The sequence below is a fragment of the Enterococcus sp. AZ091 genome, from assembly GCF_051714805.1.
Classification (GTDB): domain Bacteria; phylum Bacillota; class Bacilli; order Lactobacillales; family Enterococcaceae; genus Enterococcus_D; species Enterococcus_D gallinarum.
In genome coordinates, this window is sequence record NZ_JBIOSO010000002.1 from 519,042 (window position 1) to 576,712 (window position 57,671).

General features: G+C 42.1%; 51 protein-coding genes and 1 pseudogene (2 of these 52 cut by a window edge). 31 read left to right on the forward strand and 21 right to left on the reverse strand.

Annotated elements, in window-relative coordinates:
- The 4 genes from IGJ28_RS14905 to IGJ28_RS14920 all read left to right on the forward strand — a co-directional run.
- Window positions 1–599, forward strand: the end of a protein-coding gene (locus IGJ28_RS14905) for an NCS2 family permease (protein ID WP_252711496.1). 712 nt of this gene lie to the left of the window's left edge; 599 of the gene's 1,311 nt are visible here — the last part of the coding sequence; its start codon lies beyond the left edge, outside the window; it ends in the stop codon at window positions 597–599.
- 164 nt (window positions 600–763) lie between these two features.
- Complete coding sequence (locus IGJ28_RS14910; protein WP_176332992.1) at window positions 764–1,762, forward strand: LacI family DNA-binding transcriptional regulator; 999 nt, start codon at window positions 764–766, stop codon at window positions 1,760–1,762.
- A 272-nt stretch (window positions 1,763–2,034) separates the two neighbouring features.
- Window positions 2,035–3,456, forward strand: a complete 1,422-nt coding sequence (locus IGJ28_RS14915) for a PTS transporter subunit EIIC (RefSeq protein WP_002328679.1) — start codon at window positions 2,035–2,037, stop codon at window positions 3,454–3,456.
- Window positions 3,457–3,485: 29 nt separating this feature from the next.
- On the forward strand, window positions 3,486–4,928 hold the full coding sequence (locus IGJ28_RS14920; protein WP_252711495.1) for a glycoside hydrolase family 32 protein: 1,443 nt from the start codon (window positions 3,486–3,488) through the stop codon (window positions 4,926–4,928).
- 52 nt (window positions 4,929–4,980) lie between these two features.
- Here the strand turns inward: IGJ28_RS14920 and IGJ28_RS14925 are convergent, their stop codons facing one another.
- Window positions 4,981–5,640 (reverse strand): cyclic nucleotide-binding domain-containing protein, encoded by a 660-nt coding sequence (locus tag IGJ28_RS14925; RefSeq protein ID WP_005470800.1) that lies wholly within the window; start codon window positions 5,638–5,640, stop codon window positions 4,981–4,983.
- 87 nt (window positions 5,641–5,727) lie between these two features.
- Here IGJ28_RS14925 and IGJ28_RS14930 point away from each other — a divergent pair, with 87 nt between their 5' ends.
- Both IGJ28_RS14930 and IGJ28_RS14935 read left to right on the forward strand, forming a co-directional pair.
- Complete coding sequence (locus IGJ28_RS14930; protein ID WP_252711494.1) at window positions 5,728–6,390, forward strand: YczE/YyaS/YitT family protein; 663 nt, start codon at window positions 5,728–5,730, stop codon at window positions 6,388–6,390.
- 220 nt (window positions 6,391–6,610) lie between these two features.
- On the forward strand, window positions 6,611–7,225 hold the full coding sequence (locus IGJ28_RS14935) for a CPBP family intramembrane glutamic endopeptidase (RefSeq protein WP_252711493.1): 615 nt from the start codon (window positions 6,611–6,613) through the stop codon (window positions 7,223–7,225).
- A 66-nt stretch (window positions 7,226–7,291) separates the two neighbouring features.
- Here the strand turns inward: IGJ28_RS14935 and IGJ28_RS14940 are convergent, their stop codons facing one another.
- The 4 genes from IGJ28_RS14940 to IGJ28_RS14955 form a co-directional block, all read right to left on the reverse strand.
- The gene (locus IGJ28_RS14940) at window positions 7,292–7,831 is read right to left on the reverse strand and encodes a serine acetyltransferase (RefSeq protein WP_081131521.1); all 540 of its coding nucleotides are present in this window, start codon (window positions 7,829–7,831) and stop codon (window positions 7,292–7,294) included.
- Between the two features lie 100 nt (window positions 7,832–7,931).
- On the reverse strand, window positions 7,932–8,297 hold the full coding sequence (locus tag IGJ28_RS14945; protein ID WP_252711492.1) for an arsenic metallochaperone ArsD family protein: 366 nt from the start codon (window positions 8,295–8,297) through the stop codon (window positions 7,932–7,934).
- A 193-nt stretch (window positions 8,298–8,490) separates the two neighbouring features.
- Window positions 8,491–9,468, reverse strand: coding sequence for an ABC transporter substrate-binding protein (locus IGJ28_RS14950; protein WP_034704185.1), 978 nt, complete (start codon window positions 9,466–9,468; stop codon window positions 8,491–8,493).
- Between the two features lie 41 nt (window positions 9,469–9,509).
- On the reverse strand, window positions 9,510–10,253 hold the full coding sequence (locus IGJ28_RS14955; RefSeq protein ID WP_159151273.1) for a polysaccharide deacetylase family protein: 744 nt from the start codon (window positions 10,251–10,253) through the stop codon (window positions 9,510–9,512).
- 95 nt (window positions 10,254–10,348) lie between these two features.
- On the opposite strand from IGJ28_RS14955, the gene IGJ28_RS14960 reads away from it, so the two are divergent.
- The 10 genes from IGJ28_RS14960 to IGJ28_RS15005 all read left to right on the forward strand — a co-directional run bounded on the left by IGJ28_RS14960 (window position 10,349) and on the right by IGJ28_RS15005 (window position 20,870).
- On the forward strand, window positions 10,349–11,068 hold the full coding sequence (locus IGJ28_RS14960) for an ABC transporter ATP-binding protein (RefSeq protein WP_252711491.1): 720 nt from the start codon (window positions 10,349–10,351) through the stop codon (window positions 11,066–11,068).
- Window positions 11,065–11,793, forward strand: a complete 729-nt coding sequence (locus tag IGJ28_RS14965) for an ABC transporter permease (protein ID WP_103300964.1) — start codon at window positions 11,065–11,067, stop codon at window positions 11,791–11,793. The genes IGJ28_RS14960 and IGJ28_RS14965 overlap by 4 nt, the downstream gene beginning before the upstream one ends.
- A gap of 197 nt (window positions 11,794–11,990) precedes the next feature.
- Window positions 11,991–12,224, forward strand: a complete 234-nt coding sequence (locus IGJ28_RS14970) for a DUF1858 domain-containing protein (RefSeq protein ID WP_003125896.1) — start codon at window positions 11,991–11,993, stop codon at window positions 12,222–12,224.
- Window positions 12,221–13,531, forward strand: a complete 1,311-nt coding sequence (locus IGJ28_RS14975; protein ID WP_252711490.1) for a DUF438 domain-containing protein — start codon at window positions 12,221–12,223, stop codon at window positions 13,529–13,531. The genes IGJ28_RS14970 and IGJ28_RS14975 overlap by 4 nt, the downstream gene beginning before the upstream one ends.
- 202 nt (window positions 13,532–13,733) lie before the next feature.
- On the forward strand, window positions 13,734–14,558 hold the full coding sequence (locus IGJ28_RS14980) for a PRD domain-containing protein (RefSeq protein ID WP_034704189.1): 825 nt from the start codon (window positions 13,734–13,736) through the stop codon (window positions 14,556–14,558).
- Window positions 14,559–14,661: 103 nt separating this feature from the next.
- The gene (locus IGJ28_RS14985; protein ID WP_252711489.1) at window positions 14,662–16,581 is read left to right on the forward strand and encodes a beta-glucoside-specific PTS transporter subunit IIABC; all 1,920 of its coding nucleotides are present in this window, start codon (window positions 14,662–14,664) and stop codon (window positions 16,579–16,581) included.
- 13 nt (window positions 16,582–16,594) lie between these two features.
- On the forward strand, window positions 16,595–18,082 hold the full coding sequence (locus IGJ28_RS14990; RefSeq protein WP_081131513.1) for a sulfatase-like hydrolase/transferase: 1,488 nt from the start codon (window positions 16,595–16,597) through the stop codon (window positions 18,080–18,082).
- Between the two features lie 34 nt (window positions 18,083–18,116).
- Complete coding sequence (locus tag IGJ28_RS14995) at window positions 18,117–19,226, forward strand: radical SAM/SPASM domain-containing protein (protein ID WP_081131512.1); 1,110 nt, start codon at window positions 18,117–18,119, stop codon at window positions 19,224–19,226.
- Window positions 19,223–19,999 carry a sulfite exporter TauE/SafE family protein gene (locus IGJ28_RS15000; protein ID WP_081131511.1) on the forward strand — a complete coding sequence of 259 codons (777 nt, stop codon included), beginning with the start codon at window positions 19,223–19,225 and terminating at the stop codon, window positions 19,997–19,999. The genes IGJ28_RS14995 and IGJ28_RS15000 overlap by 4 nt, the downstream gene beginning before the upstream one ends.
- A gap of 16 nt (window positions 20,000–20,015) precedes the next feature.
- Window positions 20,016–20,870 carry a formylglycine-generating enzyme family protein gene (locus IGJ28_RS15005; RefSeq protein ID WP_138372175.1) on the forward strand — a complete coding sequence of 285 codons (855 nt, stop codon included), beginning with the start codon at window positions 20,016–20,018 and terminating at the stop codon, window positions 20,868–20,870.
- A 165-nt stretch (window positions 20,871–21,035) separates the two neighbouring features.
- Here the strand turns inward: IGJ28_RS15005 and IGJ28_RS15010 are convergent, their stop codons facing one another.
- The 4 genes from IGJ28_RS15010 to IGJ28_RS15025 all read right to left on the reverse strand — a co-directional run bounded on the left by IGJ28_RS15010 (window position 21,036) and on the right by IGJ28_RS15025 (window position 23,883).
- Window positions 21,036–21,869 carry a hypothetical protein gene (locus IGJ28_RS15010; protein WP_113849424.1) on the reverse strand — a complete coding sequence of 278 codons (834 nt, stop codon included), beginning with the start codon at window positions 21,867–21,869 and terminating at the stop codon, window positions 21,036–21,038.
- 213 nt (window positions 21,870–22,082) lie between these two features.
- Complete coding sequence (locus tag IGJ28_RS15015; RefSeq protein ID WP_003125912.1) at window positions 22,083–22,298, reverse strand: DUF378 domain-containing protein; 216 nt, start codon at window positions 22,296–22,298, stop codon at window positions 22,083–22,085.
- A gap of 90 nt (window positions 22,299–22,388) precedes the next feature.
- Window positions 22,389–22,724: a YrhK family protein gene (locus tag IGJ28_RS15020; RefSeq protein ID WP_003125913.1), complete on the reverse strand. Its 336-nt coding sequence runs from the start codon at window positions 22,722–22,724 to the stop codon at window positions 22,389–22,391.
- 25 nt (window positions 22,725–22,749) lie between these two features.
- Window positions 22,750–23,883, reverse strand: a complete 1,134-nt coding sequence (locus tag IGJ28_RS15025; protein ID WP_081131508.1) for an alcohol dehydrogenase catalytic domain-containing protein — start codon at window positions 23,881–23,883, stop codon at window positions 22,750–22,752.
- A 315-nt stretch (window positions 23,884–24,198) separates the two neighbouring features.
- Between IGJ28_RS15025 and IGJ28_RS15030 the strand changes: the two genes are divergently transcribed.
- Window positions 24,199–24,471 carry a hypothetical protein gene (locus IGJ28_RS15030; protein ID WP_081131506.1) on the forward strand — a complete coding sequence of 91 codons (273 nt, stop codon included), beginning with the start codon at window positions 24,199–24,201 and terminating at the stop codon, window positions 24,469–24,471.
- Between the two features lie 31 nt (window positions 24,472–24,502).
- Here IGJ28_RS15030 and IGJ28_RS15035 read toward each other — a convergent pair whose 3' ends face one another.
- Window positions 24,503–25,012, reverse strand: a complete 510-nt coding sequence (locus tag IGJ28_RS15035; RefSeq protein WP_005470828.1) for an isochorismatase family cysteine hydrolase — start codon at window positions 25,010–25,012, stop codon at window positions 24,503–24,505.
- A 294-nt stretch (window positions 25,013–25,306) separates the two neighbouring features.
- Here IGJ28_RS15035 and IGJ28_RS15040 point away from each other — a divergent pair, with 294 nt between their 5' ends.
- The 4 genes from IGJ28_RS15040 (at window position 25,307) to IGJ28_RS15055 (ending at window position 29,184) form a co-directional block, all read left to right on the forward strand.
- Complete coding sequence (locus tag IGJ28_RS15040; protein WP_060813992.1) at window positions 25,307–26,632, forward strand: ABC transporter substrate-binding protein; 1,326 nt, start codon at window positions 25,307–25,309, stop codon at window positions 26,630–26,632.
- A 122-nt stretch (window positions 26,633–26,754) separates the two neighbouring features.
- Window positions 26,755–27,666, forward strand: coding sequence for a carbohydrate ABC transporter permease (locus tag IGJ28_RS15045; protein WP_003125918.1), 912 nt, complete (start codon window positions 26,755–26,757; stop codon window positions 27,664–27,666).
- 40 nt (window positions 27,667–27,706) lie between these two features.
- Window positions 27,707–28,564, forward strand: coding sequence for a carbohydrate ABC transporter permease (locus IGJ28_RS15050; protein WP_252711487.1), 858 nt, complete (start codon window positions 27,707–27,709; stop codon window positions 28,562–28,564).
- Window positions 28,561–29,184: a DUF624 domain-containing protein gene (locus IGJ28_RS15055; protein ID WP_081131503.1), complete on the forward strand. Its 624-nt coding sequence runs from the start codon at window positions 28,561–28,563 to the stop codon at window positions 29,182–29,184. The genes IGJ28_RS15050 and IGJ28_RS15055 overlap by 4 nt, the downstream gene beginning before the upstream one ends.
- A gap of 104 nt (window positions 29,185–29,288) precedes the next feature.
- On the opposite strand, the gene IGJ28_RS15060 is transcribed toward IGJ28_RS15055, so the two are convergent.
- Window positions 29,289–30,473, reverse strand: coding sequence for an amidohydrolase (locus IGJ28_RS15060; protein WP_438845469.1), 1,185 nt, complete (start codon window positions 30,471–30,473; stop codon window positions 29,289–29,291).
- Window positions 30,474–30,637: 164 nt separating this feature from the next.
- On the opposite strand from IGJ28_RS15060, the gene IGJ28_RS15065 reads away from it, so the two are divergent.
- The 5 genes from IGJ28_RS15065 to IGJ28_RS15085 all read left to right on the forward strand — a co-directional run bounded on the left by IGJ28_RS15065 (window position 30,638) and on the right by IGJ28_RS15085 (window position 37,936).
- Entirely contained in the window at window positions 30,638–31,675 is a 1,038-nt protein-coding gene (locus IGJ28_RS15065) for a LacI family DNA-binding transcriptional regulator (RefSeq protein ID WP_103299445.1), read from the forward strand.
- Between the two features lie 98 nt (window positions 31,676–31,773).
- On the forward strand, window positions 31,774–33,111 hold the full coding sequence (locus IGJ28_RS15070) for a PTS sugar transporter subunit IIC (protein WP_252711485.1): 1,338 nt from the start codon (window positions 31,774–31,776) through the stop codon (window positions 33,109–33,111).
- Window positions 33,112–33,163: 52 nt separating this feature from the next.
- Window positions 33,164–33,646, forward strand: a complete 483-nt coding sequence (locus IGJ28_RS15075; RefSeq protein WP_252711484.1) for a hypothetical protein — start codon at window positions 33,164–33,166, stop codon at window positions 33,644–33,646.
- A complete protein-coding gene (locus tag IGJ28_RS15080) occupies window positions 33,643–35,871 on the forward strand; it encodes an alpha-galactosidase (RefSeq protein WP_252711483.1) in 2,229 nt (742 codons plus the stop codon). The genes IGJ28_RS15075 and IGJ28_RS15080 overlap by 4 nt, the downstream gene beginning before the upstream one ends.
- A 4-nt stretch (window positions 35,872–35,875) precedes the next feature.
- Complete coding sequence (locus IGJ28_RS15085; RefSeq protein ID WP_252711482.1) at window positions 35,876–37,936, forward strand: beta-galactosidase; 2,061 nt, start codon at window positions 35,876–35,878, stop codon at window positions 37,934–37,936.
- Window positions 37,937–37,962: 26 nt separating this feature from the next.
- Here the strand turns inward: IGJ28_RS15085 and IGJ28_RS15090 are convergent, their stop codons facing one another.
- On the reverse strand, window positions 37,963–38,790 hold the full coding sequence (locus IGJ28_RS15090; RefSeq protein WP_252711481.1) for an NAD(P)H-hydrate dehydratase: 828 nt from the start codon (window positions 38,788–38,790) through the stop codon (window positions 37,963–37,965).
- 170 nt (window positions 38,791–38,960) lie between these two features.
- Here IGJ28_RS15090 and pepV point away from each other — a divergent pair, with 170 nt between their 5' ends.
- Entirely contained in the window at window positions 38,961–40,385 is a 1,425-nt protein-coding gene (pepV, locus tag IGJ28_RS15095; RefSeq protein ID WP_005470858.1) for a dipeptidase PepV, read from the forward strand.
- Window positions 40,386–40,485: 100 nt separating this feature from the next.
- Here pepV and IGJ28_RS15100 read toward each other — a convergent pair whose 3' ends face one another.
- Entirely contained in the window at window positions 40,486–41,220 is a 735-nt protein-coding gene (locus IGJ28_RS15100) for an NADPH-dependent oxidoreductase (RefSeq protein WP_252711480.1), read from the reverse strand.
- A 348-nt stretch (window positions 41,221–41,568) separates the two neighbouring features.
- On the opposite strand from IGJ28_RS15100, the gene IGJ28_RS15105 reads away from it, so the two are divergent.
- Window positions 41,569–44,226 (forward strand): cation-translocating P-type ATPase, encoded by a 2,658-nt coding sequence (locus IGJ28_RS15105; protein ID WP_081131586.1) that lies wholly within the window; start codon window positions 41,569–41,571, stop codon window positions 44,224–44,226.
- Between the two features lie 96 nt (window positions 44,227–44,322).
- Here the strand turns inward: IGJ28_RS15105 and IGJ28_RS15110 are convergent, their stop codons facing one another.
- From IGJ28_RS15110 to IGJ28_RS15125, 4 genes and pseudogenes are all read right to left on the reverse strand, one after another.
- Entirely contained in the window at window positions 44,323–46,476 is a 2,154-nt protein-coding gene (locus IGJ28_RS15110; protein ID WP_438845470.1) for a DUF4129 domain-containing transglutaminase family protein, read from the reverse strand.
- Complete coding sequence (locus IGJ28_RS15115) at window positions 46,473–47,501, reverse strand: DUF58 domain-containing protein (RefSeq protein ID WP_131732049.1); 1,029 nt, start codon at window positions 47,499–47,501, stop codon at window positions 46,473–46,475. Before IGJ28_RS15115 ends, IGJ28_RS15110 begins: the two co-directional genes overlap by 4 nt.
- The gene (locus IGJ28_RS15120; protein WP_003125938.1) at window positions 47,501–48,439 is read right to left on the reverse strand and encodes an AAA family ATPase; all 939 of its coding nucleotides are present in this window, start codon (window positions 48,437–48,439) and stop codon (window positions 47,501–47,503) included. Before IGJ28_RS15120 ends, IGJ28_RS15115 begins: the two co-directional genes overlap by 1 nt.
- Before the next feature lie 1,384 nt (window positions 48,440–49,823).
- A pseudogene (locus IGJ28_RS15125) lies at window positions 49,824–50,348 on the reverse strand (FAD/NAD(P)-binding protein); the annotation flags it as partial.
- 286 nt (window positions 50,349–50,634) lie between these two features.
- Here IGJ28_RS15125 and IGJ28_RS15130 point away from each other — a divergent pair.
- Complete coding sequence (locus tag IGJ28_RS15130; protein ID WP_252711477.1) at window positions 50,635–51,015, forward strand: VOC family protein; 381 nt, start codon at window positions 50,635–50,637, stop codon at window positions 51,013–51,015.
- 109 nt (window positions 51,016–51,124) lie between these two features.
- Here IGJ28_RS15130 and IGJ28_RS15135 read toward each other — a convergent pair whose 3' ends face one another.
- Window positions 51,125–52,120 (reverse strand): ROK family protein, encoded by a 996-nt coding sequence (locus tag IGJ28_RS15135; protein WP_252711476.1) that lies wholly within the window; start codon window positions 52,118–52,120, stop codon window positions 51,125–51,127.
- Window positions 52,121–52,286: 166 nt separating this feature from the next.
- On the opposite strand from IGJ28_RS15135, the gene IGJ28_RS15140 reads away from it, so the two are divergent.
- Window positions 52,287–53,096 carry an HAD-IIB family hydrolase gene (locus tag IGJ28_RS15140; RefSeq protein WP_113849473.1) on the forward strand — a complete coding sequence of 270 codons (810 nt, stop codon included), beginning with the start codon at window positions 52,287–52,289 and terminating at the stop codon, window positions 53,094–53,096.
- A 23-nt stretch (window positions 53,097–53,119) separates the two neighbouring features.
- Here IGJ28_RS15140 and IGJ28_RS15145 read toward each other — a convergent pair whose 3' ends face one another.
- The 3 genes from IGJ28_RS15145 to IGJ28_RS15155 form a co-directional block, all read right to left on the reverse strand.
- On the reverse strand, window positions 53,120–53,275 hold the full coding sequence (locus tag IGJ28_RS15145; protein ID WP_021150114.1) for a hypothetical protein: 156 nt from the start codon (window positions 53,273–53,275) through the stop codon (window positions 53,120–53,122).
- A gap of 78 nt (window positions 53,276–53,353) precedes the next feature.
- A complete protein-coding gene (locus IGJ28_RS15150) occupies window positions 53,354–55,531 on the reverse strand; it encodes a GH92 family glycosyl hydrolase (RefSeq protein ID WP_113849474.1) in 2,178 nt (725 codons plus the stop codon).
- Between the two features lie 18 nt (window positions 55,532–55,549).
- A complete protein-coding gene (locus tag IGJ28_RS15155; protein ID WP_103299463.1) occupies window positions 55,550–56,620 on the reverse strand; it encodes a GntR family transcriptional regulator in 1,071 nt (356 codons plus the stop codon).
- 155 nt (window positions 56,621–56,775) lie between these two features.
- Here IGJ28_RS15155 and IGJ28_RS15160 point away from each other — a divergent pair, with 155 nt between their 5' ends.
- Window positions 56,776–57,671, forward strand: partial view of a glycoside hydrolase family 125 protein gene (locus IGJ28_RS15160; protein WP_438845471.1) — the 5' portion only. It continues 394 nt past the right edge of the window; 896 of the gene's 1,290 nt are visible here — the first part of the coding sequence; it begins with the start codon at window positions 56,776–56,778; its stop codon lies beyond the right edge, outside the window.

Here is a 57,671-nt window from a genome sequence, read left to right on the forward strand (position 1 = left end):
TCGGTGACATCAACACATTGCAAATGTGGGTCGTTGTCCTAACATTCTTACTAGTCACTTTCTTTGATACTGCCGGTACGTTAGTTGGTTTAGCCAATCAAGCAGGTTTCATGAAAGACAATAAGATGCCTCGAGTGGGGAAAGCATTAGCGTCTGATTCGACAGCGATGTTGGCAGGATCATTACTAGGAACTTCTCCAGTAGGCGCATATGTGGAATCTTCAGCAGGGATCGCTGTCGGCGGTCGTTCTGGACTAACAGCTGTGACCACAGGTATTTTCTTTTTGTTTGGTCTATTCTTTTCTCCGCTTTTATCAGTAGTGACCTCTCAGGTTACAGCACCAGCATTGATTGTTGTCGGAGTACTGATGGCGCAATCACTAAAAGAAATCAAATGGCATGAAATGGAAATCGCGATTCCTTCTTTTCTGATTTTATTAGGCATGCCTTTGACTTATAGTATTTCTGACGGGATCGCGCTAGGTTTCATTTTCTATCCAATCACAATGATTGCGGCCAAACGTGGTAAAGAAGTCTCACCGATCATGTATGTGTTATTCTTTGTCTTTATTGGTTTTATGTGGATCTTGAACGTTTGATCACGAGAAATAAACGGATGCTTGCTAGCTCTTTCATGAGTAGCAAGCGTCTTTTTTTGTGGCTTCCTATCTTTTGATGAAGTGAATGGCATCCGAAAGAGAATCAGTGCTTATTTTTGTTTCAGTTCTTGGTATAATAAAAGAAAAAGCAAAGTAGGGTGACTATGGTAACGGTAACGATTAAAGATATCGCTGAAAAAGCAGGCGTTGCGAAAAGCACCGTTTCCCGCTATTTGAATAATGGCTATGTTAGCGAGCAAACACGTAAAAAAATTGATGCAATTATTGAAGAGACCGGCTATCGGCCCAATACGTTTGCCCGCAGTTTAAAAGCACAAGACACAAAACTGTTGGGAGTGATCATTCCTAGGCTGGATTCTCCTTCCACCAACAGTGTGTTAGAAGGGATCGATGAAACAGCTCGAAAGAATGGGTATCAATTGTTAATCACGAATTCTAATCAAAATGAACAACGCGAATTAGAAAATATTGAGATGCTGGTCAAGCAAAAGGTTGCTGGTATCATTATGCTTGCTAGAGAGATCACGAGTGAGCTAGCACAAGTCTTGCAGCAATTGACCGTTCCTGTACTGATGTTGGGTCAACACTTACAAGGAGTCCATTCGATTGTCCATGATGATTATCGTGCGGGAGAGAAACTGGCAGAGTATGCAATTGAACTCGGCCATCGGTCTTTTTTGTTTATCGGAGTGACTGAAAAAGACGAAGCAGTAGGGATCTTGAGAAAAAAAGGCTTTACGGATGTGGTCGCTCAAATGGAAGGGACCAAATTATCTTTCATCGAAACGTCTTTTTCCAGAAGTGAAACCTATCAAAAAGCTCGCTTATTTCTAAAAGAGAATCAAGCGACCTACTTAGCCTGTGCCACAGACAACATTGCTGTTGCCGTATTGAAAGCCGCGTATGAGTTAGGCTTGCGAGTGCCGGAGGATTTCTCCCTTAGCGGCTTCGGTGGATATGATTCGACGGATTATGTCTTTCCGACGATCACGACTACTCACTATCCTTACCACCAGTTAGGTGTCGATGCGGTAGAAACGATCCAGAAGTTGATCCAAAAAGTTCAAGTGCCAGAATTGATCAAGTTACCGAATCAACTGGTGATCAAACAATCAACGATTCCCATAGAACAAATACCATAATGATTCGTGAAAGGGACTGTGCCATAAGTCTCCGACAAGTAACACTATCCGAACCTTAACTATTATTGCTCCTGCGGTGCAGTGGCTCCTCGTCGCAAAAGTCCGAGGAATCTATCGCAACAGCATATGATTCGGTTTAACTTGTTGGATGATGACTTTGTCACAGTCTTTTTTTTTGATAAAACGGGTTGATTTTGCAAACGGTTTCTGTTATCCTTTTTTGTAGAACCGGTTCCATAAAATAAGGTGAGTTGAAATGGAGGAAAATTAAAATGAAAGATCAGAAAATCATTGATCAGTTGCTCCAAGCAGTGGGTGGTAAGGAAAACGTTAAAAATTATGAGCATTGTGCCACTCGACTACGCATTATTTTGAAAAATGATGCGTTGCTAGACAAAAAGAAGGCAGAAAACATTTCTGAAAGCAAAGGTTATTTCTTTAATACAGGACAGCATCAGTTTATTTTTGGGACTGGAAAAGTAAATGAAGTTTATGAGGCTTTTGCTCAAACAATGGGTAAAGATGGTGAGCAGCAGACAGCCTTTAAAGAAGATGTTTATTCCAATCTGACGCCTGTTCAGAAAGTTGTTCGTACTCTTTCTGATGTGTTGGTGCCATTGATTCCGGCATTAGTTACAACTGGACTTTTGATGGGGATCCGTGGTCTGCTAGTTGAATTAGGGGTTCCTTTTAGTGCGGACTGGTATGCGCTCTTTGAAATGCTGACAGATACAGCCTTTGCTTTCTTACCTGTATTGATTGCTTATAGTGCCACCAAAAAATTTGGCGGTAATCCGATCATCGGGATCGTTGTTGGTTTGATGATGGTAGCACCTCAGTTACCCAATGCTTGGGCAGTTGCTAGTGGCGATGCACAGCCGCTACATTTATTCGGTCTTTCTATTTCAGGGTACCAAGGTTCGATTTTCCCCGCAATTATTGTTGGTTGGCTTGTTTCCAAATTAGAAAAAGGATTTAGAAAATTTGTTCCACAAATGATGGATTTAGTCGTCACCCCATTTCTGACTATCGTAGTGACGCTGACATTAGTTTTATTTGCATTAGGTCCCATTTTGCAAGTTGCAGAAAAAGCAGTGATCAACGGCATTGTTTACCTCGTACAAGCGCCTTTTGGTATTGGCTATATCTTATATGCAGCGGTTCAGCAATTGATTGTTATCACCGGTTTGCATCATTCATTGAGCATCATCGAACTTGGTTTATTAAATACTTCAGGAGAGAATGTCTTGCAAGTTCTAGGAACAGCGAGTATGGCAGGACAATTTGGGGCAGCAATCGCAGCTGCTTTTCTTTACCGAAACAAAGTCAAACGCTCGAATGCCATTAGTGCGGCTGTACCAACCTTGTTTGGGATCACGGAACCATTATTGTTTGGGATCAATCTTCGGTCCTTGCGTATTTTTGCTTCTGGCATGGTTGGGGGGGCCATCGGCGGCTTGATGACGTATGTTTTTCAATTGGCAGCAACAGGAATGGGCATTACATTTATTCCTGGTTTGTTGTTGTATACAGGAGATTTCGGCGCCATGTTGAAATACATTGCAGTGATCCTCATTGCGTTTAGTGTGGGCTTTGCCTGCGTCCAACTGCAGCGGAGAAAGATTTCCGATGAATTGAATGAAGAAACAACGATTGAGGATGACCTTCAAACGTTAAGCGCAACCGAGAATTAATGGAAAAATTGTAGAGAAGAAAGTGGTGGATGGATTTGTGTGCAAAAGAAGCCTGGCAAGAGCTGGAACAACAATCGGAACTAAAAGCAAAGATCGCTCAGGATAACTGGCGACTGTACTTTCATTTAATGCCGGAAACTGGGTGGATGAATGATCCCAATGGGCTTTGTCAGTTTAATGGGGTTTATCATTTCTACCATCAATATGTTCCTCAAAATCCTGCAGGAAAAGAAGCACCCCATTGGGGACATAAAACGTCAACCAATTTGGTAGACTTCAAAGAAGAAGCAATTTTTCTCTCACCAGAACACTCGTATGATCGAAATGGTGTATTTTCTGGCAGTGCGATTGTAAAGGATGATCAGATCCATTTCTTTTATACAGGAAATGTGAAAAACGAAGGGGACCATGATTATACTTTTAGTGGCAGAGAACAAAATACGGTCCATGTGATTAGTGATGGTTATTCGATTGAAAAACAAGAAGTAGTGATCCCGCATGAAGCATATCCTGCAGGGTTTACCGATCATATCCGTGATCCAAAAGTATTTGAAAAAGAGGGCCGTTACTATATGATCTTAGGGGCTCGAACTCGGGAAAGTGAAGGAAAGATTTTGATTTATCAGTCAGAGGATCTTTCACAATGGACGTATCAAGGGATATTTTTAGGGGATGATTATTCCCTTGGTTATATGTGGGAATGTCCCGATTTCTTTCAACTTGACGGACAAGATATTTTACTTTTTTCACCACAGGGAGTAGATCCGCAAGCTTATGCTTTCAATAATTTATACCAGTCTGGCTACTTATTAGGGGAAGTAGATTGGAAAAATTTGAAATTTAAGCCAACATCGGATTTCGTGGAATTGGATCGAGGGTTTGATTTTTATGCTCCGCAAACGTTCTTGGATCAAAAAGGGCGCAGATTGTTATGGGGCTGGATGGGACTAGGGGACACAAGTCCTGAATACTCGAATCCCACTGTTACTCGAGGATGGCAGCATGCGGCGACATTGCCGCGTGAATTGAGCTTCAATGGGCAACGATTGATCCAACAACCATTGCCAGAATATCAAAAATTACGTGGAAAGCCTTTCTTCTGGAACGTCGAGTTAAAGGATAGCGTTACTGCTCCAAAATTAGCTGGAGAGGTCTACGAACTGCAGGTAGAGCTAACCCAACAGACAAAAAACCTGCAGCTTCTCTTGCGCCAAGACACGATTCTCTCTTATGATGGCCATATTTTTACTCTTTCTCATGGGCCTTCCGGCTATGGACGCAAAAAAAGAAGCATTCAACTATCAGAATTACGACAGATCCAACTGTTTATGGACACTTCATCGATGGAAGTGTTCATAAACAATGGGGAGTATACCTTTACTTCCAGACTTTATCCGCAAAAAGAGCAAGACCAAATCGTCTTCTCAGGGACTGGCAGTTTGGCTATTCAACTGTGGCCATTCTCAAATTAGCAAATAGCATGCGCAATCAGCAAAGAAGCGTGATAGAAGGAAAAGAGCGTGTCTATTCGCGTTGCATCGATCGAATCAATTGCTTAAGGTTTGCTTCATTGATGCGATAACCCCTAGATTCACGATAGACACAATCGTTTTCTTTGAATGTTTTTAACGTGTAGGTCAAGTGCCGATAACTGACACCAAGGTATTCTGCTGTTTCTGTGAGTTTTTCTTGATAAATTCCCGCTACAGCTACTTCCAAGAGCAACAGCGCCAAGCGATAATTCAATTGGTAAGTCTGATTGATGGAGAAATGTTCCATCCGTCTAATTAATTTATCGCCGATATATTGACTGATCATTTTGACAAAATCAATGTCTTGCATCAATACTTGCTTGGCATGATCGATAGGAAGCGCCAAGCAAACAGTTGGACCGATCGCTAAAACTTCTTTGGTCGTTTTTTCAGCGGACACTAAGGTCAGATCTCCAATGAAATCACCGGAATGCAAAAATTGTAAAATCGATCGCTTGCCATTGGCTTGAGACTTGATAATCTTTGCTTTTCCTTCAAGGATCACGTACAAGTGAGTCAGTGTCCCGGCTTCTTCTTGTATGATCTCGTTGTGAGAAAACTCGTAAACAGAGGACTGTTCTAATGTTCTAGTGGAAAAAGGCAAGTCCAATTGATGAAACTTTTTGGCAACAGGATAAAGGGTTCGTTTCATTTTTTCTCTCTTTCTAGGAGAAATCTCCTAGTTGTTTTTCTTAGCATACCACATAATGGAGGAGGAGCAAATGAAAGGAGATCTCATATGAAACGAACCCTCTTTTGGTCACTGTTTTTCTATGGTATCAGCGCATTAGGGATCAGCTTGACAATCAAAGCAGCTATTGGTGTAAGCAGCTTTAATTCATTGAATGTCTCACTATCCACAATCACAGGTATCAAGGTCGGAACCATTACGACAGCTATCAATCTGCTCTTCTTAGTCACTTGTTGGTTTCTGGACCACAGTCAAAAAAGCCGTTATCGGAAATGGATCAACTATTTGATTATGATGGCAGCATTGCTTTTCTTTGGCAATTTAGTCAATGGTATTTTATATGGCTTACTGCCAAATCTGATAGTGCCAAACTATTTGGCACAAGTCACATGTTTTATCATTGGGACATTGATTTCAGGACTCGCTACGGGACAAGTGTTGCGACTCAATCACTTGAAATTTCCTATTGAAAATTTTTGTCAGCTGATGGCTGATAGAAGTCGCTTTTCCTTCAAACAATATCGGTATAGTGTTGATGTGCTGTGTATCATAATCTCAATCGGCCTTTCTACAGCTTTTTCATTTCCTTTGGTTGTGAGGGAAGGAACGGCCATTAGCTTATTCTTGTTATCTGGTGCTATCTCTTGGTCGCGAGAACGGTCATTTCTGTTCTTCCTAAAAAACCAATCAGTCAATGACATTGTTCAGTAAAAAAATGTCTGATTAACATTCATTCTTTCGGATGAATGTTTTTTTGATTCCTTTTTATAGTGTATAATTGTATTGTGAGTAAAAAAATGCTGAGAATGATCTAAAAACTACCCAAAGAGAATCATGAGAAAGAACGGAACGAGAAGAATCCTGATAGAGGTTAATTGTGAAGCGAAGCACCATGCAATTCTAGTGAAACTACTCAAAAAGGAGTGAAGACTTGAAGAAACTGCTTTTTCTTTTGGCTTTTGTTATCTGGAAAGGAATAGCCATACATGGAATTCCTTCTTCCTATGCGAAATTTTTAATGGGCTATCATGAGTTGGACGCCAAGCTAGTGTTGCTTTGTTTCTTTGTTATCCTTTTTTATAGGGATTTGTTGGATCGTTTAAAAGAACTGAAGGTTCTCTCATTGATAAAAATAGGCTTGCTGACATTTGTAGCGATTCTTTTAACAACGGTTTTCTTCAACCAGATTATCTTTCCAGGTGAACAATCAATGACTTTTTATTATCCATCGTCTCAGAGAACCGTTCCTTTACTATTGGGGGCATTAGTAGTAGGCCCATTGTTCGAAGAAATGTTCTATCGCTATACGCTTATTTATACTGGTAGAAAAAGATGGCTGAGAATTGTTACGACATTGTGCAGTCTTTTGTTGTTTTCGTGGGCCCATATTGTTAATGCTAATGGTAATATTTTTTTGTTATACCCTTACTTTATTATTGGATTTTGGCTGACAATCGTCTATTTGCGCAACAAAAATCCATGGGAGTCTGTGTTTGCTCATATCGCTTATAATTCCTTGGTTGTCTTGCTAGCGATAATCGGATGATCTGCTAGTGGAAAAAAGCAATCAATGCCGCTTGATAACGACATTGATTGCTAGATGAACGCTGGTTTAGCGTTGATTTTGCTGATTAAATGCGGCTACGCGTTCTGCGTTGATCCGCATGATCTCTTCTCCAGAGATATTTTGGTCATTGATGATAAGATCGAAGTCGGGATTTTTTGGTTTGTACTGATTGACGCCAAAGGCTACACTATTGGCAGGAATGTCTTTGGTAATAATGGCGCCTGCTCCAATCACAGTATTTTCACCGATGATGACTGGGCCAAGAATTTTGGCACCATCTGCAACGATTACATTTTCTGCTAAAATAGGTGTGCCCAGATTTTCCCAGGCATTCTTTTTCCGGTTAAACCGCTGATTTGAACCAATCGTTACATTCTGGAAAATCACAACATTGGCGCAAAGTTTCGCAGCAATGATCGTACAGCCGCGAGCATGGTGAGCAAAGCGGACACTTTTGTCCATCTCACCACAACGAATCTCGCAGCCATAACGATATTCTAATAATTCAGCTGCTTTCTTTCGTTCTTCTTTTTCTTCAGAAAAACAGTTGATTTGGATTAATTCTTCAAAAGTCATCGTTTCCATAATTTCACTCTCATTCATAGTTGTTTTTTATAGCTATAAAGACCGAATCTTTCATCAGGAGAAGGCTTACCAACGACAGTTTAGCAGATAGTTTTCCCCATCATATAAGATCATGATAGACCGCTGTTTTCGTGGCGCTCGGTGATTCATCTAATTCCTGAATCGAAATACCAACGTGTGTCAATTCTTCCCATTCGGTGAGCGTAGGAATACGCCCCTTACAATAAAGGTTGTTTTCTGCAAAAACTAAAGGCAAGCACGCGAGATCTTCTTGCTCTAGAAGTTCCAATACAAGTGGGTGAGTAATGAAAGGCAGAATGCTTTCAGTCAAAACAGAAGAATGAATCACCAAGGATTCACCATGAAGTTGTTTATAGGCGCTGTGCCAAGACTCCGATTGAGGTAAATAGTCATAAAATTGTGTCTCTTCTGGCTTTTGCAGTAAATAAAGATCAATTTTGGGCATGGTATATTTTCTCCCTTTCTTATGTAGTGAAACGAACAGATAAAGTAGTTTTCATCGCTCACAACCCTTTAGTGAATGATACTCGGTGACCGAGCATCCGTCAAATAATGGCTGGATAAAAAACACTCGAATCTATCACAGCACTGGCTTTGATGGATTCGAGTATTGGTTTTGTGTAATAAGTGATCAGGAATTAGTTCGCTAAGAAACTAAAATCAGTCAATTCATCATAAGTGTAAGCTTGATCAATTTGTCCTTTGTCTTTAGTCCAAGCCACGATTTTGTCTAGTTGGTCCTGTGGGACTTTGGCAGCATAAGGATAGTCTTCTTTTTGGCTATCTAAGTAAGTACTCATGGCATCTGGGAACTGATAGTCGGCTAAGATATCAGCATATTCAGAAGCTTTGTGGCTGTTCATATAATCGATGGCTTGATCGTAAGCTTGATAAAATGCGGCAACATCTTGTGGTCGATCTTTTACCACATCAGTCATAAATTGCAAGGTACCACCTTTGATGCCAGCTTCTTTGGAACTGCCCAAAACAATTGCACCTTGAGCGGCTAACATACTCGCTTGCGGTTCTGTGTAGACAGCACCATCAACTTGATCGCTTAATAGTGCCTCAGAACGAGCCGCAAAAGAAGCAATGTCAACGATTTGATAAGTAAAATCATTTTCAGCAGCAAACTGGTCCATGATGTATTCTAAAATGAAGTTCGGTACAAGGGTAATTTTTTTATCAGCCAATCCTTTCATTTCAGAGATGCCTGAATTTGGCGAAGCTAAGACTTTAAAGTCTTCTAGAATGTCCGAAGTGATTGTCATGTCAATGCCATTTTGCTTAAACGTCGCTTCTGTCATCACATCACTGATAGTTGCGTCCAATTCTTTGGCTTGTACGGCAACATTGCGATCATTTGGAGAAGTAAAAGATTTGATTTCTACATTTAGACCTAAATCTTTAAAATAGCCTTCTTCTTTGGCCAGAATAATTGGAATCGCAGATTCTGCTGGTAAAATCCCCACATTCAACGTTTGATCGGTCACTTCAGCAGTTGTCGCAGAGGTGTCAGTTGTCTTAGTTTCTGAAGTGGAATCTGAATTGTTTCCGCAAGCAGCAACTCCTAAAGCCAATAATGATAAGCAAGTAAATAAAATCGTTTTTTTCATTTTTCGTTCCTCTTTCTTATTTATTCCTTGAAGGGATGTTCTTAATGGGTCTTTTTGAATAATTGTTCAAAAGATGTCTTATCCAATGAGAAGGGAATAATGTCTCTTCGTAGTTCCATGCGTGGGGTTTCTAGGGTGTTGAACCCTGGAATCGTCGTGAATGACAAGACAAAACCTTTCGCTTCTAGTGTTTTGATCGTCTGTTGATCATAGAAACCAAAGGGATAAGCAAAAACATCTTGTATCGCTACAGTTTGATTGCAGCAATCTAAATCAGCCGCAAATTTTTCAGCCGGTTCCCACATTGAGCGGCCCATCATTCCTTTTCGTTCATGGAAGTGAGTCGTATGATTGGCGTATTCAAAAACATCACTCATTTCGTTCAATTCCGAGCGACTGAGTGTTTTGGAAACAGCCGGCTTATAAGGGCTCGGTTCAGCAAACAACCAACCGCTGACAACAAAAGCGGTCGCTTTGAAGCCGGCCTCTTTCAATAACGGGTAGGCATATTCCCTCATGGATTGGTAGCAATCATCAAACGTCAACAAAACCGCTTTTTCTGGTAAAGCTTTCTTTTGAAGATAGTAGTCTTTGACTTCCTCCAAAGTAAGGGTATGATATTTTTCTGCTTTCAAAAAGTCGATTTGTTGTTTAAAATGAGAACAGCTATTGAATAACGGCAGTGGAAGAGCATCTTGATAGCCATCGGCAACTTCGATTGGTCTTGGTTGCTCACTTAACTCATTGTCTGGTCGTATTTCATGAAACACAAGTGTGCGGAACATCAAATGCATCCCTTTCTATTTTTTTTCGCAACAATCAGTATAGCATAGAATGTGAAAGAGGGAACAACTATTTTTTAGAAAGAAGGAGCCAATTTATGGCGATTCATTTAGAATCAGTCGCATTTTCATTTCAAGATCGCTTAATCTTTAACAATCTAGATTTAACCTTAGATAAGGGCCATACCTACGTCGTCTTGGGAAAATCAGGGGTTGGTAAAAGTACCCTGCTCTCATTGTTGAAAGGGTGGCAGCTGCCGCAATCAGGTCATATCGATTATGGCGATAGCCATCCTTCTGAGATCGAATTGGTTTTTCAAGACTTACGTCTGTTTCCGTGGCAGACAGTTTATCAAGCGGTAGAAATGCCTCTTCAAATCCAAAAAGTCCCCAAAAACCAAAGAGAAAAGTTAGTCGAAACGTGCTTACAAGCGTTAGAACTAGATTCTTTCAAAGCGCGTTTCCCTAGTCAACTGAGTGGCGGCCAAAAACAGCGAGTGGCAATGGCAAGAGGATTAGTGACCGGTCCAGCATTTTTACTGTTAGATGAGCCGACATCGTCTTTGGATCAGGAAACCAAAGAACGTACGCAAAATCTGATTTTATCTGAGCAACAACGACTTGCGAACGGTTTAGTCGTAGTGACCCATGATACAGAAGAAGCTGCTTACCTTGGCGAGACGATCCTATTGGTTCAAGAACATCAAATACATCAAATCAAAAACCCAGTTTTCCACCAAGCTAACCGCCGTGAGACGATGGACTTTTATGCTTTTTCATTGGCATTGAAAAAGAAGATGAGAGGAGAAGTCAGATGAAAGCCGGACGTTCTTTTTTGTGGGGGGCAATGTCGTTTTTATTATTATGGTGGGGAATCAGCTTGTTAGCGGATAACCGTTCGCTGCCGGACCCTTATCAAACTTTCCAACGATTTTGGCAATTGCGTGCAGAATTAGGGTTACATGCAGGGGCCAGTATGATTCGTGTCCTGATCTCACTATTTTTTGCGTTGCTGATCGGTATACCTTTAGGGATTTTTCTCGGAAGAACAAAAATAGCAGCAATCGTTGATCCTCTGCTCTATTTCTTATATCCGATTCCAAAGGTCGCTTTTCTACCAGTTTTCATGATCTTTTTTGGTTTAGGGAATGTTTCAAAGGTGATCCTGATTTTTTCGGTGATCGTGATTCAAGTTGTGGTTTCGATTCGAGATGGGGTAAAAGAAATCCCAGCAACTTACTTTCAAGTGATGCAAAATTACACGCAAAACCCGCTGCATCAGATCCGTTTCTTGATTTTGCCAGCAATCATGCCGGCATTGTTTGCCAGCATGCGGGTAAGTATTGGTATCTCGCTTGCCTCCTTGTTCTTTGCGGAAAACTATAATACGACTTATGGCGTCGGGTACTTGATTTTGAGTGCTTGGTCTAAAATGGATTATGAGCAAATGCTGTCAGGCATCGTTGTGATTGCATTGATGGGCTTTTTCTTCTTTGGTGTGGTGGATGGATTAGAGAATCGCGTATGTCGTTATCGCAGCTGAATATTTTCCATCACTAAATCAAGAGTTTCATCTTGCTATTAAAGAATCATTCGCTCGCAGAGGTCGAGAAGTGATTCTTTTCTTTTTGTGCCAAGTGAGGGGAGACAAATTTGGAAATGATCGTGTAATTGTGAGCAATTTCGTATATAATATATGCAGTTGATTGAGAATTATTCTCAGTAGGAGGAAGGATAAGAATGAAAGAAGCAGATTTCTCAAAAAATCTCTTTGATTTAGTGTCGGAACATCCGGAAATCAAAGATATTATGAGCAAACTTGGCTTTACTGCCATCAATAAACCCGGCATGCTCCAAACTGCCGGTCGCTATATGACGATTCCGAAAGGCGCACAAATGAAAAAGATACCTTTGGAAAAAATCATTCAATCTTTTGAAAATCAAGGTTTTCTTGTGAAAGGAGTCGACAAATGAGAACGAAGGAACAACGGCAAGAACGAATCGTCGAAATTTTGAGCTTGCTTCATCAAGGCGGTTCTTTTGAAGAAGCCAAACGCTTATTCAATGAAGAATTTGACGGCGTAAATGTCACTGAGATCACCTCGGCAGAAAAAGCATTGATTCAAAGCGGTTTAGACCCTTCGGAGATCCAACGTCTATGCAATATTCATGCGGCTGTATTTAAGGGATCGATCAACGAGATCCATCATTCAAATGAAGAATATGGACAACCTGGTCATCCAGTCCATACCCTCAAGCTAGAAAACCAAGTCCTGCAATCGTTATTGACGGACGAAATCGACGGATTGCTCAAGAAAATCAAAAGGGGGGACTGGTCACAAAAAGGACGTCTGCAAGCAGCACTGCAGGATCTGTTACAGATCGACAAACATTATGCAAGAAAAGAAACGCTGATCTTTTCATATATGGAGAAGTATGGCATCTCTGCTCCGCCGAAAGTCATGTGGGGAGTCGACGATGATATTCGCGAGATGATCAAAGAGTTGAACCAGTATTTGGCAACTGACAAAGCAGCATATAATCCTCTAGCTGAAAAATGGCAGGCAGTAAAATCTGAAATTGAAGAAATGATTTTTAAAGAAGAAGAAATCATGGTTCCTATGACATTGGATGTCTTCAGTTTAGCGGATTGGCAACGGATCGCGGAAGATAGCTTTGACATTGGGTTTGCTTATATTCCTGAACCATTGCCTTGGAAACCAAGCCAAGAGTCACTGGAGAAAGAATTGGAACGGGAGCCAGCTCGTCAATTGGCCATCAAACAGGCCCAAGAAACCACAGCTGGTATTGCCGCGGGACTTGGGTTTGAAGAATTCGCTGAACCGCCAGTGACAACGACTGCTCCCACGAACCAAACCATTGAATTTCCCACTGGTTCCTTGCAGCTGGAACAGTTGATTGCTATGTTCCAAACATTGCCAGTCGATTTGACGTTTGTGGACAATGAAGATCGGGTACGTTTTTATTCTGAAGGGAAGAATCGAGTCTTCCCCCGGACAAATTCAGTGATTGGTCGAGAAGTAGTGAATTGCCATCCACCTAAAAGTATGCACATCGTTCAAAAAATCTTAGACGATTTTCGGTCAGACAAAAGAGAAACAGCTGATTTCTGGATTGACATGCGGGGACGAAAAATCTATATTCGCTATTTTGCGTTGAAAAATCCAACGGGGAAATATCTAGGCTGTCTGGAAGTCACGCAAGACATCACAGAGATCCAAAAGATCGAAGGACAAAGTCGGTTACTGGATGAGGAGTAGGAATGGAGTATTTACTCAACAAAACACATGCAAGCAGAAAAAAATGATAAAAACGCTTGCACGAAAATCAAATAAATAGTATAGTATAAACAATCAAATGGGTAGTTACTGATAATGCAGGCTATACCTTCGTACGTGTGTATGGATCCTACACATGTATTGAGGTATAGCCTTTTTTCATTTTAAGGAGGTGAGATACGTCTTGAAGATCAAAAAGATTCTAAATAATAATGCGGTTTTGGTCGGAAAAGATGGCAAAGATTTTATTTGGATCGGCACCGGGCTGGGCTTTAAAATGAAACCGGGACAAGCAGCAGACGAGACGAAAATAGAGAAAGTATTTGTATTGCATAAGCAATCCTCAGATCGTCTGATTCAGCTGTTGGAAAATATCCCGATTCAGTATGCTTCTTTAGCAGATGATATCATTTCGTATGGGAAAGAAAGATTGGCCTATCGGCTCAGTGATTCCATCTACATTTCTTTGACGGATCATTTATTCAATCTTATCAAATTAAAAAAAGAAGGAATCAGTATCAATAACCGTTTGTCTTGGGAAATCAGGAAATTTTACCCAAATGAATTTTCGATTGGCGAATATGCCATCGATTTGATTGAACAAAAAACAGCTTTTGAATTGGATGAAGCAGAAGTCAGTAATATTGCAATGCACTTTATCAATGCACAGATCAATGATAACTCAGAGCAAATGGAAGATATTCAGGCTTTGACGAAAAAAATCAAAGACATTCTGTCACTGATACGTATTCATAATCGAATCGCGATCGATGAAGATAGTTTAGCTTTTGAACGTTTTGTCACACATTTACGCTTCTTTTTTAAACGATTAGAAAATAGCAGCACCCATGAAGACATAGGAAACCCGCTGCTTGTCCACGTTGTCGACAAATACCCAAAAGCTTATGAAACGACACGTTTGATTGAAGACTATTTAAATACGACGCTATATGATGATGAACAGCTTTATCTGACGCTACATGTGCAAAAATTAATTGAAAATAAATAATCAAGGTGTTACTGGTGATGCAGGCAAGACTTGACGAAACTACTGCGCGTAGTTTTGTTTGGTCTTGTCTTTTTATTACCGGTCAGAGAGAGGAAGGGCAACGATGCAATACCAAGAATTGAACGAACAGATCTTAAAAAATATTGGTGGTAAAGAGAATATCAATGGGTTGACCCATTGCATGACGCGATTGCGATTTAAATTAAAAGATGAAAGTAAAGCCCAAACACAAGTGATCAAAAATCTACCCGGTGTGGTAACTGTTGTTCAAAGTGGGGGGCAATATCAAGTGGTGATCGGTAACCATGTTGCAGAAGTCTATAACGAGTTTACCGAGTTAGCTGGATTGGGACAAGGAGAAGCAGCAGCAGACGAACCAAAAGGTATCCTGAATCGTTTTATTGACATTGTTTCAGGAATTTTCACACCGGTGATCAATGTCTTGATGGCAGCCGGGATGATCAAAGGATTTTTAGCATTGTTGACAACATTTAATGTATTAGACAAAGCGTCAGGTACTTATCTGATTTTAAATGCTACCGGAGATGGTTTGTTTTACTTCTTCCCATTATTCTTGGGTTATACCGCGTCAAAAAAATTTGGTGGAAAACCGTTTATCGGCATGGCGATTGGAGCAGCATTGGTTTATCCAACCATCGTTGCGGCCAATGGTGGTAGTGAGGCCCTATTTACAGTTTTTGCAGGAACACCGATTGAATCACCTGTTTACCTTACGTTTTTGGGGATTCCGGTTATTCTGATGAATTATACTTCAAGTGTGATTCCAATCATTGCTGCTGCATACTTGGCTACCAAACTTGAAGCACTTTTTTCTAAACTGATCCCGCGAGCTGTCCGTAGCTTTTTTGTCTCTTTCTTAATTTTAGTGATCACAGTTCCTTTAGTTTTCTTGATTGTAGGACCAATCACTACATGGGCAGGATTGCTGATCGGGCAAGGATTGTCTGCCGCATATCAATTTAGTCCAATCATCGCAGGCATTGTGATCGGCGGTTTTTGGCAAGTATTCATCATGTTCGGTCTGCACTGGGGCTTTGTTCCAATTGCGTTGAACAATTATGCCACATTAGGCTATGATGTAGTTATGATGGCAGGATTGGCAACTCCTGTTGCAATGGCTGGGGTAACTTTAGCGATTTTTCTAAAAACAAAAAACAGAAAATTAAAAGAAATCGCATTTCCTGCTTTTCTTTCAGCACTTTTTGGCATCACAGAACCGGCACTCTATGGCGTAACTTTACCGAGGAAAAAAGCTTTTTATACTACCTCATTTGCGGTAGCCGTCGCTGGTGGGATCATGGGGATTTTTAACACCAAAGTTTATATCAATGGTGGAACGGGCGTTTTTGCTTTACCTCGTTTTATCCATCCCGAAAATGGGATCGACAATAGTTTTATCGGGTTTGCTTTAGCTAGTCTAGTAGCTTTTGTATTAGGTTTTGCGATTACTTTCTTCTATGCTTATAATTCCAAAACTGAAGACGTAGAGGAGCAACCGGAAACAGAAGCGCCAGCTCCATTGATCAATAATGAAGTGGGGCAAACGGTGCTTTATGATTTAAGTGCTCCGTTAAAAGGCGAGATCCTTCCGTTATCAGCAGTGGAAGATGAAGCTTTTGCAAGTGGATTGTTAGGGAAAGGCTTAGCGATTCTCCCGACTGAAGGAAAAGTATTTGCACCTGCTGATGGTGTCGTTTCAACACTTTTTCCTACAAATCATGCAATCGGTATCACCACAAATGAGGGCATTGAGGTTCTGATCCATATCGGCATGGATACGGTGAATTTAAAAGGAAAATACTTCCAGCCGAAAGTTGCCCAAGGGGACACTGTTACTAGAGGACAATTGCTTTTGACTTTCGATCAAGATGCACTCGTCCAAGCCGGCTATTCTATTGTTACCCCGGTCATCGTATCAAATACCAATAATTTTTTAGATATCGTTGAAACAGATAAATCAGATGTTAATAACATGGATACCGTTATCACGGTTGTCGGATAGGAGTGAATGATTCTTGAAAAAAAATATCGTTTTGTTTGTAGCAGATCAGATGAGAAGTGATTCAATGGCACATATGGGCAATCCTGCTTCCATCACACCTCATTTGGATCAGTTGGCAGAAGAAGGTGTCTCATTTGAGAATGCCTATTGTCAGAATCCAGTTTGTGTTCCCTCGAGAAATAGTTTTTTGACAGGGTTTTATCCCCATGTCAATGGGCACCGGACCATGCATTACCTGCAACGTGAAGATGAGCCTAATATTTTGAAAGAAATGAAGAACCAAGGCTATGAAGTTATTTGGATCGGCAGAAACGATGTCGTTCCAGGTGATCGTCCCAAGACCGATTATTGTGACGAATATTATGATGGTGTTGTGGATGCCAATACACGAGATGCGAAAAACAGTGAAGTCAATCATTCTGCAGATATGAATGAAGCCAGCCAAAAACTTTATGATGAGATGCTTTCTGGTGATAATTATTATTCATTTTATATGGGAAAATTGCCTGATGGAGAGGGCTATGGCAAAACCGACTGGAATTGTGTTCAAAAAGCGCTGGAATTCATTGAACGACGAGGAAAAGAGAAATCAGATAAGCCATTTTTTATCTATTGTACGATTTCTTTTCCACATCCGCCATATGCTTGTGAAGATCCTTGGTATTCAAGCATCGACCGTAAGAAACTTCCGAAACGTCGACCAAATATTCAGGAAATCCCTAATAAGGCGTCAATGCTTTACGGAATCAATGAAAAACAGAATCTTAATGATTGGACAGAAGAACGCTTTGATGAATTGCGGGCAACTTACTTAGCAATGGTCTCTCGCTTTGATCACCAGTTAGGACTGATCCAAGAGAAGCTGCAGGAAACTGGGTTTTATGATGATACGCATTTGATCGTCTTTAGTGACCATGGGGATTATACGGGAGATTATACAATCACCGAAAAAGTCCAGAACTGTTTTGAAGACCCAATTTCGAATGTGCCCTTATTAATCAAACCAGCTAAATCCATTCAAAGTGTTCCACGGATCACTAAAGCACAAGCCGAGCTAGTTGATCTGCCTGCAACCATTGCAGAATTGGCAGAAATCGAACTCTCCTATACTCAGTTTGGCCGCTCATTGGTACATGTGTTGACAGGAGATGAAGAGCATAAGGACGCGGTTTTTTGTGAAGGTGGAAGAATCCATGGTGAAACCCAAGCAATGGAACTCGGTCACGGACCTCAATCTCCTTACTGGCCGCGTTTAGCAACACAATACAGCGAAGGTCCCGAACATACCAAAGCAGTTATGTGCAAAATGGGCAAATACAAATACGTCATGCGTTTGTATGAAACGGATGAACTGTACGATCTAGAACAAGATCCGATGGAGATCAACAATTTAGCATTGACTGAAGACTATCAGGATCTTCTACAAACTATGAAAAATCGTGTCACCCAATTTTATATGGAGACAACTGATTATGTGCCAATGAAACGGGACAAACGTTGATCCATTATTTCGTAAAAGAATCGAGGCTTCTACCATGAAACATATTTCAGTATTGATCAAACCCGCATCTTCCCTCTGCAATCTTCGCTGCAGCTACTGCTTTTATGCCAATGTCAGTTCCTTGCGGGAAGTCCGCTCGTTTGGCAAAATGAAAGAAGAAGTGACAGAGAAAATGATCAAAAATATTTATGCAGACTTAGAAGACGGTGATCAATTGACATTAGCGTTTCAAGGTGGAGAGCCAACGATGGCGGGCCTCAATTATTTTCGAAAAGTGACCCAACTAGTGGATCAACAGCAAAAGCAGGTACAGGTCCATTATGCGATTCAAACGAACGGGACCATGATCAATGAAAAATGGTGTGCTTTTTTGAAAGAACATGATTTTTTGGTCGGTCTCTCGATCGATGGCCATCCGCTCTACCATGATTTGCATCGGGTCGATCCGAAAGGAAGAGGAACTTTTCAGCGAGTGCTGCAAACAAAGCAGCTGTTTGACCACTTCGAGATTGACTACAATGTGCTTTGTGTCCTGACCAATCCATTGGCTAAAGAGGCTAAGAAAGTCTTTCGCTTTCTAAAAGAACAAAAAATCGATTTTGTCCAGTTTATTCCTTGTTTAGATGATTTAGATGCGAAAGAAAGAAATAGTTATGCCCTCACACCAAAACGTTTTGCGGGATTTTACCACCAGCTTTTGCAGTTATGGCTGCAAGAATTAGCGGAGGGGCATTATGTGAGTATCAAGCTTTTTGATGATCTTTTGAATCTATTGGTCAAGCAACAAGTCACCGCCTGCGGGATCTTAGGAAACTGTCAAGTGCAATATGTCATTGAAGCAGATGGCAGTGTTTATCCTTGTGATTTCTATGTGTTAGATGACTATCGAATGGGGTTTATTCAAGAACAGACCTTGCGTCAGTTATTTGAACAGGACATTGCAAAAACGTTTGTGTGTCAACGGCCCGAAATGCCAAAGAAATGTCTGAGCTGCCCGTTTCAAAAAATGTGTCGTGGCGGCTGCAAACGCATGAAAGATGCCATCTATGTGGATGGGGACTATTGTGGTTATCAGCAACTCTTGCAGGAATTTGTGCCGCAGATCAATCGGATTTTAGGTTTGTTACAGGGGGTAAGTGTGTGATTGGGTTCATTTATTTTATAGTGATCGTGTTGGCGAATACGGTTGGTGCCGTTTCAGGCATGGGGGGCGGCGTTCTGATCAAACCTATTTTTGATTTTATCGGCGCCCATTCTGTTGCGGCCATCTCGTTTTATTCTGCCGTAGCAGTCTTTACTATGTCGCTGGTTTCTACCGCAAGACAGTTGGCTAGCGGACATAAGATCAATTGGCAAATCGTCCTTTGGGTTTCAGGAGGCGCCATCTTAGGCGGTATCTTGGGCAATGTCGCTTTTGATCAGCTGTTGCTGTTTTTCCAGAATGAAGACCATGTACAGATGGTGCAGATCTTTTTGACCGTCGTGACGTTGTTGTTTGCTTTCTTTTATACCAAATATGACTGGCCCGGATTCCAACTGAAAAATAACTTCTGGTATTGCTTCTGTGGTTTAGTCCTTGGTTTTCTAGCCAGTCTTCTAGGAATCGGCGGCGGACCGATCAATGTTTCTTTGCTGATGCTGATGTTTGCTTTGCCAATCAAAGAAGCGACAGTCTATTCGATTTGTACGATTTTTTTCTCTCAATTGGCGAAAATCGTGACGATTGCTGGGACCACTGGATTTGGCCTCTATGACTTAAAGATTTTGTGGTTTGTGATTCCAGCCGCGATTGTTGGCGGTTTGTTAGGGGCAAAAGTCAGCACTGTCCTCTCACCACAAAAAGTGACGCTGGTCTTCCAGACAGTCATCCTCTTGGTGCTAACCATCAATCTTTATAACGGCTATCAATTATTATAGAAAGAAGGCAGATGGGATGATCAAGATTCCTGCTGGAACGTATCGAATTGGCACGGATACAAAAGCTGGCTTTGAAGAGGACCAAGAAGGTCCCAAGATCCAAGTTGAGATGGCCTCTTTTGAAATCGATGAAACAACTGTTACCAATCAGATGTTTGAAGCATTTATTGCGGCAACAGGCTATGTGACGGAAGCAGAACAGTTTGGCTGGTCGTTTGTCTTTCATTATTTTCTTTCCGAAAAGACGAAACAGAGGAGCCAACTGATCCCCAATATGAGTTGGTGGTATGCGGTTGCGAGAGCAGACTGGCGACATCCTGAAGGTCCGGACTCATCGATTGAGCAACGGATGGATCATCCAGTCGTCCAAGTCTCGCGAAATGATGCGTTGGCATTTTGCCGCTGGGCAGATAAGCGGTTGCCAACAGAAGCTGAATGGGAGATTGCCGCGAAAGGTGGTACAGAGAATGACTTTTATCCATGGGGGACAGATTTTTTAGCTGGAGAAGACTATCACTGCAACATCTGGCAAGGCGCGTTTCCCAAAGCAAATACGAAGGCAGACGGCTTTGCGAGTACTGCACCTGCTCGGTTTTATGAGCCGAATGGCTATGGACTTTATCAAGTCATTGGCAATGTGTGGGAATGGTGCAGCAATCCCGCAAGGATACCATTGGAACAATTTCGTTCATGGGACAGCCATTTTTTTGAGCAACGATTTCAGCAGGTGGATGATGCCATGTATGCGACACGGGGAGGGTCGTTCTTGTGTCATGAATCTTACTGCAAACGTTATCGGATCGCAGCCCGCAATGGAAACTCCGGGATGTCTGCGGCCAATAATTTAGGCTTTCGCTGTGCCAAAAGCTAGGCGTATCTGTGAATAATAATAAAAAAACTATCTAAAAAATCTTGATTGTCTCATTGCTTTTTTTAGCAAGTCGTTCTTTGATAGGAACAATCAATGATCGCTTAGATAGTTTTTTGTTTAATTGCTGTCTTAATAAATGATGGAAATAGGGCCTGTGTTGACCGATTAATCCCATTGAGAAAGATAATTTCCTGAAAGATCATAAACCAGATTCAGTGCAGTATGTCCCCGAATATCATCGACACCGACCGTCCAAGTCCATTTGCCTTGAGAACCATTTAAGATCACGATACTAACTCCGGGATAATAATGGTCTAATTTCGCAACCCGTTTTTCCGTTTCTTTGATAACCTTGGGAATAACGCCCCAATCGATTTCATTATAAGCAATGGTCTCTTGAATAGGTAACTCGATCGTATCACTGTCTTTCTGCCATTTTTGTAAAAGATTTGTCGAATAATACCAGTATTCATCTTGTAGTTTAGTGGTAGGGTTGATGATTCGCGCGACTGCATAGACGCCGCTTTTCAAAGGAATGTTCCGAATGTGATAGCTATAACTGACGAGCTGAACCTCTTGATCTTTCAGCGCTTTTTTGTCGGTTAATTCAGCCATGATCGCGGAAGCAGAGGCTTCTTCTCTAAAAAAATTTCGGTCGAAGGGTAGCAAGGTTGTTAAAGCACCAAATGCAAACAAGATGCTAGGGAGAATGACCAATGTGCCGATCCAATAGAACAAAGCCCTTTTTCTTTTTCTGATACCAAAAAATAATGCCAAGACTATCATTAGTGCTATAACGAAGTACCAGAGTAGCGGGAGATAGCCGATCACTTGGTCGCGAGTTTCTACAACTGTGTACTCATCCAGTCCAAACCAGTTTTCGGCAATATTGATGTTCGTCAGTACAACGATCCCTAAGATTCCTGCAATGATGAGCAGGAGGATGAAATAAAAAAGCAGAGAAGGGAGAAGCTTGGAGTTACGTTTTTTATCAGTCATGTGTCACTTCCTTTGTCGGTTCATTGTGAATGAGCTGCTATTCCTAGTCCAACCAAAATCTATTTATCTAAATTTTTTTATTCGCTGTTGACACTAATTATACAACAAATAAAAAAAGAGACAAAAGGCAATGCAAACAAAAAGGTCTGATCCATAGAAAGTAGAGCAACTATGGATCAGATCATTCGTTTCTTGCTTTTTATTTATCAATGATTATCGGTTCACGTTGTCTTGACGAGCAATACCAACAAAGAACTTCAAGCAATAAATCGCGCAGATACCGACAATTACGTAAATGATTTTAGCGAATAATGTAGTTGATCCGCCCGCAATTGTTGCAACCAAGTCAAATTCAAATAGTCCAACCAATAACCAGTTTAGGCCGCCAACGATAAGTAACGCTAAAGCTATACTGTCTAATACTTTCATTTTAGAATTCTCCTTTCTTTGTGCATATTTATAGTATATAGCATGTGTTTTGTTTTGGGAAAAATACTGCTTGAAGAAAATCGTCACTGTTTATTCGCCATCATCGGATACTTCGATATTCTTTTCTTTCTCTCCATTTTGTTTCCGTTCATTGTAAATAAATACATGACGGACGATCTTCAACAATGGTCGGATCGTTAAGAAGATTGCTCCTATCAGATAGGCGATAGTTCCATAGATCGCAGGCAGATCTGTCAAGGACACGATACTTCCGAAAATATAAAATAAACCAGTCAAAATATCATTCGTTAGGGAAATCAGCAGATACCGGTTTTTGAAATAGACATGAAAACGGCGTCCTTTAATAATGACGTCTTCGTCTTTACCAAGTTCGATCTGATGTTCATTTCGTTTGATTTTTGGCACTGAGGGCGATCATCCTTTCTTTGCGTTAATTTGGCTTTAATACCACTTTGATGTTGTTATCTTCTTTTTTGTCAAAAATGTCATAAGCCGCAGCGGCTTCTTCTAAAGGCATGGTATGAGTGATGATCGGTGTTGGGTCGATCTCCTCTTTTTGGATCATTTCATAAATTTTTGGCATTAAGTGGATAACGGGTGCTTGTCCATGTTTCACTGCCACATTGCGCATGAAAAACTCTTGTAAAGGGTAGGACGATGCTGGAGTCATATAGACACCAGTAATTTGCACGGTACCAAATTTTTTGACCGCTTTCGCCGCCATTTGGATCGGTGAAATCGTACCACTTTGCAAGCTGACCAAATTTTTGGCTTTTTCTTTGACGGGTTCTAAACCATCCATACCGACGCAATCGATGATGACATCGGCGCCGCCTTTTGTTAATTCATACAAATCATCAGCGCTTGTCGCAAGGTCATCCAATTGGAAGGTCTCTACCTGATTGTAGCTTTGCGCCTTTTCCAGTCGATGGGCAACTGGATCGACCGCAATCACTCGTTTCGCACCAGCCATAACGGCGAACTTTTGGGCAAAAAGTCCTACAGGTCCTGAGCCAAGAATAATGACGGTATCGCCTTGTTTGACACCCGCATTTTGGACACTCCAGTAGGCAGTTGGCAAAATGTCTGATAGAAAAAGCACTTTTTCATCCGGGATCGCGGTATCTGGAACGACAAACGAAGTGAAATCAGCAAAGGGAACCCGTAAGAATTCTGCTTGTCCACCCCAATGATTGCCATTCAGCTTACCAAAGCCAAAGAGGCCACCATAAAGTTGATCAGAAGAGTTATCACATTGGCTCTCCATCTCATTTTGACAAAAATGACAATGTCCACAGCCAATATTAAAAGGGATGACAACACGGTCCCCTTTCTTCAATTTTTGAACTTGACTGCCGACTTCTTCAACGATCCCCATTGGTTCATGACCAACAACGTACCCTTCTTCTAGTACTGCACCACCGTGATGATACAAATGAAGATCAGAGCCGCAGATCGCTGTTGCTGTAATTCGAATAATCGCATCTGTTGGTTCAATGATCGTCGGATCACTCACATTTCGAACTTCCATTTTTTCTTTTCCTTGCCATGTTACTGCACGCATACTTGTTCCTCCTTTTATGAGATGTGACGGGAAAGGTTCCTGGTCGTGTGATTGACTGCCATTTCTTCTTTTGGGATGACAAAAAATTCGTGTTCTTAATAATTGTGCCGGGAAAAAATGCTTTTGACAAAAGAAACGCTCATGGTTTACCAGCCGAATTTTTTGCGATCGGCAAGACAGTTGAAAACAGAATAGTTGATTTAACTAAACAAGCGTGACACTATAAAGGTGGATCGAAAACAGGATCGATGGGCCCATCCATCGAAGCGTATCCCCAATGAGGACTCACATAAAAGTAGAAAAGAGGAGAAAAACATGGATATTACGATTCGTGGAAAAGCATCTTGTGTGAATTGCAAGGAAAATTATGATGGCAAATTGATTGTTCATCTGCAAGAAGATGCAGATGGGAAGCTGAAAACAGTTCCGCCTCTAGAAGAAAACGAGTTACACTCAGATGAAATCGCTATTCATTATGATTATGGTGAAGTAAAAGATGCGATCGAAGGCACCTTTGTCTGTCCTGCATGTCAGACAACAAATGATGTCCGCATCGAGATACCGCAAGAATTACTGCATAATAACTAAAAAAGAAACGCCAGTGGTTGGCGTTTCTTTTTTAGTTATCTGTCCGATCAACCACTTCGACATTGAAGTCTTGCAAGATTTTCAATCCAGAAGACTCATGGTTTCTACCTGAAACTAGCTGTTGATTAATGAGAAAATCGGCTTCTGGAAAAGCACTCTGAATCTCGATCGTATTAGACAACACGCAGATGTTGGTTTCTACTCCGGTCACTTCGATATGTTTTTGTTCATTTTTATCATTGAAAAGTTGCTCCTTGATTTCCAAGAGAACTTCAGGTGGGATACTAAAGTAATATTTTTTTATTACTTTTTCATTCGGCAACGGTTGCAGTTCAGGAACGATCTGTAACGCTTCTTGTTCTTCATCAGGAGTATCTTTACAATCAATCGGGATATCTCTTGTAAAAAGGATATATTCACCTTCTGCACGAGCTTGTTGAAGCCGTTTTGCGATTCGCGTGATCAAAGCAGGGCTGTCAGAAATAAATGATTGACTATTTTCATCACGAATCTGATTCTGCATATCAATAACAACTAACATTGACGATTCCTTCTTTCTTTTTTTCATAAAACATAGTTTTATTTTCATTGTTCTTTCTTAAGTGATAAAAAAATGAAAAAAGAGAACAATAGCTTAAGAAAAATCCTCTAAAACTATCATGCCTGAAAATAAATAAGATTTCAAAGAAAACGCTCCAAAAAATCTCCGGCTATGAAATTCGTTATTTTTTTTGATAAAAAAACAATGCTTATTGTTTGCTCATTACTAAGAGTCATGATACTTTAAAATTACAACATTATAAAATAATGATAAAAATGAAAGCAGGGATAAAAGATGAAAAAGGCACTATCAATAGGGTTGTTGCTGTTTTCGACCGCATTGGTGACAGCGGCTTGCGGCAGTAATTCGGAAGACAAAAATACTGACGCATCGGGAAAACAGACAAGTGATGGGAAAATAACATTAGATTTTTGGTCTTTTTGGGGATCGGGGGCTCGCCAAGAAGTCATCGAAGAGATCATCGACGATTTTAATCAGTCACAAGATGAAATCGAAGTGAAATATAGTTACCAGCCTTGGGGAGATATTTGGACGAAGTCTCTCTCGGCAATCACTGCAGGAAATCCACCGGATGTTATTGTTCAAGACATCAATTCAGTCGCGCAGCGTGCAGAAGCACAGCAAGCAACGAACTTGAGCGAGTACGTTAAAGATGGCATGTCTGATGAATTTTATCCTCAATTATGGGATACGGTAGAATATGAAGGAGACCCTTATGCAATTCCTTTCAATACCGATACCCAAGTGATTTTTTATAACAAACAAATTTTCAAAGAAGCAGGGATCAGTGAAGATCAGTTACCCCAAACATGGGACGAACTTGAAACTGTTGCACACAAATTAGATGTCAAAAAAGGCGATGATTTTGAGCGTATCGGATTCTATCCTTTGTGGAACCTTGGCGCGGATGTTTGGGCATTGAACGCTGATAACGGTGTTAGTTGGTTTGACAAAGATGAAAAGGTTTCGATTGACACAGAAAATAAAGTGGAGGCTCTGGATTGGATTCTTGATTGGCAAGATTATTATGGGCAAGATACGATCAATCGTTTAGAAGCTGAGTTTGGCTCCGGTGTAGCAGATCCATTTATTTCTGGTTTGGTGGCCATGCGGGCACAGAATATCAATTATTACTCTAGCTTGATGGAAAATGCGCCAGATGACTTTGATTTTGGCGTCATCCAGATTCCAGAAAAAGAAAAAGGTTCTGGTCACTGGTCATGGGGAGGCGGCTTTGTCTTAGAAGTTCCTCAAGGAGCCAAAAATCCCGAAGCGTCCTACAAGTTTATCGAGTATCTTTCAACCCCAGAAGTTCAAGAAAAATTTGGTGAAAAGAGCTTTGATATTATGGCTAACCGAACAGCAAATGAAAATCTTGTCAAAAATGATCATTTAGATGAAAAAGGTCAAATGATCTATCAAATGGCGGATGAGAATTTTGCTAATACAGTAATCACTCCGGTACCATTGGATGCACCAGATTTCAGCAGTTTAGTCAATGAACAAATTGATCAAATTCTGCTAGGGAATAAAAAACCAGCAGAAGGATTAGCAGATGCTCAAAAAGCAGTGGAAGATCTTGTAGAACAAAATAAATAATAGATTGAGATAGGGAGTTGCGGCTAGCCGCATTCCCTTTTCTATCGTTACTGTTCTCATTGCATCATTGCTATTTTGCTGAAAAAAGATGGCAGAAAACACTTTACTAAAGGAGGGGAATTATGAAAAAGAAACGATCGAGAAGCAAAAGACAAGATGCCCTCTGGGGATATTTGTTTGTAGCGCCGTTTTTGATTGGTTTCATGGTGTTCATGCTGGGCCCTATGTTATTCTCGTTTATCGGCAGCTTTACGGATTATAATCTAACGTCAAAAATGAATTTTATTGGTTTTGGAAACTTCAAACGAATGTTTACGCAAGATGCACTTTTTTGGAAATCACTTTATAATACAATTTATTTTGTACTCTTTAATGTCCCACTGACGACCTTATTCAGTGTCTTTCTAGCTACATTATTGAATCAAAAGATTAGAGGAATCAGCTTTTTTCGGACGACTTTTTATTTGCCAGCGATTTTATCCGGTGTGGCAGTATATGTGTTATGGATGCAGCTGCTGTCGCCTTCCGCTGGTTTGATTAATACTTTTTTAAGCTGGTTCAACATCAAAGGTCCGGCCTGGCTGTTTGATCCTGAATGGACCAAACCGGCATTGATCCTAATGAAAATTTGGAGCTCTGGGGGGGCGATGCTGCTGTACTTGGCGACATTGCAGAACATCCCCGGAACGCTTTATGAATCAGCAGAGATCGATGGTGCTGGTATGTGGGCTAAGTTTAAACATATTACGATTCCATTGATTACACCAATTATTTTTTATGATGTCATTACGTCGACAATCGGTTCTTTCCAAATCTTCCAAGAAGCCTATGTTATGACGAAAAACGGCACTGGTGGACCTGCCAATTCGCTCTTGTTCTATAATCTCCATATGTGGAACAAAGCGTTTGTAGCTTTTGATATGGGGTATGCAATGGCGATGTCGATGATCCTTTTCTTAATCGTATTAGTCTTAACATTTATCAATCTGAAATTAGCTCCTCGTTGGGTCCACTATGCAGGAGGACAAAACTGATGGCTTCAACAAAGTACACTATCTCAGGAGGGCTGACTGTATGCAGATGTACAAAATAAAGAGCAATTCTCAACAGCAGCGGATCAAAAAGTTAACGAGTTATTTAGTGATGACTGTGATTGGCATCGTTCTGATCATTCCGTTGCTGTGGATGGTATTCACCTCATTAAAGCCAATGGAAGAGATCGTCCGTTATCCACCAACGTTTTTTCCAGAAGAAATCAATCTCTCAAATTACCTTGATACGATCAATGCGTTTCCTTTTTGGCAATATGCAAAGAACACCTTGTTTATCACGGTGTTAGTTGTGTTCGGCAACGTGCTTTCAAACTCATTTATCGCTTATGGATTTGCCAAGTTGGATTTTCCAGGGAAAAACCTGATTTTTTCTCTGGTCCTTTCAACAATGATGATTCCAGGATTTGTGACGATGATTCCACAATACGTGCTGTTTTCTAAAATCGGCTGGGTAGGGACGTATCTGCCGCTGATCATTCCCTCATTTTTTGGGAATGCCTTCAATATCTTTCTGATGCGGCAATTTTACTTATCGATCAATAATGAACTGATTGAAGCGGCAAAAATGGATGGCGCCAATCATCTATATATCTGGAGCCATCTGATGATTCCTTTAACCAAACCTGCACTGATCACGATTGCCATCAATTCATTCAATGGTGCTTGGAATGACTTCTTAGGACCATTGCTGTATATTCAAAATCAAGAAAAATATACACTCCAAATCGGTTTGCAAGTTTTCCAAAATCAATCAACGACACAGTGGAACTATTTGATGGCGGGTGCAACACTGGTCTTATTACCAACGATCCTATTATTCTTTTTTGCACAACGCTACTTTATTGAGGGAATGGATCTGACGGGAGGAACCAAAGGATGAGAAAGATAGAGCCGCAGCGTTTATTCAATGGTCTGATTACTTGGATCAATTGGATGCCCAAATTGATTCTTCTACAATTTTTGTGGTTGGTTTGCTCAATGCCTTTTTTTACAGTGGCAACAGCGACAAGAAGTATGATTGCGGCGATTAAGCAGATCAAAGACACTCAAGAGAGGGCAGAACAAGAGAAAACGACGACGATTTTCTTTACGAAATTTTCTGAGCTGTGGCAACTGAATAAAAAGAAAGATATTGTATTCAGCTTTTATAGTCTTTTTCTTTTGATTGATCATTCCATTCTTAGTCGATTTCCACAACCGCTTTTTCAAGTCATGGCCACGATGCTGATCGTGATCTTCATGATCTGTAGCTTGATTTTTTTCTATCAGACGCTTTTAATGGGCGAAAAGAAGCAGCAAGTCAGCTTCTTTTATGCTTTTTATCAAGCCGGTCGCTCACCTAAACGAGTGTTGCTCCATCTTTTTTGGACGATTACGCTATTGTTGTTTTTTGGCTTCTTCGGTCCGGCGTACCTATTTTTGGTGGGAATGAGTGGTTGTTGTTTGATTCAGTTAATTATCTGTCCTGCTTCGATTACTTCAATCCAGATCTCTCATTAAAAAGAGTAGACATAAGTTGAGACAAAACGATACGATACCCTGCATGATGGGGACCGCCGTTTTGGGAACTTATGACTACTCTTTTTAACTGCATTGATTAGGAGTTAATCTATTAAATAAGCAATTGTAGCGGTACCGACCGCTTTGGCTGCAATCAAGAGACAGATTTCATTCATCATGAAATCAGGACTGTGGTGAGGATGATTGAGATGATCTTCTGTCATACAACCGATATAAAAGAAAAGACTAGGTCGTTCTTGTGCATAGTAGGCGAAGTCTTCAGAGGGATCTTGAGGACCGCAATCAAAGATCTCCTTCACTTCAGGTAAGTGAGCTTCTTTGAGGGAATCAATCACTTGTATTGTAAAAGCTGGATCATTATAAAGAACCGGATAATTGTCATCATATTCAAGACTGGTTTCGACCGCAAAAGTTTGTGCTAGACCATCTGCCATTCGCTGGATCTGTTGGTGAATCGTTTGACGAGTGGTTTCTTTCATCACACGAACATCTCCCTTTAGGGTCACAGTCTCTTTGATTGCATTAAAGGAACCACTCCCGTCAAAAGAACCAATCGTTAGACTTGCTGTGTCAAAAGGATCGATCCGACGAGAAACGATCGTCTGTAGTTGAGTAACGAAATAACTGCCTGCTACGATGGCATCATTTGCTAGTTGCGGCATGGAAGCATGACCACCTTTGCCACGAATGGTCAAAGTGAAATTTGCACGTCCAGTTTGGGTTTCGCCAGAGTGGTAGCCAATCTTGCCTGTTTCCATTGAAGACATCACATGGACGCCAAGTACATGATCGATATCTGTTAAACAACCGTCGGCAATCATGCCTTTGGCACCGCCAGGAGATACTTCTTCAGCTGGTTGGTGGATGATGCGGATGCTTCCTTTTAACTGGTCTTTTAAGGTAATCAAATTCTTAGCCAAAACCATTAAATAGGCTGTATGCCCATCATGACCACAAGCATGCATCACACCAGGAACCTGAGATCGAAAAGGCAGCTGATTGTCTTCTTCTACAGCCAGAGCATCAAAGTCAGCCCGTAAAGCCAGCCGTTTTCCAGGTTGCTCACCGATGATATCAACGATCAGGCCATAGCCGTCGCCACATTCTGTGATTTGGCAGTCTAGTTTTTCATAGTAGGCTTTGATATAAGCGGCGGTTGCTTTTTCCTGAAATGAAAGCTCTGGGTGTTGATGCAAGTGCCGCCGAATCGCAATCATTTCCCCTTCGTCTTTTTCCAATTGCTGCATAAGTGTTGTTGTGATATTCATCTGAATCCCTCCTATTTCTACTTTTATCATACACGAAGCAACTATTTTTCTGCACGCGATAACCCAACCTGTTTTCTTGCGTAACAAGTAGGGATTGACAAAATCGCTGTTTCTCTCTATTCTTAAAAAGAGATTTAGTAAACAGTAAACAACGGGGTGGCAGAATGGCAAGTATGAGGGATATTGCAAAATTGGCAGGGGTTTCCGTCGCAAGTGTGTCGCGAATCTTAAACAATGATGAAACATTTAGTATCAACGAAAATACCCGCAAACGGGTGATCGAGATTGCCAACCAGCTGAATTATTCTAAAGACAAGAGCTTGTCGAGTTCGCGAGAAGCTGGCGATAAAAATACGATAGCAATCATTACACGGCATAACAGTGAATCGGAGCGTAATGATCCTTATTTTATGATGATTCGTAACGGAATAGAGAAAGAGGCAGCCAAATGGCGTTTAAAAACGGTTCGTGTCTTCTCGATGCGAGACCAAGACAAAGATCTGACTCAACTGGCAAAGTATGGTGCTGTCATCATCATTGGGGAAATGACGCAAGAGGCATTGCAAGAAATCAGCCGGTACAATCAACATATTATTTTGGTAGATAATTATAGTGAAAACGACGCCTATGATTGCATACAAACTGATTTTGCTCGAAAGACCCATCAAATTTTGGATATCTTAAAAGCAAAAGGACATGAGAACATAGCATTTATTGGTGGTGTTTCCAGTCGAGTAACGATCACAGGAGAAGTCGTTTATGATGAACAAGAAATTCGTGCAGAGAATTACAAAAATTGGATGCTGATGAACAAGCTGGAAGAATACAGTCATGTTTTTCAAGGAAAATGGTCACCAGAGACTGGATTAGCTTTTGGCAGAAAAATCGCCGAGATGACCCCGCGGCCGACAGCCATCATCGTTGCTAGTGATCCCATGGCAGTGGGGGTCTATAAAGCATTAAATGAACACGGGCTGAAGATCCCAGAAGATATATCAGTGGTTAGTTTTGATGATATTCAAATGGCCCAGTTTATGACACCAGCGCTTTCTTCAGTCAAAATGAAAGCGGAAGAAATGGGTCAAATGAGTGTAGAGCTGGCGAAAAACAAATTATTGGGCGTTCGAACAATGCCAGTCCGAGTGATTTGTAAAAGTGAATTGATATTAAGAGAATCGATTGCCGATAAAAAAAGATCATGAAAAATGATCTTTTTTTTATTTTAGAGTTGTGTAAACATTAACTAAACAATTATACTGATTGTAGTAAACGTTTACAGACAAATTAAAGGAGATTAGTTATGAAATTTATTGATAAATTAGCAGAGAAGATGGTTCCTTTTGCCCAAATCATTGCCAATAATAAGTATTTATTGAGTCTGCGTGATGGCTTTATGGTTGCTTTTCCCGCGACAATGTTTGCTTCAATCATGATCATTATTCAAAATTTACCCGCTACCTTTGGCTTATCTGAGAAACTGCCCGCAGGACTGATGACCTTTTTGAATGATTTCTTTGGTCCTATCGGGAACGCAACCATGAGTATCACAGCGATTTTTGTTGTTTTCGGGATCGGCTATCAATTGGCAGGAAAATATGGCCAGCCAAAACTTTTTGCCGGAGCAATCTCATTGTCCTCTTTCTTAATGCTTTTGCCCTACGGTTCTTCCGATGACCTGGGAACAGTGATTCCCCTTTCAAAATTAGGTGCGGAAGGGATGTTCGTTGGGATCATCACAGCGATTATCGTTACACAAATTTATTGCAAGATCAGTGCTTCTGGGTTAACGATCAAAATGCCTGAATCGGTTCCGCCGATGATCGCTGAGTCTTTCCTTGCTATCATTCCAGGTGCTGCGCCATTGTTTTTATTTAATTTGATCCGTTACTTGTTTACATTCACGTCATGGGGCAATGCGGTCGACTTTGTCTACGAAATCTTACAGAAACCATTAATGGGCTTGGGGGGCACGTTGCCTGCAGTCTTGATTGCCGTTTTATTTACTCAATTCTTCTGGTGGTTTGGGATCCATGGCACACTGGTTGTTAACGCTGTGATTGATCCGATCATGAATGCATTGGCGATTGAAAACTACGAAGCCTATAAAGCAGGTGCAGAACAACTGCCTCATATCATCAATACAACCTTCATGGGCGTTTTTGTAAACCAAGGAATGCAATTAGGGATCTCGATTACGATGGCATTTTTTATTGCTCGTTCGATTCGGATGAAGAAGCTGATGAAGACAGTCATTGCACCATCTGTTTTCAATGTGTCAGAGCCAATGACATTTGGGTTGCCGATCGTATTGAACCCGATTGCTTTTGTTCCGTGGATTTTGGCCCCGCTTGCTAGTACGACGATTTCTTATTTTGCAATCGCTGCTGGTCTTGTGCCTCGCCCAATCGGAGCAACGGTAGTCTGGACGACACCGGTCTTCTTATCTGGCTGGCTGGGAACTGGCTCTGTAGCAGGTGCCATTCTACAATTGGTAACTGTTGCTGTGATGACATTGATTTGGGTGCCATTCCTAATCGTGATGGACCGTGGCTATTTGAAAGAAGAAAAAGAAGAGCTAGCCAAAGAAGCGCTCGCACAAACTGGCCCTGCCATCGACGAAAGAATCAAAGAAAGCTAAGCTTAGTATTCCGTTCTGTCAGCATGGCAACAGAAAAAATGGAGGATCGAAGATGCGAACAGATACATTGACCTATACTTATCAGATGCGTACAACGCCGGAACGATTCTATCAAGTGATGATCGTGCAACAAGCGGCATTCTTTCGCTCAAAAGGAGCAGAAGAACCTTTCGGCGAGAACAGTCAAATTGATTTGATGATTCGCACAAAATCAGCGGCCACGCTGGTGCCAGCGGTGATGAAAGTCAAAAAAATCGCGCAAGATGAGGTTGCTTTGATAACAGCCTATGAACAAGGAAAAATCTGTCAAAGGTATCGCTTTGTTCCTAGTGGAGCAGAAAAGATTGAGGTTACGTATTCGGAACAGAATTCTTTTGATCGTTCCCGCAATACGTATAGTTTCATGCTGGCAGCATTATTCTATAAGTTCTTTTTTAACAAAGGGGTCAAAAAACGCATGCAGTATTTGGAAACTGCATGCCAGAAATATAATGAAATAGACGAGAATAAAGTTGAAATTAGAGGAAAAAAATGATTGAGATAATAACCGATACGCTTTTTCATTTATACAATGAAAAGATTAGTTATGTGATGCATGTTTTACCAAATCGACAATTAGGTCATCTGTACTTTGGTCCATCTTTGGGGCATTTGAGTGCCAATGACATGGACTATTTAACCAAAAAAGAAAATAAATCTGCCGGCACGGTCAAATTTTTTGAAAATGATGGCCTGTTTACGTTAGCAGATCGCTTTCAAGAGTTGCCAACCTATGGTTCTTCTGACTTTCGAGAAGGAGCCGTTACTATTTTTGCAGAAGACGTGCCTTTGTATGTGGATTTTAAAGTCGCAGAAGTCGAAACTTTCGCAGGAAAGGAACGAGAGCTGGCCAAACCGGCGAGTTTTGCCGAAAAAACAGAAAGCCAAAGCCTGCGAATAATGTTGATCGATGAGCAGCGGCAATTGAAAATGGAAATCACCTACACTATTTTTGCTGGTTTAGGCACGATTGCGCGCAATCAGCGGATCACCAATCTTGGCGCTGAGAAAAAACAACTTTCTTCGTTGATGAGCGGGGTACTGGAATTAAGAAATCAGCAATTTGAATTTGTTCACCTTTCTGGTGCTTGGCTAAAGGAACGCCAAATCAAAGCCACACCATTGACGCAAGGAACCTTTCGAGTGGGGTCTTTAAAAGGGGCCTCTGGGCATCAGCACAATCCCTTCGTGGCACTGAAGGCTGCCAATGCCACCAATGATCAGGGACGTGTCTATGGAGCAAATCTGATTTATTCAGGGAATTTTCTCGCGCAAGTCGAGATGGATGAGTGGGACAATGTCCGCTTGATGCTGGGGATTCATCCCGAACAGTTTTCTTGGACATTGCAGCAAGATGCAGTCTTTGAAGCCCCAGAATGTATATTGACATTTACCGATGAAGGGTTGAATGGGTTAGGGCAAGAGTCTGCTGCGTTTATTGAAAAGCACGTGATTGCCCCTTATTGGCAAAAACGGCCGCGGCCGATTGTCTTCAATAATTGGGAAGCAACTTATTTTGATTTTGACCAAGAGAAATTAGTAGCATTAGCAGCAGAAAGTCAGGCATTAGGAATGGAATGCTTCGTCTTAGATGATGGCTGGTTTGGTAAAAGAGACAACGATCGCAGTTCTTTAGGGGATTGGGTGCCAGATCCAGCGAAATTTCCTAATGGCATCGGTCATTTTGCAAAACAAATCCACGATCTAGGGTTGCAGTTAGGCGTTTGGTTTGAACCGGAAATGGTCTCTCCTGACAGCCAGCTTTATCAAAAACATCCCGATTGGGTGGTCCGACATCCTTATGAACGCATCTCTGTGGGACGCGGCCAGTATGTCTTAGATTTTGCCAATCCGGCAGTCGTGGAGGCGATCTTTGCTGCGATCAAAAAAGTCATCGTCGAAACGGATCTTGATTATATCAAGTGGGACATGAATCGGAATATCACAGAAGCTTATTCACCTTATTTAGCAGATGAAGGGATTCCCCAAACAGAATTCTTTCATCGCTATATTTTAGGGGTCTATGCCCTTTATCAGAAAATATTAACAGAATTTCCGGAGATTTTGATCGAAGGCTGTGCTGGCGGCGGCGGTCGTTATGATTTAGGGATCTTGTTTTACAGTCCTCAGATTTGGCCGAGTGACGACAGCGATGCCGTGGAACGACTACAAATTCAAACCGGCACATTACTTGGCTATCCGATGTCTTCATTCAGCAATCATGTCTCCGCTTGTCCCAATCATCAAGTGGGGCGCAATACGTCACTGGCATTTCGGCAATCGGTGGCTATGTTTGGCCCATTAGGCTACGAGCTGGATCTTTTCAGTTTATCAGCAGCTGAAAAACAAGCAATCAAAGAACAAATCATTTTCTATAAAGCTCATCGACAACTTCTGACTTATGGCGCCTTCTATCGGATGACCGATTTGAGCCAAAAAAATGAAGTTGTATGGGGAGTCTCTCATCAAGAGGAAGCACTGATTGCCTATTTTCGGATTCTTGCTGAAGCAAATCCTGCAGCGGAAGCTTTTATACCGGTACCGTTCATTGATCCGGATCGAAGCTATCTGCTGGAGAATGAGCAGTTGTCTGGCAAGGTTCTGAAGCAAATTGGACTGCGCAAACCGTACTTATTCAATGCTGTCAATCACCAAACGGCGCAAGTAACAGGAGATTTCCAGTCATTTGTTTATCAAATCAAAGCAATCAAAAAGGAGTAAAAAGATGACGAATTATTTCTTTGATCAGCGGTTCCTGCATGGTGGGGACTATAATCCCGATCAGTGGCTTGATTATCCGGAAATCCTAAAGAAGGATTTGGCGTATATGCAAAAAGCCCACGTCAATACGGTCACACTTGGGGTGTTTGCTTGGAGCGCTTTGGAGCCAACAGAAGGGGTCTATCAGTTTGACTGGGTTGATGAACAGTTTGATGCGATCCATGCTATGGGGGGCAATGTCATTTTGGCTACCCCCAGCGGTGGTCGTCCCCAGTGGTTGAGTCAGAAATATCCGGAAGTCAATCGCACCAATGCGTATGGACAAAAACATACCCATGGCTTTCGCCATAATCATTGCTATTCTTCACCAATCTATCGCGAAAAAGTGCGGCAGATCAACACAAAATTAGCTGAACGCTATGGCGACCATCCGGCACTAGCCATGTGGCACATTTCCAATGAGTATTCAGGGGAATGTTTTTGCGAATACTGCCAAGAAAAATGGTGTGACTGGTTAAAGAAACAGTACAAAAACCTAGAAGCATTGAATCATGCGTGGTGGATGAGTTTCTGGGGCAATCGCTATTCCGATTGGGAACAAGTCTTGCCACCATCACCTTTAGGAGAACATAAAGTTCATGGGATGGATCTGGATTGGAAACGATTCGTCACTGATCAGACCATTGATTTTTATTTGAATGAGATTGTCCCTATTCGGGAACGAACCCCTGATATCCCGGTAACGACGAATTTTATGGCGGAAGGTCATGCCACACAGGATTTCATTCCTCTGGAAGGAATCGACTATGGCAAGTTTTCTCAGTATGTGGATGTGGTTAGTTGGGATAGTTATCCCGATTGGAACAATCGCTTTGAAGCAATCGCTACAACCGCTATGAAGTCTGCCTATGTCCATGATCAGTATTGGTCTTTGAAGAAACAACCCTTTTTAGTTATGGAATGTACCCCAAGTTATGTCAATTGGCACCAATACAACAAATCGAAGCGCCCCGGGGTCCATGTTTTAAGTAGTATGCAGCAGTTAGCTCATGGGTCAGATAGTACCTTGTATTTCCAGTGGCGCCAATCTCGTGGCAATTCGGAGAAATTTCATGGCGCCGTTGTCAGTCATGATGATTCCACAAACAATCGAGTGTTTAAAGAAGTTGCTGAATATGGCGCTCGTCTCGAAAAAATCAGTGAAATCAAAGGAACCACTCGCAAGAAAGAAGTGGCGATTCTCTTTGACTGGGAAAGCAATTGGGCGTTGAAGCGCGGGGGAGGATTCGGCCGTCCTACGAGACGTTATCCGCAAACGTTGCAAGAGCATTATCAGGTTTTCTGGGAACAAGACATTCCGGTTGATATTCTGACTCCTGAGCAGGATTTTTCTGATTATCAATTAGTCATTGCGCCAATGCTATATATGATGACAGAAAAAACGATGCTAAAATTAACGAGCTATGTTGAAAAGGGTGGAATACTAGTATCCAGCTATTTCACAGGAATGGTCAATGAAACAGATTTGCTTTATATTGGCGGATTGCCTCAACCATTAAAGGCGCTCTTTGGCATTGAGGTATTAGAGCTTGAAACACTTTTAGAAGACGAACACAATCAGATTGATTTTCAAGATCAGCGATTTGTCACCAAAGACTATTCAGCAATCATTGACGTGTTGGATGCAGAAGTTTTAAGCCATTATCAGACAGATTTCTATCAAGGCACGCCTGCGGTTACGAAGAAGCCATTCGGTGCAGGGGCTTCGTATTATTTGGCTGCCCGAACGAACAGTGATTTCTTAGCTGCTTTTTATCAAAAGTTGATTGAAAAATTGGGATTGAGAAGAACAGCGATTGCTGAAGCACTTCCTGAGGTGTCGATTCAAACGCGAGTTGGGACGCAACGAGACTATTCATTTATTATGAATTTTTCAGAGGAAGAACAGCATCTAGTATTGAAGCAGCCAGTAACCGATCTGGAAACCAATGGACATCTAGTGGGAGCAATCACGTTGGCACCCTATGAAGTCAGGATCGTATATCACCCCTCTGAAGTACACTAAGAAAAAAGGACCATTCGTTACGCCAATCAGCGCAACGAATGGCCCTTCATAAATTTAGGCAATGCTTCACTGATCTGTGTCGGCAAGACAACATAGTTCTCGGCAGCTAAATGTTCGCCAATCAAACTGTGGAGATAAACCGCTGCGTGGATCGTTTCTTCGGTTCGATCAAATTGTGCCAAAAAACTGGTAATGATCCCGGCTAAGGTATCCCCGGTGCCGCCAGTGGCCATAGCTGGCGTTCCTAATGGGTTTTCGACGATTTCTGTGCCATAAATCTGGGTGCGATGGCTTTTTAAGACCACGATACTGGCTAATTTTTTTTGGAAGGCTGCGTTTTTCTCCGGTGTTTGCTCACTGATCTCAATGCCGCTTAATCGTTGCCACTCCATTTGATGAGGGGTAAATACGACGTGACTGGGGTAAGGAAAAGTCAATGGGTATTTCGCAGCTAAATTGATCGCTGACCCATCAACAACTAGCCATTGATGGCTTTTTTGTGCAGCGACGACTGTTTGCAATAGATTGAAACTGGTTTTGCCTTCCCCCATGCCTGGGCCAATCAATAGGACATCCGCAGATTCAGTGACCGTGCTGATAAGCTCAGTCTGGTCCCAGGAGACGAACATCGCTTCTGGCAGTCGCGCATGTAGCGCCGTACGATTGACAGGATCGGAGATCACCGTGGTTAGTCCAGTTCCGCCATAAACACTGGCTTGTGCCGCCATCAAGATTGCGCCTCCGTACTGCTGGTTACCGCCAATCACTACGGCACGGCCAAAGGTCCCTTTGTGACTTTCGACGGGGCGTTTGCGAATCACTGCTGCTAAAATAGTTTGCTCCAGTTGCTTCATACAATGACTCCTTTTCTGCTTCTTTCACTGGGCTCATTTTCTAGAATAAACCTATTGCTTTTATTATACTCGTTTTATGAAAGATATCGTCTGAAAATACACAATTTTTTTTCCTTTTTTCAGCTAAGAGTGTTATCATAAAAGGCGAGAAAAAAATTGGAGGGAATCGTATGACAATCGATTGGAAAAAAGAAGTCGAAGCGCGTAAAGACGATTTGCTAAATGACTTGATTGATCTTTTGAAAGTAAAAAGTGAACGAGAAGATGACAAGGTAACGGCAGATGCTCCGTTTGGACCTGGACCTCGTGATGCCTTGCTGCACATGTTGGCTTATGGGGAACGTGATGGTTTCGCTGTGAAAAATGTCGATAACTATGCTGGACATATCGAATTTGGTGAAGGAGACGAAACATTAGGGATCTTCGGCCACATGGATGTTGTCCCTGCTGGTGACGGTTGGGCGACAGATCCCTACGATCCTGTGATCAAAGACAATAAAATTTATGCTCGCGGATCTTCCGATGATAAAGGTCCTTCAATGGCTGCTTATTACGGAATGAAGATCATTAAAGAGTTAGGCTTGCCATTATCTAAAAAAATCCGCTTTGTCGTAGGATCTGATGAAGAAAGCGGCTGGGGTGATATGGACTACTATTTCGAGCATGAAGAAAAACCTGATTTTGGTTTCTCTCCCGATGCGGAATTCCCAATCATCAATGGCGAAAAAGGGAATGTAACATTAGGGCTTCATTTCCAAGGAAATAACGAAGGTGCTTATCAACTGCAACAATTCACTGCTGGTTTGCGGGAAAACATGGTACCAGGAACTGCGGTTGCAAAATTGACTGCCCCATCTACAGAAGCTGCATTAGAAATGGAAAAAGCTTTTTTTGATTATGTCGAAGGTCAACCAGTGACTGGCACCATCGAAACAGAAAATGAAGAAGTTACCATTGAACTAGTCGGTAAAGGCGCCCATGGTGCAAGTCCTCAGTCTGGGATCAATGCGGGAACTTTCTTGGCAGTCTTTTTAGACAACTTTGCCTTTGGCGGCGGCGCAAGACAATTTATCCATACGGCGGCAGCTTATGTCCATGAAGATTTTTATGGTGAAAAATTAGGCGTGGCGCATGAAGATGAAAAAATGGGTAAACTAACCATGAATGCTGGTTTGTTTGCTTTTAAAGCTAATCAATCAGGTGTTCAAGCAGACAACTTTATTGCCTTGAATTTCCGTTACCCTCAAGGGGTAACTGCAGAAGGTCTGGAAATCGGCATTGAAAAAACCGTTGGCATGGAAGGCGCAACAGTGACTCGGAACGAGCGCAACATGGAGCCTCACTATGTGCCGATTGATGATCCATTGGTGAAAACATTGCTTGAAGTTTATGAAGAACATACTGGCCAAAAAGGCTATGAACAAATCATTGGCGGTGGCACTTATGGCCGTTTATTAAAACGTGGTGTCGCATATGGGGCGATGTTCCCAGGCTACACAGATACGATGCACCAAGCAAACGAATTTATGAGCTTGGATGATCTATTCAACGCGGCAGTGATTTATGCAGATGCCATCTACCGTTTGGCAAAATAAAACAACTCGAAACACCTCATGAAGAACTTCTTCATGAGGTGTGTTTTTGATGGAGACAGTATAGCGACCGGTAACAAGGAGCAGGTGCTTGTTTTCGTAGTTACTGTGTCAAAAAGCCTTGCCTTTTCAAAAATTTTTCTACGTCCGGACGGCGAGGTTCTTGGAAAAAGCCAGTCATTTTGGTTTGCCAATCCGTTTTTTGTTGATTGCTTCTCCGATGGGCATAGTAGTCCGCGGTAGTTTCATTGTAGCGAGCAACGAGGTCTTCGGTCAGGGGCTGATAGTGGTCGACACTTAACACAGCGGATTGCGGTAAGCGAACTTTCGGCTCATTTTTCGTTGCGGGATAACCGATAGTCAACCCAAACAATGGCAGTGTATACGGGGGCAGCTCCGTGAGTTCAGTGATACGGAACAAATCATTCCGGATTCCGCCAATGTAACAGATTCCCAGACCTTGGGTTTCTGCAAAGGCTGCCATATTTTGAGCAGCAATCGTGGTATCTACCACAGAAACTAGAAGGGCTTCCATATTCGACAACCCATCACTAGGCAAATTTGCTTGTTGCAACAATTGATGGTGTTTATATAAATCTGCTACGAACAGATAAAAGACACCCGTCTGTGTGATATAGTGGGGAGCACCGGCGATTTTCTCGATTTCTGCCAATCTTTTAGGATCTTTGATCTCGATGATTGAATAGGCTTGAACGAAATTTGAACTTGAACCGCTTTGTGCTACTTTGACAAGTTGTTGCTTCATTTCTGCTGATAAAGACTTTTTTTGGAAGTCTCTAACCGATGTGTGACTTGTAAAAAAATCAATGGTTTCCATTATTGTTCCTCCTCTGTCACGCTTGTTACGCTGTAGATTAGTGTAACAGAAAAAAGAAGCTTTTTTCAAAAAAATATATCTGAGAAAAGACAAATTTGTGCATAAAGGTTGCTATCTTCAAAAAATTTCGTTATGATGATTCTACATTCTGATAAACCCTTAGGGGAGTAACCAGTGGCTTCGGCTGCGATAATATCAACAGTAAGTAAACTGGCGACAGTTTTCTGGTATTATATGAAATGGTGAGACCTAAGACAAGCATCCACTTGTCTTAGGTCTCTTTTTTTCTAAAAAAGGACTCATGCAAGGGATAGCAACTATGAAGGAGAGAAATCATTGGCAAAAGAAATGTATCAAAAAGAAATCACAGAGGTTATGAACGAGGTAAACAGCAGTCCATCTGGATTGTCCCAGCAAGAAGCGGCAAAGCGCTTAGAAAATGGCTTGAATCAGCTGAAAGAAGCTCCCAAAAAATCAAGTTTGATACTCTTTTTAGAAACCTTCAAAGATGCGATGGTGATCGTTTTGCTGATCGTGGCTATCGTTCAGATGATCATGGGCGCCCATGTTGAATCGATTGTCATTTTTGCTGTTTTGCTACTGAATTCGGTTGTTAGTGTCATCCAAACGAAAAAAGCAGAAGGATCGTTAGATGCATTGAAAAGCCTCTCGGCACCCAATGCAAATGTCATCCGAGATGGAAAGGAACAAACGGTACCGGCAAAAGAATTGGTAGTGGGTGATATCGTTATTCTAGAAGCAGGGGACTATGTACCTGCTGATGGCCGTCTGATTGAAGAAGGGGCATTGAAAGTCGATGAAGGAATGCTGACCGGTGAATCGACACCTGCTGAAAAAGAACTTGGGGTTATTGACCGCACAGCGCCTATTGGAGACCGCGATAACATGGTCTTTAGTGGAACGATCGTGACTTACGGCCGTGGACGTTTCATTGTGACTGCCACAGGAAATGTGACAGAAATCGGGCAAGTCGCTGGTTTATTAGAAAACACAGTGGAACACAAGACGCCATTACAACGCGGGCTGGATCGCTTCAGCAAAAAATTGAGCTTGGCGATCCTCGTTCTTTCCTTGATTATTTTAGGTGTCCAAGTTGCTCGGCTATTTTTAGGTGATGGGTCTGGCGATATGACCGCCGATCTAGTCAACGCTTTTATGTTTGCAGTCGCTGTTGCGGTGGCTGCTATTCCTGAAGCACTCCAATCGATCGTGACGATTGTTTTATCGATCGGTACCAAACAAATGGCTCGTCAACATGCGATCATTCGTAAGTTGCCGGCAGTTGAAACACTAGGTTCTACTAGTATCGTTTGTACAGATAAAACAGGAACATTGACCCAAAATAAAATGACGGTCGTTGATTTTTATTTGCCAAATGGACAGACGGGTGAATTTTCTGAGAATCCTGCTGAATGGACATTGCCTGAACGTCGCTTGATCGAGATCAGTGTGCTTGCAAATGATGCGGCAATCAGTCCCGAAGGAGCTAAACTAGGAGATCCCACAGAGATTGCCTTTCTTGATTATACAGAAAAATTGAATCAACCGTATCGTGAGATTCGTCAACAATACCCGCGATTACAAGAATTGCCTTTTGATTCCGATCGGAAATTGATGTCCACATTGCATACCATTGATTCGGAACAACTCCTTTTGACAAAAGGGGGACCGGATATTGTGATCGGAAGAAGTACAAAGGTTCTTATCAATGACGAAATCGTTCCACTGACTGAGGAAATCAAACATCAGTTGCAGCATCAAAATGAAGAATTCTCTAAACGCGCGCTGCGGGTTTTGGCTTTTGCTTATCGTCCGCTGACAGTGTCTGAAGACGAAGAACTGCATTTAGGTCTCGAAGAAGAGTTGATCTTTGTTGGTTTGATGGCGATGATTGATCCCCCTCGGAAGGAAGTCAAGCAAGCCGTGGCAGACGCGAAATCGGCTGGCATCAAAACAGTGATGATCACTGGTGACCACAAAACGACGGCTGTGGCCATTGCTCAGGAGATCGGGATTGCGCAAGAAGGTGACTTAGCATTGACCGGTACAGAACTTGATGCACTGTCGGAAGAAGAACTGACGAATCAATTGGAGAAAATCACTGTCTACGCCCGCGTCTCTCCTGAGAATAAAATCCGCATTGTGCGAGCATGGCAAGATAAAGGGAAAATCTCTGCTATGACCGGTGATGGCGTAAATGATGCACCAGCATTGAAGCAAGCGGATATCGGGATTGCGATGGGGACCGGAACGGACGTTGCAAAAGATGCAGCAGCAATGGTCTTGACAGATGACAACTTTGCTTCAATTATTCGAGCGGTAGAAGTTGGCCGCAATGTGTTTGATAATATCAAAAAGGCGATTTCTTATCTTTTTGCTGGTAACCTCGGCGCGATTATCGCCATTGTGTTTGCTTTAGTAATGGGCTGGGACAATCCATTTACAGCCTTGCAATTGCTGTTTATCAACTTAGTGAATGATTCGCTTCCTGCTATCGCTTTAGGGATGGAAAAAGCGGAACCAACTATCATGCAAAGAGAACCTAGAAATCCTGATGCTGGCATCTTTTCTGGTAAAACGCTGATCTCAGTTACTTATCGTGGGATCTTGATTGCGGCAGTGGTGATTATAGCGCAATGGATCGGGATGAATCAATCGCCGGAGTTAGGTGTTGCAATGGCATTCTCAACTTTGATCTGGAGCCGTACATTACAAACATTGCCTGCTCGTTCCAATACAGAGACTGCTTGGCAAGCTGGATTGTTTGCGAATAAAATGGTTTGGCTGGCGATCGTGGTTTGTGGTCTGCTTTATAGTGTGACATTGCTACCTGGAATTCGGGAAGTCTTTGCGATTCCAGAAACCTTTACAATGAACCATGTTGGGTTAAGCATAGCTATGGCAGCTGGTGCTGTCTTGATGATGGAAATCACAAAACTGATTATTTTAGCGGTACAATCTCGAGGTAACAACACGAACTCATGATACTTGCGGGAGTGTTTTCGCTAATCAGATGAACAAAATAAGAACCGAAGGCGCAGCATGCAGCACTGCGTCTTTGGTTCTTTTTCTTGTTTTCATTTAATGGACTTGATTGATTTTCTTTAATTGACTGATTTGCTGGGCGACATGAAGAATCAGCTGTTGTTGGCCGTCTATTGATTTCCCACCGTAAAGATAATCTTCATAGGTTGCCGTCAGTTGGATAAAACTCCCGTGGAAAATAGGATAAACAGCTTCCAATCGGCTGGCATACTCACTAAGAGGTTCCGAATCAGCATGGAAAAGAACTTTTGCTGCTTGTTTCATCAAGACAGGATAGGCGGTTGGTAATGGTTCGGAGCGAAAGCGAGCAATCAACCAGATGCGAATTCGGAAAAAGTAGCGGCGCAAAAGATACAGTAATCCCAAGAAAACCAAGCATGCGATACCTTGCAGAAAATAACGGATCCATTGCCATGTTTCAGGTGAGAAAAGGTGTTCTTCTGCTGGCGCAACAGTTGCCGTCATTGTTGTGGAACTGCTGGTCTCACTACTGCTGCTGGTAGAAGACTCGCGACTAGAACTGCTCGTTTCAGGTAATACTTCAGAAGAGACAGTTGTTGTTTGCAATTCGGGACGATCAGGATTTTGAAAGTTCGGCGTCGGCTCAAACGGTACCCAGCCAAAACCGGCAAAATAGACTTCCGCCCACGAATGCGCGTTGCGGTTTCTCACGGTAAATGTTGTCAGACCATTTTCAGTTTGAGCATCTCCTGGCGAAAAACCCTTGACCCAGCGCGCCGGAATATCGAGCGTTCGTAATAATACCACCATCGCAGTCGAGAAATTATCACAATAGCCAACTTTTGATTCAAACAAAAATTGATCGACATAGTCTTGTTCTTCTGCTGGATAGACGGCATCCGTTTTTGAATAACGGAATTCAATTGAATTTTTCAAGTGATTTTCAATGGCTGTGACTTGTTCAAAGATGGTACTTTGATCTTCTGTGATTGAGCGCGCAAGCTGCCGAATCCGTGCAGGAAGGTTCTCTGGTAATTGTGTATAGTCAACAGGAGTATCTGGCTGTTGCAGCGGCAAGGATTGCAATGTTTCAGCGGCATAGTCCGCTGGCTGCCAAGCCAGTGAAACTTCAATCTGTTGTTGCGGCTCCATTAGATCGACTCGTTGAACCGCATCATCCACAATAAAACCAGAGGCTCCTTCTTCAATAGTGAGGTGATTGCTTCCATAAGGTAATGGCAAATAATCTCCCTGATTCTGCAAATAAAGCTGGACTGTTTCTTCTTTAAGATAATCTTGTTGATAATTATCATCTGCAATCCGCAGGGAATCAGGCACTGTTCGCAGATCTTCTTCCCGTATCGTGTTGATCCAACCCTTGCCAGAATAAAAATCTTTGCTTTCTACTCGCCAATAATGGCGGGTATCTTGTTGGGCTGTAAATAACACGGTATCATCGTCTAATAAAGGACCGCCTAATTGCCGATCATTTTCGCTAAAGCCTGTACGGGACCCGCTAGGTGCACCATGTTCTTCGATAAACTGATAAAAGCCGCGTTGATTCGCTTGTGTGCGTATACCAGTGGTAGCTGCTACCAAGCGATCGCGAATCGCGGTTCTTGGCAGCAGTGTTGCTCCAACCAACAGCAACGAACATAGCAGGGTGAGCCCCAGCCAGAACGACCATTCTCGTACTGTTTTCAGCTGTTGGGTTTTGATCAGGCTGCAAAGAACTCCGCAAAAACACACCCCCAACAAATGCCACGTTAGATTGAAATCATTAAAAATCACGACAGTCAGCAGATAGAGACACATTGCACCGTAGACAATATAAAAATGCTGGATGTAGATCGAGAACACAGCAAACAGAAGAATGCCGGTGACGATAATGGTCACTGCAACAAGTTCAGTGATATAACCGACTTTGCCAGCCAGAATCTCGCTGAGAGCTGTTTGCAAATCATAAAAATATCTTTGGAACCAAGTGAAGGAAAATCCTTCACCATAAGGAAAAAAGCGGTAAAGAGTGACAAACCAGCCTACGATGTAAAAAGGCAGACTGTAGCGAAGACGAGGACTTAAAATACTCACGAAGCAAATCAGAAAGGCGTACAGAAGCAACGTAGTTTGGTGCCCCAAGTGGTAGACTGCTAAAAACGGCAGCACCGTCAAAATGATCGCAATGTAAGTCAGAGCTCCGATTATGGCTTTTTTGATCAAAGGATTCATTCAGACACCTCTTTGTTCGACAGTCGTTGGATCAGGTCATGATACGTATAAACTTGCAGCATGTTGCTTGGCGTCAAGGATTCCAGATAGACTTCTAAGGATTGCGAGACAGCCGGTGTGATGATAATCACCTGACGCCCTGAGATTTTGGGCAATGGTTCTGGGACTGTGATAAATGGCTGAATCGCTGCGAAAGCTCCAGCATGGATTTGATAAGGAGAATCCAGGTCCTCGCCGATCAATAGTTGCTGAAAAGGCATCTTTTTAAGCAAGAGATTTTGGAGCGAAAAGAAGATCGCCAATGTGTCTTCAAAAGCAGGGTGAGATTCACCCCAAAACAACAAAGTCAACTCCTGTTGTTGTTCCGTTTCATGTTCTCGATAAATCAGTTCTTGCTGTTTACTGGAGAGCTTCCAGTCAATATGCTTTAATGAATCCCCTTGCTGATAGTTACGGTAGTTTCGAATGGTGAAATTTGATTCCCCGTAAGTATATTTTCGCGGCTTTTTTTCAAAAAGTGTCATCAAGGATAGGACCTCGGGGCGATATTCTGGCAAAATGAGGATTTCTTGTTGGATTTTCATTTGCCGCCTTTTTCTGAAGAATCCCCAAAGTTCCTGGCTTGTGAGGGTCAATGGCAGTCCATTATATGCTCCTCGAGCGGTAGGAAGCCACAGCACCTCTAAGCGGATGGATTCGCCCCGATAAAAAGTGAGCGTCTGTTCCTGATTTTGAAAGAGCAAAGACAGCTTTGGGATTGGCAACAGCGTTGGCCGATACTTGAAAACTTGCAGCGGCAAAGGCGTTTCTTTGTTTATTTGTGTTTGGATCGATTCTTCAAGAGTCACTTGGATTTTATTAAGGGAAGGCAGAATGAATAACAAGTCTGCTAGTACCAATAAAGTAACAAAAAAGAGGAGACTCCAACCTGCTTCATTATTGAAAACGATACAATAGCTTAGTAAAAGAAAATAAGTAACAAAAAATACCAGATATTTTCCGAATAACCGCTGTTTGCTCATCATCAGCGCCTCACTGGTACAGGAACGCGTTGGATCATTTGCTTCATGATCTCAGAGAGACTTTCCTGGCTGGCAGTAATCCCGCCTTTTAATAATAAGCGATGACCAAAAACGGCTGGCAAAATTCGTTGCAAGTCTTGCGGTGTCACATAGGTTCTTCCTTCGGTCAAAGCCAATGCTTTTGCCCCTTTCAAAAAGGCAATGCCGCCACGAGGGCTGATGCCTAAATCAATGGCATTATGGTTGCGGCTAGCTTGGACCAGCTGCAGCGCATAGCGAGCAACTTGATTGTCCACGAAAACTTGATCGACCATTTGTTTCAATGCGGTAACTTCCTGCGAGGTCAATATTGTCTGAATTTGATTGAGGGATTGCTGGCGTTGTCCAATCAGTAAAGCAAGCTCATCTTGAAAAGCAGGGTAGCCAATGTGTAATCGAAACAAAAAACGATCCAGTTGTGCTTCCGGCAAAGGATAGGTTCCTTCATATTCGATTGGGTTTTGAGTCGCCAACACAAAGAAGTGAGGGCTTAGCGCGTAGGTTTGATTATCGATGGTCACGTGATTCTCAGACATTGCTTCCAATAATGCTGCTTGTGTACGAGGTGTTGTCCGATTGATTTCATCTGCTAATAACACAGAAGTAAAGATAGGTCCCGGTCGAAATTCAAATTGCTGGTTTTCTGAATTGAAGATCGATACACCTAAGATATCATTGGGCAAAAGATCTGGGGTAAACTGAACACGCTTATAGTCGCTTTGGATGGCTTTTGCCAATGATTTGACTAGCATCGTTTTCCCTACCCCGGGAATATCTTCAAACAAAACGTGTCCACCTGCCAATAATGCCGCCACAGTTAATTGGATCACATCTCGTTTTCCTAAAATCACTTTCTCGACTTCATTGATCAACGCATCGATCTTTTGTAGTTCATCTGCCATTTTTCAACCTCCTTGAGCCTTTTCTTTTATTGTATCGGTTTTTATTTGCAATCGCAATTTATTGAAGGCAGCTCCTATCCCCAAGAAGAGAACTAGTCAAGCAATGGGCAGCAATCTGATCTGCTTGTCGTAAATTAAAAGCATTGGTTCCCGGTTGTGCTGTGGCGGCGGTTAGCCAGTGAATGCCTTCTGTTGGGATACCAAAACAGTAAAGTCCTTCTTGAATCTGATCATTTGGATCAAGCAACTGGCTTGTGGCCGGATCAAGCGCAATGGCATCTGTATAAAACGGAGCCTCCTTAGGAATGTATAACTTATGAGGACTGGCAATGCCATCAGCTAGTAAGTGTCTTAACAATGGATTAGCGGTACGACGAATATCCGTCGATTGAATCCGAGCTTCCAATACCTGCTTAGCGGCGTATCGTTGTTGGGGATAGCTGGCTGAATAAGCCACAAAGGTGCCGCTTCCTTCAACGATCATCTTTGGACCAAGAATCGTGACGATATCCGCTTCGATCAGTGCGATCAATTCACGAATGCGCTGAAGTGGGGGGCCAATCGATAAAAAGGCGTTCAATGGAACGAAAGACTGCCAGAATTTTTCTTTTAATGCTTTTGGCGAAAACAATTGCTGATCAAGCATAAAGCGAACCGGATCACGCAAATCTTTTAACAATTCAAACATACTACTGATCGGACTTGTTAAATTTCCTTTGGCCGCTTCTGTAACATCCCAAGTAAGATAGGTCAACAGAAAGTCGCGAACCGATTGGCTTTTTTTTCTTTTGTAAGGATCGAAGATATAGCGCCAGTCCAACCAATTTTGGCGAGGAATTTGGAAGTCTGTCAAAACATCGGCGGCGCCATTTTGGCGGACAAATTGTTCAGTAAAAGCCGCTTGATCATCTTCAGACTCTTGAGACAGCCAGCGTTGATAATAAACAAGTTCCATTTCTTTCTGCAAATAAAAGAAAAACTCAGTGGACTGATCTTGCCCTTTCGCTTGCCAAGAGCGGAGTCGTTCCGTTGTCAAGAAGCGAGGCAGAATCTGTTCTGTTGGATGCTTCTGATTGGCTCCTCGTGCGTGGTATGGCAAACCTCTTCCTGATCCGGCAATGATTGTTGGTTCATTGCCAGAAGGAATGTAGCGAAGGCGATCTGAACCAATAAAGACACCGCCGCGATCAGTGGTCAAACGGGTGACATAATCAAAGAACGCCAATCCTAGACCTCGGAGAATAACGTGTTCTCCGCCTTTGACTTTATTAAAATCGACATCCGCTGCATTCTGAGGCGGAGAATACAAAAAGCCTTTTTGGCGGGCGAATTCGTTTAATCGATCTTCTTCTTCAGTGAGCGAGACTTGATGATGCCCAACTGCCAGAATCACTCGGTCCGATTGAAGAGAATGCCTGTCTGTTTTTAGTAAATAGTGCGTTTGTTTCGGTATTAGGCCAATGGCGTTTTCCTGCAAATACGTGAATGTGATGAATGGGGGCAATGTTTCAACCAATTGCTGATAAAACCATTTCTGATACAGCCCGTATAATGCGCGAGAACAATGACCGTCAGGATCCAACTTGTCAATTTCTGATACCAGTGAGGGCTGATTTTTTTTAGCAAAATTCCTACCGTCTTTTTTTGCCCATTCGTAAAGACTGGGACCGGGGTTGATCGGGCCGCCAGTTTCTAGCGTTTCGTCAGTAAAAAGGGTGACTTGACTGGTCACAGAATTGAGTAGCAAACTTTGCGGTTGATTCGTTTGCCAAATAGCGCCTCCAGGGGGATAGGGATCAATCAATGTGAGAGATAGGGACTGCTGATTGATACTTGCTTGAGCAATCAACCTTTCACATAGTGACAGTCCTCGTGGTCCAGCACCGATGATTGCGATGTTCATTTTCATTCCTCCTTCGCAAACTGGAGAATCTTTTTTGATCGATGACTTATTTTCTTTCACTTTAGAGAAATTTTTGAGGAACTGCAACTATTGCGACTGGTTTCAGAAAAACCATTCAAGTAATGGCTTAAAATAAGAGGAAATAAGAAGAAAGAGGATTGCTCTGTGATAGGAATAAAATTGCTGGAAAGAAGAAACTTCGATACAATGAATAAGAGAAGAATTTGGATGTGCATGATTAAAGGACAAGTAAAGTGGATTCTTTTCATAAAAAAGCGAAAAGAGGGATACAATGTTTGTGGAACACATTGCCATTTGGGTTCGTGATCTAGAAAAAATGGCCGAATTTTATGAAACGTATTTTGGTGCCCAACGTTCTGAAAAATATCACAACACCAAGACTGGGTTTCAATCTAATTTTTTGCGTTTTGATTCTGGCAGTCGTATCGAATTAACGACAAAGCAGCATCTTCACCCTGGTGGAACAGATACACTGGGTTACACGCACTTAGCGATGGCTCTGAAAAGCCAAGCGGAAGTGGATGCTTATGCCCAACGTTTTGTTTCAGATGGCTTTCCTCTGCTGAGCGGTCCCCGCACAACAGGGGATGGTTATTATGAAGCGGTGATCCAAGATCCTGAAGGGAATTTGATCGAAATTACTGTTGCGTAAACAAAAAACGAACGGTGATCCCCTGATTTGGCGTAACTTTTCGCCTGCAAAAAGGAGAGATCTACTCGTTCGTTTTTTTGGCGCAACTCCCAATGCCCAACGGAAAGGTTTAGCAAGATAGATCGTAGGGGGTATTGCGGAAAAGCAGCCAGTGCATACCCAAGATCATGGCTTGGTCGAAGTCGTGAACAAAGGTATATACAGGATGATTCGGCTGTTTGGTAATAAAAGGGTCGTGAGTGATAGCCGCTAGCAAGTCTTCTTCTATTGCTGCTGTACTGGCAAAAACAAAGCGATCAGGAGCAAAAGCAGCATTATAAAAAGGCACTAAAGCAGATAAGCGGGCCACCAATTCTTGAGTACTTTTTGGAGCACCTTTGTCGATAAAGCCTGGTAAGTATTTTGCTTCTCCAGCAAGCGCATTTTGGCCTTCTAACAGAGAAGCATTGAAGATCAACGTGATCCCTGGCATGCTGTTTTCGGGATTATAAATACCTACGATGTTTTCCGAGAGAGAAATCTGCTTGGCGATACAATGGCCAACGGTCAGCAAATGGGCATCATTTTGATAAAAGCAAGGAATAGGCGTAATCTCCTTGAATAACTGGTCAAGATCCCATCCATCAAACTTTTCATACCAGCTGGAAGTCACGACACCCTCACTGATTTTTCCTGGCAACAGCACAGCGATCTGTTCGACATCAGCGAAAGCTTCGATAGATTGTCGGACAAGATTCTGAAAGGCTGTCGGTGTGATCTCGGAAAAAACTTGGTGCTGCGCAGCTAAGATCGCTCCTTTCAAATCGATGTGGTAGCTTCTCAACTCCAATTGACGATTTACTTCTATCAAAGCGAGCAACAATGATTTTGAGTACTTATAGTTAAAGCAATATTCGATAGCTGGGCGCCCAATCTCTCTTTGAACGAGCTTGCCTTTCGTTACCATTCCCTCTGAAACAAGATCTTTTAATAAAGAATTGATCGTCACCATGCTGATGCCGGTCTCTTTTACCAGATCGGATGCAAAAGAGGTCCCTTTTTGAAACAATTCTTTTAAGACGACTTGAATATTCTGGTGGCGAATCAAGTTTTTATTGGCAGACATGTTATTGCCTCCTTTAGTGAACCTAGTTTATTAAGTATAGCGATGAAGCGCAGCAATGTAAAGAAAGTTCCTAAAGCGATTGACGGTTTTCAGTTAAATAAGTATATTTAATTAAGGTAGTTAAATAAATAGAGCGGCAGCGACGCGGCGAAGGATGTGGAATGAGATGATCAAACTGATCATTACAGATTTAGATGGAACATTTTTAAATAGCCAGGGGGCCTTTGATCAAACCTATTTTGATAAAGTCAGCCAGATGATGGAACAAAGAGGGATAGCCTTTGCCGCTTGTACTGGCAAGCAGTGCGAGCGCGTAGAAGAACTGTTTGGGGATCAAGCGGCGAAAATCTGGATATTAGGGGATAGTGCCACACGAATCAAACATCAAGGAGGCTATGTGTTTGAATCCTTACTTCCAAATGCATTAGGGCAGCGTTTGATCCAACGATTAGAAAAAATAGCAGCTGACCATGTGATCATTGCCTGTACCCCAACAGCCGCTTATATCAAGGAAACGACAACGGAAGAAAATGCAGCCCGGGTTCGAGGTTCTTATCGTGTTGTCAAAACGGTCACCAGTTATAGTGAGATCCAAGAAGACTTCGTGAAAGTGACGGTATATGATCCTAAGTTACGTTGTTTCGATAGCGTCAAGCAGCTGTCTTCTTTTGCAGCAGATGCCTACATCGTTGCTTCAGAAGCTGCGTGGATCGATATCACTAATCAAGGTGTCCATAAAGGGACAACAGTAGCCCAATTACAGAATTTGCTGGCAGTGAGTCCCCAAGAAACGATGGTCTTTGGGGATGGATTGAATGACAGCGAATTAATGGCCGCTGGCACCTACAGCTTTGCAATGAAAAATGCTTTTGAGGAAATCAAGGAAGCTGCAGCTTTTGTGACCCGCTCCAATGATGAAAATGGTGTGCTGCGAACCATTGAACTGATTTTGGCGTTACAGGAATCTAAGCATTGATCTAATCGATTTAGGCTATCGGTTCATTGATTGATAGCTGCAAAAGAGCAACCAGCAAAAAAGGTCTGCAACATAAGTTCTTCAACAAACTGACTATCTGAAGGTTGTTGTAATTGTCCGGCGGTCAGCAGGGTATCTCCATAAGTGGGAAATACCTCGCGCAATTCAATTACTGTCATTCAGATAGTTTAGTTTGGTTGATCCTTATGTCGCAACCTTTTTTTCTTTCGGTATTGCTCGTTCTTTAAAAAAGGTACCTACCGATTTTCATTATGGTCTTCATTCGACTCTTGACTATGCGACAGACTATAAGGATAAGCTTCCGCTGACCAAGTCTTACTGCGGGGAACGATGCCTAGAGTATAGCGGATCGTCGAACCAGCGATCAGTTCATCATGAGTAAAGAACAACCGAGAGTGTTGTTTACCATTTAGAGTCACATTGTCGATAAATTGCTGCTGCGGCTGATTTGGCGTGCTGTGGATTTTAAGTTCTTTTCCATTCGACAAAAAGAGTGTCGCTTCGTCAAGCAAAGGCATCCCCAAAACGTATTCGCCGGTACCAGGAGTGACAGGATAGAAACCTAATGCGTTAAAAACATACCAACCGGACATGCTGCCATTGTCCTCATCTCCAGGATACCCTTTTGGAGAATCATCGAAACATTGGGTCAGCAATTGTTTAATCAATGGTTGTGCCATTTCTGGTTTGCCAATGTAACTAAAGAGATAAGGATAGTGGAAACTAGGCTGATTCGAGATAGCTAACTGACCAAAATCCAAAGCCGCCATTTCACTCATTTCATGAATCTCAAAACCGTAGCCCTCGGTAGTATAATGGGGAGCTTGATTGCACAAATCCACCAGTTTTTGTTCAAAGGATTGTTTGCCGCCATGAGCTGCGATCAGGCCAGCAAAATCATGGAACACAGCAAAGCTACTTTGCCACGCACTCCCTTCTGCATAATCACGACCCCAACGATAGGAATCAAAATCCGTCCGAAAATCACCAGCTTTGTCTTTTGCTCGCATAAAGCCTGTTTCTGAATCAAAGATCGCTAAATAGTTTTTTGCTTGCTGCTGATAGTAGCTTGCTTCAGGGTCAGCCAGAGAACTTGCCACTTGGGCAATGCAAAAATCACTGTAACAATAATCAAGGGTATGATTGACAGATTCATGGTACTCACTAGGAACATAGCCGTATTTCAAGTAATCGGCAGTTCCTTGCCGGCCATAATTTGGATTTGGACTCTGAATGGAGGCTGCTTTCTTCATAGCTGTTAAGAACTCTGGCATCAAGTCAGGTCGAATTCCTTTGACGCAGGCATCAGCGATCACAGCATCGATCAATGTACCTGGCATCAGCCCTCGCTCATCAGGTGATAACCATTTTGGCAAGAATCCGCTTTCTTTAAAGCTGTTCAAAAATCCTTCCAACATATCTTCTAGCTGCTCGACCGCAATCAGAGAAAAGAGTGGGTAGACTGTTTTGTAAGTATCCCAGAAACCATTGTTTGTATAAAGCGGTCCTGGTTTGATGGTCTTGGCAAGTGTATCGTAATGGATTTTTTGACCAGATTGATCTCGTTCATAAAAAGTCTGCGGGAATAAAAACAACCGATAAAAATTATGATAAAAAGTTGAAACTTGTTTTGGATCGTGGTGCTTGATATCTATTCGATTCAAGTAGTTTTCCCATGATTGCTGCGCATTAGACAAGTAGTCAGCTGTTGTTTGATCCAACTCACGGCTGAGATTCAGAAAGGCTTGCTGAGAACTTAAAAAGGATGTCCCAAAACGGATCGTTTGCTGATTTTTTTCTTCAAAACGAATCACCACAAAGCCATTTTCTCCTGATAATTCCCCTTCAATCGCATGAACAGCTGTTTCAAAACGCAAGATGAAGTGAAAAGCAAAGTCATTGTCTTCACAGCCAGAGTAATTGATGACCTGTCCTTTGACGGTCTGTTCGTCGACTTGCTGCAGCTGATAGCGCCCAGGCAAAGAGATTCCTAAGCCAGGATCAGTCACTGCACCATCTAGAGCCAGAATGCCTCCGTACATGCTTGGGATCAATGTTGTAGTGAGTTGGTAGCGTTGGCTTTTCACTTGTAAACAAGCTGGATTGAAGACACTTTCTTCTGGACGATAGGAACTTTGGGCATGAAATAGTGTATTTTCTGATAACTTCCCATTAATAGGCAAAAAAGTAAGGTGACTAAAATCGCCCATCCAAGGGCTTGGCTGATGGGTCAGTCGAAATCCTTGAAACGTACGGTCTTCAGGATGGAACCACCAACTTCCACGTTGGTCGCTTGTTTGAGGGGCAAAATAGTTCATGCCAAACGGAACCCCTGTATAAGGGAGACAGTTGCCGTGAGAAAAGCTGTATTGATTATCTGTCCCATGCCTCGTATCGATCATTGTTACTTTCATTTTGTTTGCTCCTTTATGTCATTGTTTTTGGTCAATTGTTGAATCTCTGACAACTAAAGTGACTGCGACTTTCTGATTCGCTGTTGCAGACTCATCTTCTTTGGCGAGCGTAGATAAGTCGGCAGCAGTTGACTGAATCAACTGTACTAATTTTGTACCAGCCAAACGACCCAACTCGGCAAAATTTTGTTTTACAGTGCTGAGAGGTGGATCCACCAATGCAGCCGCTTGAATGTCATCGAAGCCGATCACAGCAAACTCTTTTGGAACCTGAACCCCAACTTGTTTCAATTGGCGCATCAATTCGATGGCGACAAGATCATTCTCGCAGACAGCCCCAGTCAACTGATTCTCTTGAATATAACTAACAGCTGATGACAAAAGTGCCTGAGGATCATCAAGTTTTGTTCGAAAAGACGACTGTTGCTTTTTTAATTGATCCACATAGCCTAGATAACGTTGGCGGACAGACTGTGGATGGTGACGTTCACCAAAAATATAGCCAATGCGTTGATGACCTTGTGCCAAAAGATGTTCAGTCGCTAACTGTCCTCCTTCAAAGTTGTCTGCCAAAACAGCTGGGAATGAGAACTCATGCAGTGCTTTATCAAGTGTGACGACAGGGAACCCTTGTGAAGCCAGTTCGAAAAGCAGATCATAATTTGAATTCGTGTTGTTAGCGTAGTAGATCATTCCGTCAAATTCTTCTGTCAACGCTTCGGCCGTGGTTTGCTCCAGATAATCAACAGGTGTCAGCATCAATTCGAATCCCTGTTCCTGCATGACTGGATAGATGCCTTCCGTAAAATTGCCAAGGGAAAGGTCATTCGCGAAGGGTAAAATAAACAGCACTTTCCCCTTTGATTGTGGTTGGATCGGTCTACGAACAAAACTGCCACTTCCTTGAATACGATAGATCAGCTGATTTTGTTCCAATTCAGTTAAGGCTCGCTTGGAGGTGATGCGACTCACTTGGTATTTCTCTGACAATTCCTTTTCAGTAGGGACACGGCTTTCCGGAGCTAACTCACCGCTTTGAATCTGCTCATACAATTCGTGATAAATTTTTTTGTATAATGGTTCTTTCATGAGTTGATCTCCTTTTTTTGATATATCATATTCACAGGATAGCATATTCGTTCAAAATTGAAAATAGAGTTTTGTCAAATTGCACTAGACAATGCTGAGAAACATCGTTATACTGAATTTATAAAATGATATATCAAATTTAGGGCGGTGACCAAATGGCTTATCAAGAAATACCAAATTCAGTTGCAAACTTTATGCAGGAAATAACCGAACGTTGTGGAAGTGAACATGCGGATTGGGCAAAAAACTTCAATGCTGCTTTTGCTAACACATTGTTGACAACGGTCAAACGCCATGAAGATGGCACAACATTTCTACTGACAGGGGACATTCCGGCGATGTGGTTGCGAGACTCAACCGCGCAGGTACGGCCTTATTTAGTAATTGCCAAGGAAGATGAAGAGCTGGCAGCGATGATCAGCGGATTAGTCAAGAAGCAATTTTTTTATATCAATATCGACCCTTATGCCAATGCCTTTAATGAAGCAGCAAATGGCGCCGGGCATCAAAGCGATTTGACAGAGATGAATGATTGGATCTGGGAACGAAAATATGAGATCGATTCTTTGTGTTATCCCATTCAATTGGCGTACCTGTTGTATAAGAATACTGGCAGAACAGATCAGTTTAATGACGATTTTGTGAGCGGTATCAAAAAAGCCCTTCATGTTTTTGCCACGGAACAAAATCATCAAGAATCTCCTTATCGCTTTGAGAGAGAAACATGGCGTAAAGAAGATACCTTGATCAATGACGGGAAAGGAGCGCCTGTCGTACCAACTGGTATGACCTGGTCGGGATTTCGTCCCAGTGACGATGCATGTGCTTATGGTTATCTGGTTCCTTCGAATATGTTTGCTGTAGTGGTTTTAGGCTACATTGTTGAGATTTTTAGTTCTATCTTGAATGAACCAGCGATTGTTACTCAAGCAAAACAGCTCCAATCAGAGATCCAAGCAGGGATCGATGCGTTTGGCAAAACCACCAATCAAGCGGGTCAAACGATCTATGCCTATGAAGTCGATGGTCAAGGCAATGCCACTGTGATGGA

Bases quoted from the DNA above. Each gene is read 5' to 3' on its own strand.
- IGJ28_RS14910 (WP_176332992.1), top strand. From the start codon at position 764: ATGGTAACGGTAACGATTAAAGATATCGCTGAAAAAGCAGGCGTTGCG.
- IGJ28_RS14915 (WP_002328679.1), top strand. From the start codon at position 2,035: ATGAAAGATCAGAAAATCATTGATCAGTTGCTCCAAGCAGTGGGTGGT.
- IGJ28_RS14920 (WP_252711495.1), top strand. From the start codon at position 3,486: ATGGATTTGTGTGCAAAAGAAGCCTGGCAAGAGCTGGAACAACAATCG.
- IGJ28_RS14925 (WP_005470800.1), bottom strand. From the start codon at position 5,640: ATGAAACGAACCCTTTATCCTGTTGCCAAAAAGTTTCATCAATTGGAC.
- IGJ28_RS14930 (WP_252711494.1), top strand. From the start codon at position 5,728: ATGAAACGAACCCTCTTTTGGTCACTGTTTTTCTATGGTATCAGCGCA.
- IGJ28_RS14940 (WP_081131521.1), bottom strand. From the start codon at position 7,831: ATGGAAACGATGACTTTTGAAGAATTAATCCAAATCAACTGTTTTTCT.
- IGJ28_RS14945 (WP_252711492.1), bottom strand. From the start codon at position 8,297: ATGCCCAAAATTGATCTTTATTTACTGCAAAAGCCAGAAGAGACACAA.
- IGJ28_RS14950 (WP_034704185.1), bottom strand. From the start codon at position 9,468: ATGAAAAAAACGATTTTATTTACTTGCTTATCATTATTGGCTTTAGGA.
- IGJ28_RS14955 (WP_159151273.1), bottom strand. From the start codon at position 10,253: ATGTTCCGCACACTTGTGTTTCATGAAATACGACCAGACAATGAGTTA.
- IGJ28_RS14960 (WP_252711491.1), top strand. From the start codon at position 10,349: ATGGCGATTCATTTAGAATCAGTCGCATTTTCATTTCAAGATCGCTTA.
- IGJ28_RS14965 (WP_103300964.1), top strand. From the start codon at position 11,065: ATGAAAGCCGGACGTTCTTTTTTGTGGGGGGCAATGTCGTTTTTATTA.
- IGJ28_RS14970 (WP_003125896.1), top strand. From the start codon at position 11,991: ATGAAAGAAGCAGATTTCTCAAAAAATCTCTTTGATTTAGTGTCGGAA.
- IGJ28_RS14975 (WP_252711490.1), top strand. From the start codon at position 12,221: ATGAGAACGAAGGAACAACGGCAAGAACGAATCGTCGAAATTTTGAGC.
- IGJ28_RS14985 (WP_252711489.1), top strand. From the start codon at position 14,662: ATGCAATACCAAGAATTGAACGAACAGATCTTAAAAAATATTGGTGGT.
- IGJ28_RS14995 (WP_081131512.1), top strand. From the start codon at position 18,117: ATGAAACATATTTCAGTATTGATCAAACCCGCATCTTCCCTCTGCAAT.
- IGJ28_RS15005 (WP_138372175.1), top strand. From the start codon at position 20,016: ATGATCAAGATTCCTGCTGGAACGTATCGAATTGGCACGGATACAAAA.
- IGJ28_RS15010 (WP_113849424.1), bottom strand. From the start codon at position 21,869: ATGACTGATAAAAAACGTAACTCCAAGCTTCTCCCTTCTCTGCTTTTT.
- IGJ28_RS15015 (WP_003125912.1), bottom strand. From the start codon at position 22,298: ATGAAAGTATTAGACAGTATAGCTTTAGCGTTACTTATCGTTGGCGGC.
- IGJ28_RS15025 (WP_081131508.1), bottom strand. From the start codon at position 23,883: ATGCGTGCAGTAACATGGCAAGGAAAAGAAAAAATGGAAGTTCGAAAT.
- IGJ28_RS15030 (WP_081131506.1), top strand. From the start codon at position 24,199: ATGGATATTACGATTCGTGGAAAAGCATCTTGTGTGAATTGCAAGGAA.
- IGJ28_RS15035 (WP_005470828.1), bottom strand. From the start codon at position 25,012: ATGTTAGTTGTTATTGATATGCAGAATCAGATTCGTGATGAAAATAGT.
- IGJ28_RS15040 (WP_060813992.1), top strand. From the start codon at position 25,307: ATGAAAAAGGCACTATCAATAGGGTTGTTGCTGTTTTCGACCGCATTG.
- IGJ28_RS15045 (WP_003125918.1), top strand. From the start codon at position 26,755: ATGAAAAAGAAACGATCGAGAAGCAAAAGACAAGATGCCCTCTGGGGA.
- IGJ28_RS15050 (WP_252711487.1), top strand. From the start codon at position 27,707: ATGCAGATGTACAAAATAAAGAGCAATTCTCAACAGCAGCGGATCAAA.
- IGJ28_RS15055 (WP_081131503.1), top strand. From the start codon at position 28,561: ATGAGAAAGATAGAGCCGCAGCGTTTATTCAATGGTCTGATTACTTGG.
- IGJ28_RS15060 (WP_438845469.1), bottom strand. From the start codon at position 30,473: ATGAATATCACAACAACACTTATGCAGCAATTGGAAAAAGACGAAGGG.
- IGJ28_RS15065 (WP_103299445.1), top strand. From the start codon at position 30,638: ATGGCAAGTATGAGGGATATTGCAAAATTGGCAGGGGTTTCCGTCGCA.
- IGJ28_RS15070 (WP_252711485.1), top strand. From the start codon at position 31,774: ATGAAATTTATTGATAAATTAGCAGAGAAGATGGTTCCTTTTGCCCAA.
- IGJ28_RS15075 (WP_252711484.1), top strand. From the start codon at position 33,164: ATGCGAACAGATACATTGACCTATACTTATCAGATGCGTACAACGCCG.
- IGJ28_RS15080 (WP_252711483.1), top strand. From the start codon at position 33,643: ATGATTGAGATAATAACCGATACGCTTTTTCATTTATACAATGAAAAG.
- IGJ28_RS15085 (WP_252711482.1), top strand. From the start codon at position 35,876: ATGACGAATTATTTCTTTGATCAGCGGTTCCTGCATGGTGGGGACTAT.
- IGJ28_RS15090 (WP_252711481.1), bottom strand. From the start codon at position 38,790: ATGAAGCAACTGGAGCAAACTATTTTAGCAGCAGTGATTCGCAAACGC.
- pepV (WP_005470858.1), top strand. From the start codon at position 38,961: ATGACAATCGATTGGAAAAAAGAAGTCGAAGCGCGTAAAGACGATTTG.
- IGJ28_RS15100 (WP_252711480.1), bottom strand. From the start codon at position 41,220: ATGGAAACCATTGATTTTTTTACAAGTCACACATCGGTTAGAGACTTC.
- IGJ28_RS15105 (WP_081131586.1), top strand. From the start codon at position 41,569: ATGTATCAAAAAGAAATCACAGAGGTTATGAACGAGGTAAACAGCAGT.
- IGJ28_RS15110 (WP_438845470.1), bottom strand. From the start codon at position 46,476: ATGAATCCTTTGATCAAAAAAGCCATAATCGGAGCTCTGACTTACATT.
- IGJ28_RS15115 (WP_131732049.1), bottom strand. From the start codon at position 47,501: ATGATGAGCAAACAGCGGTTATTCGGAAAATATCTGGTATTTTTTGTT.
- IGJ28_RS15120 (WP_003125938.1), bottom strand. From the start codon at position 48,439: ATGGCAGATGAACTACAAAAGATCGATGCGTTGATCAATGAAGTCGAG.
- IGJ28_RS15130 (WP_252711477.1), top strand. From the start codon at position 50,635: ATGTTTGTGGAACACATTGCCATTTGGGTTCGTGATCTAGAAAAAATG.
- IGJ28_RS15135 (WP_252711476.1), bottom strand. From the start codon at position 52,120: ATGTCTGCCAATAAAAACTTGATTCGCCACCAGAATATTCAAGTCGTC.
- IGJ28_RS15140 (WP_113849473.1), top strand. From the start codon at position 52,287: ATGATCAAACTGATCATTACAGATTTAGATGGAACATTTTTAAATAGC.
- IGJ28_RS15145 (WP_021150114.1), bottom strand. From the start codon at position 53,275: ATGACAGTAATTGAATTGCGCGAGGTATTTCCCACTTATGGAGATACC.
- IGJ28_RS15150 (WP_113849474.1), bottom strand. From the start codon at position 55,531: ATGAAAGTAACAATGATCGATACGAGGCATGGGACAGATAATCAATAC.
- IGJ28_RS15155 (WP_103299463.1), bottom strand. From the start codon at position 56,620: ATGAAAGAACCATTATACAAAAAAATTTATCACGAATTGTATGAGCAG.